The following is a 55,353-nucleotide window of genomic DNA, read 5'->3' as shown; positions in this document are numbered from 1 at the left end:
CGGCGAAGCCGCGCCCGACCTCGCCGGCGCGGGCCGCCTCGATGGAGGCGTTCAGCGCAAGAAGATTGGTGCGCGCGGCGATCTCGCCGACCTCGTCCGCCATGGTCTGAAGCTCGCCGGCTAGGCTGGAAAGCTGGCCGATATCGTCCATCAGGCTTTGCCGTGCCTGCAACGAGGCGCGCAGATCGGTAATCACCGCCTTCAGATCGCCGCGACAGCGCACCAGCACCGCGGATACCGACTCGGCGGCTTCGCCCCCGGAAGCCTGCAACGCCTGGCTCATCTGCGCGGAGAGCGAGGAGAAGGTGGTGGACAGCGCGGTGAGCGCCTCTTCCATCTGCACGCGTCCGGCATCGATGTGCCGCTGCCATAGGGGCAGCAGGCGCCCGCACAGCAGTTCCAGCCCGTCCACCTCCGGCTGCAGGCTAGGCGCCCGCACAGGGGCGTCTTCCAGCGACATGGTCTGGGCGCACCCGCTGCCCGCCGCATGCCACAACCATGCGGCGCAGCAGAGGCCGCTGAGGGCAAGCAGGATGACGGTATAGGGAGAGCTACCACTCAGCTGGAGCGCCGCGGCAGCAAGCAAGCCCAGCAATAAGGGCAGCACAAAACAATACAGGCGAAGTCGAGGCGTCTTCGGTTGGCTCAAATGATTTCTCGTGCTTTAGGGGGACGCCGTGAATCAGAATTTGTGAGAAAACGTAAATCAGGACTTGCCCTGATTATGGGAATTCCCAAGTCATCCGGTATATAGGAGTTCTCTGTTTATGCGCGAAGAATTTTCTTTATTGAGCGTGGGAAATTTCCTAAAGAGAGTAATCTGGATAGGCCAAAGGAGATACATGGCCGCAATAGAGGGCGTATCCTAGATAGCATCTAAAGTGACGCTAGCGAAGCTGCAAGGGGGTGGGTATCAGGCGACGAGCTTATGGCGGAAGGCGTAGCGAACCAGATCCGCAGTGGTGCTAAGGCCGGTCTTCTGCAGGACCCGCGTCTTGTGCGTGCTGACGGTCTTGACGCTGAGGTTCAGAAGGCCTGCAATCCGGGTCGGAGAGTGCCCTTCGGCAAACAGTTTCAGGACTTGGTATTCACGTCGGGAGAGGAGTTGTTCCGGGTCGTGCGCTTCGCCTTTCTCGTCGAAGCGTAGGGTGTCGAGCAGGGCGGGGTCGATATAGCGACGGCCTGTCGCCGCTTTGCGTATCGCGGTGAACAGCACTTGGGGATCGGCCTCCTTGCTCACATAGCCGTAGGCGCCGGCCTTGAGCGCACGCATCACGGTTCCGGGTTCGCAGTTCTGGCAAAGCACCACGCAGGGCAACCCGGGGCAGTGGCGCCCGAGCTGGTGCAGCAGGTCGGCGCTCGGGGTGTCGGGGAGCGAAGTGGCGAGAAGCATCACTTCCGCAGCAGTGGAGCGCGCGTGCTTCAGGGCTTCGCTGCCGTTGCCGGCCTCGCCCACGATCGCCATGTCTGGTGTGGTATCGAACAGCGCGCGCAAGGCAGCGCGAAAGATCGTGTGACTGTCTGCGGTGAGAACGCGGATGAAAGAGGGCGCCGCTTCGATCTGGGTGCCATGCCTCGGCAACCGGGGCGCTTGGGGCGGAGATGCCGGGAGCATGGTGCTGTCGCGCGATGTCTGGTTTTTCATGACCGCTTGGGGAAGACGGCTATAGCACGATCGCTGGGCGCGATCTTGCGGGGGTAGGCCGCCTGTCTGCTCGAGCAGTGGGCGGTCTGCGGGAAAGTGCCGGGCTTCCGCTTAAGGCTGGATGGCCGCTGTTACTTCCAGCAGAGTGCCGATTCAGCCCGCTCGGGGGCCGCAAACGCATTCACATGTTCCGACTGCTCGAAAATGCTCTTCTCTTGTCGAAACAGAATAAAAAAAAGACATCCAGGTATCCCCGGAGATAGCGCTTCATGCGTGGATTTAAGACGAAAGTATAAACCTAAAGAGTGGACTGTCAACTTTTTAGAGAGCGCCTCTGGGATCAGGTGCCCGGATCTCGGTTATGTCCTGTGGTTAATTGATGATAATTGCGAATGACTAGTAAGAAGGCGGGAGAGGTTGTTGCCAAGGCGGAAGGTGCTGAGGACACGATTCGGGCTTTCGGGGAGCGCTTGCTCAAAACCATAGGCGATGAAAGCAAGCGCTCCTTCGCTCGTCGTTGCGGTTTTTCCGATGGTCTTCTCAGTGCGTATCTGAAGGGGGAGAAGGCGCCGGGTATGCGCCATCTGGTCATGATTGCGAAGGCAGCCGGGGTGAGCCTCGACTGGCTGGCGACGGGCTGTGATGGTCGGGCGGCCGAGGTGGAGACAAAGCTGCCGGGGCTGGCGCTGAATGGGATGGGCCTGGAAGCGGTGCTCCTCCCCGCGATAGAGCGTTTTCTGGATTGTCTCGGCAAGGAGCGCGAATTCGTGATCGAACTCGTGGCCGGGGGCTCTTCTCCAGTCTGGATGCTGGCCCGCGAAAGGCGGCCGCTGGACGAGAAGGGGGGGTATTGCTTTGCCGCAAGCGGCTGCAATGAGGTGGAGGCGCTATTGCGCCTCAGACGCAAGATCCAGAAGGGAATTTCACGCCGCTATCTGGCGCTTGCGCCGGACGCCTCCCTGCATATGCTCACCGACACCTTGGTGGGTTACGTCGGCGAAGGGGTGCTGGTGATAGATGGTCGCGCCCTCTCTCCGGAGATACTGGTCGAACTGCTGGAGAGGCGGCGCGGGGAGCACTTCGTGTTCCAGTTCCCTCCCTGGGAGGATTAGCGCAGGGGACTTGTCGCCGCCTCAGACCTGCAGCCGCTCCAGCAGGTCGCGCTCTATGCGTACCACCTGCGCATCCTGGGAAAGGCCGGCGCCGGACATGAGGAAGGTATCCTCCACTCGTTCGCCCAGGGTCGCGATCTTGGCTGTCTGCAGGCTGATGCCGTAGTTGGCTAGCACCTCAGCGACGTCGAACAGCAGACCGGGGCGGTCCGCGGCCATCAGGGACAGGATGTAGTGCTTGCCGGCGTCGTCCGGGCGGATGCTGACCGTGGGTGTAATCGGGAAGTGCTTGACCTGCCGTGACAGCCGGCCGGAGGAAGGGCGCTCCGGTGCGAGCGGCTTGCGCAGACGCTCGGTGAGGTCGTGCTCGATCAGCGACACGATGTCGCGGTAGGGCGCGGCCTGGCCAGGGTCCTGCAGGATGAAGCTATCCAGGGCGTAGCCGTGCCGGGTGGTATGCACCTTGGCGTCCAGGATGGTGAAGCCCATGCGGCCGAAGAAGCCGGTGAGACGGACGAAGAGATCTTTCTGGTCGCGGGTGAACACCATCACCTGCACGCCGTGCTCTTCGTCGGAGACCCTCGCCTTTACCACCGGATCGTCAGCTTCCGGGCGGAAGTAGAGCAGCCGGGTGTGCCAGGCGATTTCCTCGGCCGAGTGACGCATGAAGTACACCGCGTCCAACTGCGCCCACAGCGCTTCCTCCACGCCGGAGCGCAAGCCGTGGTAGCGCAGCAGGCGGCGCGCGTCCTCCTGGCGGTCGTCCAGGCCGAGGGCCTGTTGCGGCGTGGCGCCACGCAGCAGCCGCTGGGTGGAGAAGAACAGATCCTCCAGCAGCTTGCCCTTCCAGCCGTTCCACACTTTGGGGCTGGTGCCGCGGATGTCGGCGTGAGTGAGCAGGTAGAGCGCGGTGAGGCGGCGTTCATTGGCGACGATGTCGGCGAAGCGGCGGATGACTTCCGGGTCGGAAGTGTCTTCCTTTTGCGCATACTGGGACATGGTGAGGTGGTGCTCGACCAGCCACACCACCAGTTCGGTGTCTTCCGTGGACAAGCCATGGTCTTCGCAGAATTCGCGGGCGTCCTCCATGCCGAGCTTGGAGTGATCGCCACCGCGGCCCTTGGCGATGTCGTGGAAGAGGGCGGCGACGTAGAGCAGCCAGTTGCGTTCGAAGCCGAGGATGAGGCGCGTCATCAGCGGGTATTCGTGCGCATGCTCGCTCATGGTGAAGCGGCGCACATTGCGCAGCACCATCAGGATGTGCTGGTCGACGGTGTAGACGTGGAACAGATCGTGCTGCATCTGGCACAGAATCTTGCGCCAGGGTGGCAGGTAGCGCGACAGGATGCCGTATTGATTCATCCGCCGGAATTCATGAACGATGCCGCGCTTCTGTTGAAGTATCTGAAGGAAGAGGGCGCGATTCGCAGGGTCGGCGCGGAAGGCGGCGTTGATGCGGTTACGGTTGAGCCAGACGGCGCGCAGGGTGCGAGCGGTCATGCCCTTCAGTTCGCTATGCCGTTGCAGCAGCAGGAAGCACTCGAGCAGGGCGGAGGGGTGGCGCTCGAAAATCTGTTCGCTGCGGATGTCCAGCAGTTCGCGCACTGCCTGGAAGCGGGCGTTGATGGTGATGGCCGGGCCCCCGCGGTCCGGGAAGATCTCGGTGCCGTAGTTCTGCAGCAGGATGGTGTTGATCTGGGTGACTTTCTTCGCCGTCAGGTAATAGCGCTGCATGAAGACTTCGGACGCGCGCTTGGCGGCGGTGGCCTCTATCCCCATGATGCGGGCGAGCTTTTCCTGGTGGTCGAAAAGCAGGCGGTCTTCGGAGCGGCCGGTGAGGTAATGCAGGCGGATGCGCACGTGCTGGAGGAAGCGCTCCACACTGCGCAGATCCGAGGCTTCCTCGCCAGTGAGGAGGCGGCGGCGGGCGAGCTCCCGCCAGTTGCGCCCCAGGCCGGCGGCACGGGAGATCCAGCCCAGCATCTGCAGGTCGCGCAGGCCGCCCGGGCTTTCCTTGCAGTTGGGCTCCAGCGAGTAGGGCGTGTCGTTGTAGCGGGTGTAGCGTTGCTCTTGCTCCAGTTGCTTGGCCTTGAAAAAGGTGCGCACGTCCAGCATCTCGCGGTAGTGGCGCGCGAAGTCGTCGAACAGTCCGGCATTGCCGGTCAGCAGGCGGGCCTCCAGCAGGTTGGTCTGCACGGTGATGTCGCTGGCGGAGGCGTCCAGGCATTCTTCCACCGTACGCACGCTGTGGCCGATTTCCAGGCCAACGTCCCACAGGGCACCGACCAGGGTGGAGAGTCGGGACTGCAGGCTGCCATCGGGCTGGTCCGCCAGCAGGATGAGGATGTCTACATCGGAGCAGGGGTAGAGCTCGCCCCGGCCATAGCCGCCGACGGCGACGAGTGCCGCCTCCGGCGGCATGCCACAGGCGTTCCACAGGCGCTGAATGACGCCATCCACAAGCCGGGCACGGCCCTTTAGCACGCCGGAAGTCAGCGGGTGCGCCTCATAGGCCTGGCGCAGGGCGAGCGAGCCTTCGTTGAGGCGCTTGCGCTCCTCGCCGATCGCGTCCTGCAGGGCATCGGTGGAAATCGGGGAGGAGGTCATGGTGCGCTCCCTCAGGCGAAGCTTGCGGCGACTAGGGCCGGCGGTGGCGGGCATTTCGCGGAGACGGTCAGAACTTCCGCGCCACTGTCCGTGACGAGCACTGCATGCTCCCACTGGGCCGAGAGGCTGCGGTCTTTGGTCACGATGGTCCAGCCGTCCGGCAGTTCGGAGATGGCGGCCTTGCCGGCGTTGATCATCGGCTCGATGGTGAAGATCATGCCGGGCAGCAGTTCGACACCAGTGCCTGCCTTGCCGCAGTGCAGCACTTGCGGCTCTTCGTGGAACTTGCGGCCGAGGCCGTGGCCGCAGAACTCGCGCACTACCGAGAAGCCATTGCCTTCCGCATGTTTCTGGATGGCAGCGCCGATGTCGCCCAGTCGGCCGCCAGGGCGGACTGCCGCGATTCCCAGCCACATGCATTCATATGTGACCTGGCATAGGCGCTTCGCCAGGATGCTGGCTTCGCCGCCGACGATGAACATGCGGCTGGTGTCGCCGTGGAAGCCGTCCGGCGTGATCACGGTGATGTCCAGATTGACGATGTCGCCCTTCTTAAGCGCCTTGTCCCCCGGAACGCCATGACAGACCTGGTGATTGACCGAGCTGCAGATGGCCTTGGGGTAGGGCGTGTAGCCCGGCGGCGCGTAATTGAGCGGCGCCGGCACGGTACCTTGCACCTGCACCATATATTCATGGCAGAGCCGGTCGAGCTCGCCTGTCGTCACGCCCGGTTTCACGAAGGGCTCGATATAGTCCAGCACCTCGGCGGCGAGGCGGCAGGCCACGCGCATTTTCTCGATTTCTTCCGGGGTCTTGATGACGATGCTCATGGGCGGGATCGGGGTTCGAAAAAGGCATCAAGGCTAGCGCATGCGCCCCGGCCGGGCAAACCTGGTAACGGTTTCGGCCTTGAGAAGCGTCATGTGGCGGTGATATCATCGCGGGCTTGTCTGCATTGGCGGACAAAATCCACACGCCTCCTGGCTGCTGCTTCATCGCAAGCGGCGGGAAGGTCCGGGAAAGAGTCGGGCTCCGGGGTTCCGGTGCCCCTTTCCCGGTGAGTGGTGCCAGTCGGTGGAGAGCTTTCCTCTCAATGGAAGTTCCTTTCGGTGGTGCCCCGGGGGCGGAGGCTCAACCTTCAATTCGGAGTAATACAATGACTGTCACGATGCGTCAGATGCTCGAAGCGGGCGTCCATTTCGGCCACCAGACCCGTTTCTGGAATCCGCGCATGGCCCCGTACATCTTCGGCCAGCGCAACAAGATCCACATCGTCAACCTTGAAAAGACGATGGTGAAGTACAACGAAGCGATGAGCTTCGTGCGCAAGCTCGCTTCCAATCGCGGCACCATCCTGTTTGTTAGCACCAAGCGCCAGGCTCGCGAGATCATCGCCGAAGAAGCCCGCCGCGCCGGCATGCCCTTCGTGGATGAGCGCTGGCTGGGCGGCATGCTGACCAACTTCAAGACGGTCAAGCAGTCCATCAAGCGCCTGAAGGAAATCGAGGCGATGATCGAAGACGGCTCCATCGAGCGCCTGTCCAAGCGCGAAGCGCTGACCGTGACCCGCGAGCTCGAGAAGCTGCAGAAGAGCATCGGCGGCATCAAGGATATGGGCGGCCTGCCGGACGCGCTGTTCATCATCGACGTCGGCTACCACAAGATCGCCGTCACCGAAGCCCAGAAGCTGGGCATCCCGGTCGTGGCCGTGGTGGATACCAACCACTCCCCCGAAGGCATCGATTATGTGATCCCGGGTAACGACGACTCCTCCCGCGCCATCCGCCTGTATGCCCGTGGCGTGGCCGATGCCGTTCTGGAAGGCCGCAGCCAGGTGCTGCAGGAGATCGTGGCCGCCGGCACCGACGAATTCGTCGAAGTCGAAGAAGACGGCACCCAGGAACAGCAAGCCTGATTCCGGAAGGTTTTCCTTCCCGATAGAAAACCGAATACCGGCGGCCAGGAGCCGCCGGATTTGACTGAGATCCCAGGAGTTAGCATGGCGGAAATCACCGCAAGCATGGTCAAGGAACTGCGCGAGAAGACCGACGCGCCGATGATGGAATGCAAGAAGGCCCTTGCCGAAGCTGCCGGCGACATGGCCAAGGCCGAAGAGATCCTGCGCGTCAAGCTGGGCAACAAGGCTTCCAAGGCGGCGGCCCGCGTTGCCGCTGAAGGCATCGTGGCTGTCAGCGTGTCCGCCGATGGCAAGCAAGGCGCCATCATCGAAGTCAACTGCGAAACCGACTTCGTGGCCAAGAACGACGACTTCCTCGCGCTGGTCAAGGGCGCTGCCGACCTGGTCGTCAGCCAGAGCCCGGCCGATGTGGCTGCGCTGTCCGCGCTGCCCTTCGGTGAAGGCACCATCGAATCGACCCGCGCCGCGCTGGTCGGCAAGATCGGCGAGAACATGTCCCTGCGCCGCTTTGCCCGCATCGAGGCCAAGGGTCAGCTGTACAGCTACATCCACGGTGGCGCCAAGGTTGGCGTGCTGCTGGACCTGGTCGGCGGTGACGAGCAACTGGGCAAGGACATCGCGATGCACATCGCCGCGTCCAAGCCGAAGGCGCTGGATGCCTCCGGTGTGTCGCAGGATCTGATCGACACCGAGCGCCGCGTGGCGATCGAGAAGGCTCGCGCCGACAACAAGCCCGAAGCCATGCTGGAGAAGATCGCCGACGGCACCGTGCAGAAGTTCCTGAAGGAAGTCACCCTGCTGGCCCAGGTGTTCGTGAAGGCCGAGGACGGCAAGCAGACCATCGAGCAACTGCTGAAGGCGCGCAACGCTTCGGTCGGTAGCTTCGTGCTTTATCTGGTGGGCGAGGGGATCGAGAAGAAGGTCACCGACTTCGCCGCCGAAGTGGCCGCCCAGGCCGCCGCTGCCCAGAAGTAAGGAGCAGCTACATGTCCGCCGCCGCATACAAGCGCATCCTGCTCAAGCTCTCCGGTGAAGCGCTGATGGGCGACGACGCCTACGGCATCAACGAGGAGGTCGTCAGCCGCATCGTTGCCGAGATCACCGAGGTGAATCGCCTCGGTGTGCAGGTGGGTGTGGTTATCGGCGGCGGCAACATTTTCCGTGGCATGAAGGGTGCAGCCTCCGGTATGGACCGCGCCACGGCCGACTACATGGGTATGTTGGCGACGGTGATGAATGCGATGGCGCTGGCCGATGCGATGCGCCGTAACGATCTGGAAGCCCGCGTGCAGTCGGCGCTGCGTATCGACCAGGTGGTTGAGCCCTACATCCGGGGGCGGGCGATCCGTCACCTCGAAGAAGGCCGGGTGGTGATCTTCGCCGCCGGCACCGGCAACCCGTTCTTCACCACCGATACCGCTGCCGCGCTGCGCGGTTCCGAGATCGGCGCCCAGATCGTGCTGAAGGCGACCAAGGTGGATGGCGTCTATACCGCGGACCCGAAGAAGGATCCGCAGGCCCAGCGCTATCACCGCATCAGCTTCGATGAGGCCATCGGCCGCAATCTCGCGGTGCTGGATGCCACTGCATTCGCCCTCTGCCGCGACCAGAAACTGCCGATCAACGTGTTTTCCATCTTCAAGCCCGGCGCGTTGACACGCGTGGTGATGGGCGAAGACGAAGGCACTTTGGTTCACTCCTGAGGAAGCGAGCATGACTCCCGAGCTGAAGAAGACGACCGAACAGAAGATGCAGAAGTCGGTCGAGGCGCTCAAGACCGACCTCGCCAAGATCCGCACCGGCCGTGCGCACACCGGCCTGCTCGACCACGTCATGGTCGAGTATTACGGAAGCCTGGTTCCGGTGAACCAGGTGGCGAACGTGACCCTGATCGATGCCCGTACCATCGGCGTTCAGCCCTGGGAAAAGAACATGGTGGGCAAGGTCGAGAAGGCGATCCGCGATAGCGATCTTGGCCTTAACCCAGCTACGATGGGCGAGTTGATCCGGGTGCCGATGCCGGCGCTGACCGAGGAGCGTCGCCGTGACCTGACCAAGGTCGTCCGCCAGGAAGGCGAGGGTGCCAAGGTCGCCGTGCGCAATCTGCGTCGCGATGCAAATCAACAGCTGAAGGATGCAGTCAAGGACAAGACCATCTCCGAGGATGACGAGCGTCGTGCCGAGGAAGACATCCAGAAGCTGACTGACCGTTATGTCGCTGAGATCGACAAGCTGCTGGCGCAGAAAGAACAGGAACTGATGCAGATCTGAGCCCTTCGGCCGGTCTTGCAACAACCGGGCGAATCACAGGAGGCGGATCTTGGCCGACGCGCGTTTTAGCAGTTCCACTCGGGACATCCCCGAGGTAACAACGGTGCCGCGTCACATCGCCATCATCATGGATGGCAATGGCCGCTGGGCCCGGAAGCGCTTCATGCCCCGCGTCGCTGGTCACAGCCGGGGCGTGGAGACGGTGCGGACGGTGATCCGCGCCTGCATGGAACGCGGAGTGGAATACCTCACGCTGTTTGCCTTCAGTTCCGAGAACTGGCGTAGGCCGGTGGACGAGGTTTCCTTTTTGATGCAGCTCTTCATGAAGTCGCTGCGCAAGGAAGTGACCCGTTTGCACCAGAACGGCATCCGCTTCCGCGTCGTCGGTGACCTTTCGCGCTTCGATCCCAAACTTGTGGAGATCATTCGTTCTGCCGAGGAGCTCACCGCGGCAAATGAACGCTTCACGCTGACGGTCGCCGCCAATTACGGCGGCCGTTGGGACATCATGCAGGCGGTCAACAAATTGACCGCCCGCGCTCCCGAGCGGGTCGGCGAGTTCACCGAACAGGAGCTGGCTGCGGAACTGTCCATGAGCTACGCCCCCGAGCCGGATCTTTTCATCCGTACCGGCGGCGAGCAGCGCATCAGCAACTTCCTCCTCTGGCAGCTTGCCTATACCGAGCTGTTCTTCACCGATACCCTCTGGCCCGACTTCGACGTCGGTACGCTGGATCAGGCCATCGCGTCCTATGGTGGCCGTGAACGCCGCTTCGGCAGGACCAGCGAACAGTTGCGCGAACCCGTTGCCGCAGTCGAAACAGCGGTACCGGATCCGGGGCATCATGCTTAGAACGCGGGTCATCACCGCGCTGGTTCTCCTGTTCGGCCTGTTGGCCGTCCTCTTCCTGCTTCCTCCCGCTGCGTGGCTGGGTTTTTGTGCGCTAGTGTGTTTTGCTGGCGCATGGGAGTGGGGGGCGCTCGCCGGTTTTCGCACCCCTTTGAGGTTGGCTTTCAGCGTAGGAGCGGCCGTCCTTTGTTTCGTCATTGGGCATTTCGCTGGCCTGACCGGGCAGGGCACTGATCCGGCTCTGCTCCTTCCAGCCTATAGCTTGAGCGTGCTGTTCTGGCTGCTGCTGGTCCCCATCTGGCTTAAGAGCAAGTGGCGCCTTTCCTCCCCGATCCTGGCCATGTTGGTCGGGGTGCTGGTACTGGTCCCCCCGGCCCTGGCATTGGCGCACCTCAGGCAGTTTGGCCCTTGGCTGTTGCTTGCGGCCATGGCGGTCGTGTGGGTTGCAGACATTGCAGCCTATTTTTCTGGCCGCGCCTTCGGCCGGCACAAGCTGGCGCCCGCGATCAGCCCCGGCAAGACCTGGGAGGGGGCGTACGGCGCCGCGGCAGGTGTCCTGCTGTTTGGGTACATCGTGGCGTTCTCCGTCGGAGGCGCAGCACAACCGGCTGGAAATCTGCTTCTGCTGGCGCCTATCCTCGTGCTCGTAACCGCGGTCAGCATCATCGGAGACCTTTTCGAGTCCCTGCTCAAACGTCAAGCAGGCATGAAGGATAGCGGCACCTTGCTCCCCGGCCACGGCGGCGTGCTGGATCGCATCGACAGCCTGACCTCCACCTTGCCGCTGATCGGGCTCGGGACCCTGTTGTTGATTGCCTAACCGGTAACCGTTTCCCATTTCCCGATGTCCTCAACCCGTCCGCAGCAACTCACCGTTCTTGGTGCCACCGGCTCGATTGGTGTCAGCACGCTGGATGTCGTTTCCCGCCATCCGCACCGTTTCACTGCCTTCGCGCTGACCGCCAGCCGGCAATGGGAGAAACTCCATGCCCAGTGCCTGCGTTTTGCGCCGCGCTACGCAGTGATGGGGGACGAAGCCTCCGCCGGTTTGTTGCGGCAGGCCCTGAAGGACGCAGGCAGCAGGACCGAGGTGCTGTGCGGTGAACAGGCGCTGGTGGATGTCGCCAGCCACGCTGACGTCGATGCCGTGATGGCCGCTATCGTCGGTGCAGCCGGGCTTGCGCCAACGCTGGCTGCGGCCCGCACGGGCAAGAAGGTTCTGCTAGCGAACAAGGAGGCTCTGGTCCTGTCGGGTCAGCTGTTCATCGATGCAGTGGAGAAGGCGGGCGCCACGCTTCTGCCCATCGATAGCGAGCACAACGCGGTGTTCCAGTCGCTGCCAGGGGATTTCCGCCGCAACCCGGGTTCCCATGGTGTTCGCCGTGTGCTGCTGACTGCCTCTGGTGGCCCCTTCAGGGAGACGCCGCTGTCACAGTTGGAGCAAGTGACGCCTGAGCAGGCTTGCGCTCATCCCAACTGGGTTATGGGGCGGAAGATCTCGGTGGACTCGGCGACGATGATGAACAAGGGGCTGGAGGTGATCGAAGCCCATTGGCTGTTCGGGGTGCCGGCCGAGCGCATCGAGGTGGTGGTTCACCCGCAGAGCGTCATTCACTCGATGGTGGATTACGAGGATGGCTCGGTGCTGGCGCAGCTGGGCAATCCAGACATGCGCACGCCGATTGCGCATGCGCTGGCCTGGCCTGACCGGATCGACTCTGGCGTCAAAGCGCTGGACCTCTTCGAGGTCGCCAGGATGACTTTCGAGCGTCCCGATTTCTCCCGCTTCCCTTGCCTTGCGCTGGCCTATGAGGCCTTGCGCGCCGGCGGTGCCGCCGCCGCTGTCCTGAATGCCGCCAATGAAGAGGCAGTCGGGGCCTTTCTGGAGCGTCGCATCGGTTTCCTGCGGATTCCGGAAGTGATCGCTGCTTGTATGGAACGTGCCGGAGGGCTTGCGGTCGATTCGCTCGAGTCGGTGCTTGCCGCCGATGCTTGCGCGCGGGAGTACGCGCGCAAGGAAATCCGACTACGCCAGGCTGCTTGATGTCCCTGTTGAACTATCTGATTCCTTTCGCGGTTGCCCTTGGTGTCCTGATTCTGGTTCACGAGTTGGGGCATTACCTCGTTGCCCGTTGGTGCGGTGTGAAGGTGCTGCGCTTCTCCATCGGTTTCGGCCGCCCATTGTTGGTCCGCAAGGCGGGACGGGATGGCACGGAGTGGGCTCTTTCCGCGTTTCCGCTGGGCGGGTACGTGAAGATGCTGGACGAGCGGGAAGGCGAGGTTGCGCCAGCAGAGTTGCACCGTGCGTTCAACCGCAAGAGTGTGTGGCGGCGCTTCGCCATCGTCGCAGCAGGGCCGCTGGCCAACTTCCTGTTGGCGATCGCTGTGTATTGGGGCGTTTTCGTTGCGGGAACCGAGGAGTTGCGCCCACGGCTGGCGATAGCCAGCGAGAACTCCCCTGCGGTTGCCGCCGGCGTTGTCGAAGGCGATCTGGTGGGGGCGGTCGACGGCGAGGAGGTCCGCAGTTGGCAGGAGTTGCGTTGGGCACTGCTGCGCCACGTGCTGGAGAGCCGACAGGTGGAACTCCGAGTGACGACGCTTGATGAGCGTCCCGCGGTGCGGGTGCTTGATCTCGCTGGTTTGCCGATAGACGATGGTGGAGAAGACCTGATCACCCGTATGGGTCTCAAGCCCTGGCGGCCGGCGATTCCGCCAGTCATCGGCAAGCTGGTGGAAGGCGCTGCGGCTGATCGTGCCGGCCTGCGCGTCGGGGATGAGGTGCTGGGGATAGACGGCGCAGCAATCGATTCCTGGACCGAACTGGTCGGCAGGATCCGCGAGGCCGGCGGGAGGAGCGTGAATCTTGAAGTGCTGCGTGGCGGTGCGCGCATACAGCTTTCCGTCGTGCCGGAGGTCAGCAGCGAGAATGGCCAACAGATCGGCCGCATCGGTGTGGCGGTTGCCGAGCCCGTGCATGGCGGCCTGTCGATGTTTACCGTAGTGAGCTATGGGCCGGTGCAGGGCTTGGTCAAGGCGGTATCCCAGACCTGGGAAACCAGTGTCCTCAGCCTGAAGATGATGGGTCGGATGCTGACCGGGGAGGTGTCGTGGAAAAATCTCTCCGGCCCCGTCACCATCGCCGACTACGCAGGCCAGACAGCTCAACTCGGACTCAGCCACTATCTCAAGTTCGTGGCCCTCATCAGCATCAGTTTGGGCGTGCTGAACCTGCTCCCCATCCCGGTGCTGGATGGTGGGCATTTACTGTATTATGTGGTGGAGATCATCAAGGGCGGTCCGATTCCGGAACGCGTCATGGAGATCGGTCAACAAATCGGTCTCGTTCTCCTCGCAATGCTTATGGCATTCGCCTTCTACAACGACATCAATCGTCTTATTTCCGGCTGAACAACTGAAGAATGAACCGTAAGCTTCTGTCCGGGCTGATCACGGCCCTTTTTGCCGCTTCGCCGGCGTTTGCTTTCGAACCGTTCACCGTTAAAGACATCCGTGTCGAAGGAATTCAACGAACCGAGGCGGGTACGGTGTTCAATTACCTGCCGGTCAAGGTTGGCGAGCGTTTTGATGAAGGTCAGGCCGCGGAAGCAATCCGCGGCCTGTTCGCTACCGGTTTCTTCCGTGACGTGCGCATCGAAGTCGAGAACGACGTGCTCGTCGTGCTGGTGGATGAGCGCCCCGCGATCGCGCAGATTGATTTCGTTGGCGTGAAGGAATTCGACAAGGATCAGCTGAAGAAGGGCCTGCGTGAAGTCGGCCTCGCCGAATCCCGTATTTTCGACCGCGCGCTGCTGGACCGAGCAGAGCAGGAATTGAAGCGGCAGTACCTCAGCCGCGGCAAATACGCGGCGACCGTCACCACCACCGTGACCCCGCTAGAGCGCAACCGCGTTTCCATCAACTTCACGGTGGACGAGGGCGAGGTCGCCAAGATCAAGCAGATCAGCATCATCGGTGCCAAGGCGTTCGACGAGGACGATTTGCTCGATCTCTTCCAATTGACCACGCCGGGCTGGCTGACCTGGTATACCAAGAACGACCAGTATTCACGCCAGAAACTGTCTGCTGACCTGGAAAACCTGCGTTCGTATTATCTCAACCGGGGCTACCTGGACTTCAACATCGATTCCACCCAGGTTTCGATTACTCCGGACAAGAAAGACATCTACATCACCCTAAGCATCACCGAGGGCGAGGTCTATACCGTTACCGGCGTCCGCTTCACCGGCGATCTGATCCTCCCCGAATCCGACTATCTGGCGCTCAGTACCATCAAGCCAGGCGAGATCTTCTCGCGTGAAAAGCTTACCGAGACCACTAAGGCAGTTACCGACAAGCTGGGCAACGAAGGTTATGCCTTCGCCAACGTGAATGCGGCACCCGAAGTGGACAAGGAGAAGCGGGAAGTCGCCTTCACCGTGTTCGTGGATCCGGGCCGTCGGGTGTATGTGCGCCGCATCAATGTCGGCGGCAACACCAAGACGCGCGACGAAGTGGTGCGTCGCGAGATGCGGCAGATGGAGGGGGCCTGGTATGACGCCTCGGCGATCAATCGCTCCCGCACCCGGGTGGACCGCCTGGGCTTCTTCGATGAAGTCACCGTCGAGACCCCGGCGGTGCCGGGTACGACCGACCAGGTCGACGCCAACTTCAATGTCAAGGAGCGGGCGACCGGCAACCTGATGCTGGGCGCCGGCTTCTCCAGCTCCGAGAAGGTCGTCCTGTCGGCCTCTATTTCCCAGCAGAACCTTTTCGGTAGCGGCAATGCGCTGACTCTGGGCCTGAACACCAGCGCATCCAACCGGACATATGCCCTGTCCTTCACCAACCCGTATTACACCGTTGACGGTGTCAGCCTGGGCTGGGATGTCTACCACCGTACCTACGATCCGTCCGAGTCCTATTCTGTCGCGCCGTACAAGACGGTTTCCAGCGGTGTCGGCCTACGTCTCGGTTACCCGATTGCCGAGGATGACAGCATCAGCTTTGGTCTGACCCTGGACCGGACCCGGATCACCACCTATTCCGACAGCCCCTCGCAGTACATCAAGTTCTGCGATAGCTACGATTGCGGCGGCTTGATGAGCTTGATCGCGAGCGCTGGCTGGGCCCGCGATAGCCGTGACAGCGTCCTCTACCCGCGCAAGGGTATCTATCAACGCATCTACGGCGAAGTCGCGGTTCCCGGCGGCGACATCCGATACGGCAAGCTGAACTACCAGTACCAGTACTGGCTGCCGATCGGGCGGGACTATGCGCTGATGCTCAATAGCGACTTCGGTTGGGCCAAGGGCTACGGTGGCAAGCCCATGCCTTTCTACAAGAATTTCTACGCAGGCGGTATTGGCTCGGTGCGCGGCTACGAGCAGAGCTCGCTGGGTACCGACCGTAACACCGATGGCGACTCCCTGGGTGGTACCCGCAAGGTCGTTGGCAACGCGGAGTTCTATTTCCCGATGCCGGGCGCCGGCATGGACCGTTCCTTCCGTATTTCCGCCTTCTTCGATGCCGGTCAGGTGTGGGGGGAGGACCAGAAGCTCAAGTTCGGCGACTTGCGCTACAGTAGCGGACTGGCGTTTGCGTGGAGTTCGCCTATCGGTCCGCTGAAGTTCAGCGTTGGTTTCCCGCTGAATGCCAAGTCCGAGGATGAGGTCCAGCGGTTCCAGTTCCAGATGGGCTCGGTGTTCTGATAAACCCGCCGCCCTTATCGTTTTCGTTGGAGGCTTAAGTGAAAGTCAGCACCCTTTCCATTCTCGCAGCAGCAGTGCTCGGAATCGCCGCCCAGAGCGCCGCGGCGGCCGAGACCAAGATTGGGTTCGTCAATTCCGACCGGGTGATGCGTGAGGCGGTGCCCGCCGTGCGCGCCCAGCAGCGCCTGGAGAAGGAGTTCGAGAAGCGCGATCAGGAAATGCAGCGCATGGCCAAGGACCTGCAATCCATGCAGGAAGACCTTGAGCGCAACGGCATGACCATGGCTGAGGCCGATCGCCGTAACAAGGAACGCGCCTTCAACGACCTGAACCGCGATTTCCAGCGCAAGCAGCGCGAATTCCGCGAAGATCTGAACCAGCGCCGCAACGAGGAACTGGCGTCGGTACTGGACAAGGCGAACCGCACGGTGAAGCAGATCGCTGAAGCCGAGAAGTTCGACATCATCTTCCAGGAAGCGGTCTACGCCAGTCCGCGGATCGACATCACGGACAAGGTGATCAAGTCCCTGTCCGAGGGCAAGTAAGATCCCAGCCTACGGCGCATGTACAGTCTTGAAGAGCTGGTCAACCGCCTTGGTGGAGAACTGGTCGGCGATGGCAAGGTCGTCGTCCGGCGGGTAGCCACGCTTGATCAGGCGGGAGAGGGCGATCTCTCCTTCCTCGCCAATCCACGCTACGTTTCCAAGCTGAAGTCCAGCCAGGCGGCGGCAGTCATCGTCGGCCCTGGCGCACGGGACCTCCTGACCGACCGTCCGCGCATTGTGGCGCCGGACCCCTACCTGCATTTCGCGCGCGTCGCCCAGTTTTTCAACCCGCCTGAGCCTGCGGTTCCCGGCATCCATCCGACAGCGGCGGTTTCGGTAGCGATTCCTGCGTCGGTGTCGGTCGCCGCCGGGGTAGTCATAGAAGCCGGTGCGAGGATCGGCGAAGACGTCGTAATCGGCGCCGGCAGCTACATTGGCAGGAATTGTGCGGTAGGGCGGGGCACTCGCATTTCTCCCCGGGTCTCTATCTATGCCGACTGCGTGATAGGGCAGGATTGCCTGATCCATTCCGGCGCCGTCATTGGCTCGGACGGTTTTGGCTTTGCCCGTGAGAAGAGCGGCGCCTGGGTGAAGATTCCCCAGGTTGGCCGGGTCGTCATTGGTGATGAGGTGGAGATCGGCGCAAACACCACGATAGACCGCGGTGCGCTTGACGATACCTGGATCGGCAAGGGTGTGAAGATAGACAACCAGATCCAGATCGGCCACAACGTCCGCATCGGCGATTACACCGCCATTGCTGGCTGCGTGGGGATCGCCGGCAGCACCGTCATCGGTGCGCGCTGCATGGTGGGCGGTCAGGCTGGCATCATCGGGCACCTGCATATCGCCGACGACGTGGTGATTTCCGCCGGCACGCTGGTGACCAAATCGATCAACAAGGCGGGGGTCTATACCGCCAATCTGCCCGTCCAGGGCCACGCGGACTGGGTGAAAAACTTCGCCCATCTTCGCCATCTGGACGCCCTGGTGGATAGAATACGCGCCCTCGAACAACGCCTCGAAGAAAAGAGCTCGAACTGAACGACATGGACATCAACGAAATCCTCAAGTACCTGCCCCATCGTTACCCCTTCCTGCTGGTGGACCGGGTGCTGGAACTGGAGGAGGGCAAGCGCATCCTGGCGCTGAAGAACGTCACCATGAACGAGCCCTTTTTCCCCGGTCATTTTCCCCACCACCCGGTGATGCCGGGCGTGCTGATCATTGAGGCCATGGCCCAGGCGGCGGCCTTGCTGTCGTTCAAGACCATGGGGATGCAGCCCGACGAGAATTCGGTGGTGCTGTTCGCCGGCATCGACGGCGTTCGCTTCAAGCGTCCGGTGGTGCCGGGCGACCAGTTGTTGTTCGACGTCTCCATTACCCAGAACAAGCGCAATATCTACAAGTACAAGGGTGTCGCCCGTGTCGGTGACGAGATCGCCACCGAAGCCGAACTGATGTGTGCGCTCAAGACCCTGTGATGATCCACCCGACCGCGATCGTTCATCCTGGGGCCAAGCTGGGCGCCAACGTGGAGGTCGGCGCCTACTCCATCATCGGCGAGCATGTCGAGATCGGCGACGGCAGCCGCATCGGGCCGCACGTCGTCGTCGAGGGCCATACCCGCATCGGGCGCGACAACGAGATTTTCCAGTTCTGTTCCATCGGCGCGGTGCCGCAGGACAAGAAGTACGACGATGAGCCGACCCGGCTGGAAATCGGCGATCGCAACACCATCCGCGAGTACTGCTCCTTCAATGTCGGTACCAGCCAGGATGCGCACGTCACCCGCATCGGTAGCGACAACTGGATCATGGCCTATGTGCACGTGGCCCATGACTGCCAGGTGGGCGATCACACCATCTTCGCCAACAACGCCACCTTGGCCGGCCATGTCCACGTCGGCGACTGGGCAATCCTTGGCGGGTTCACCGGGGTGCACCAGTTCTGCCGCGTCGGGGCGCACAGCTTCTGCGGCGTCGGCACCGTGTTGCTGCAGGATCTGCCGCCTTTCGTCACTGTGGCCGGTAATCCGGCGGCGCCGCATGGCATCAACAGCGAAGGGCTGAAGCGGCGCGGCTATTCCAGCGAAGGCATCGCCGCCATCAAGCGTGCCTACCGTGTGCTGTATCGCTCCGGCCTCAAGCTGGACGAGGCGCGGGAGCAGGTCGCGGAGATCGCCGCCGAATTCCCTGAAGTGGCCCTGTTCTCCGAATTTATCGCCGCCTCCGGTCGCGGTATCGTTCGGTGAAGCCATGGCCCCGCGTATCGCCATGGTTGCCGGAGAAGCGTCCGGCGACTTGCTCGCCAGCCACCTGATCCGCGCCATCAAGCGCCACTGCCCGGACGCGCAGTTCTATGGCATTGGCGGCCCCAAGATGCAGGCCGAGGGTTTTGATGCGCGCTGGCCTTCGGAACTGCTGGCGGTGCACGGCTATGTGGATGCGCTCAAGCGCTACCGCGAGCTCTCGGGTATCCGCAAGGCGTTGTTGAAGGACATCCTGCGCAACCGCCCGTCGGCGTTCATCGGTGTGGACGCACCCGATTTCAATCTGTGGTTGGAAGGCAAGGTGAAGTCCGCCGGGCTGCCGGCGGTGCACTTCGTCAGCCCCTCGATCTGGGCCTGGCGCGGCGGCAGGATAAAACGCATCGCGCGTTCGGTCACCCGCATGCTGTGCCTTTTCCCTTTCGAGCCCGAGATCTACGATAGAGCCGGTGTGCCGGTGAGCTATGTCGGTCATCCGCTGGCCGACGTCTTTCCGCTGGAGCCCAGCCGGGCCGCCGCGCGGGAACGGCTGGGCCTCTCCGCCAAGCTCAGGGTGGTCGCGATGCTGCCTGGCAGTCGCCAGTCCGAGGTCCGCAACCTCGGTGAGACCTTCATCGCCACCGCCCGCCTGATGGCGGAGCGCAATCCGGACGCTGTCTTCCTGGTACCACTGGCTACGCGGGAGACGCGTGAGCTGTTCCAGGAGGCGATGCACAGGCAGGAGGCCGGCGAGTTGCCCATCCGCCTCCTGTTTGGTCATGCGGTGGATGCGATGACAGCGGCGGACGTGGTGCTGGTCGCCAGTGGCACCGCCACGCTGGAAGCCGCGCTGCTGAAACGTCCCATGGTGATCACTTACCGCATGGGCAAGTGGCAGTATCGCTTGATGAAGCGCATGGCCTACCTGCCCTGGGTGGGCCTGCCGAACGTACTGTGTGGCGAATCGGTGGTGCCCGAACTGCTGCAGGACGAAGCCACGCCGGAGCGCCTCGCCGAGGCGCTGGAAGCCTGGCTGGCAAATGCTTCCGCCTGCGCGGAACTGGAGCAACGTTTCACCGAGCTGCACCTTACGCTGCGGCAGAACACCGCGGAGAAGGCCGCCGCCGCCATCCTGCCGTATCTCGGCGACAACCCTCAGTGGCGCGCAGCGCACAAGCCGGCATGACGACCTTGTTGATCTGCGGGGTGGACGAGGCCGGTCGCGGCCCGCTGTGCGGTGTGGTGGTGGCCGCCGCGGTCATCCTGGACCCGCTGCGGCCGATTGCCGGCCTTGCCGATTCCAAGAAGTTGACCGAGCGGGCACGGGAGCGCCTGGCCTTGCAGATCCGTGAGCAGGCGCTGGCCTGGGCGGTGGCAGAGGCCAGCGTCGAGGAGATAGACCGCCTCAACATCCTGCACGCCAGCATGCTGGCCATGCGCCGGGCGGTGATCGCATTGGGCCAGGCGCCCGGCGAGGTGCTGGTCGATGGCAACCGCTGTCCGGATGTACCTTATCCGGCGCGCGCCATCGTCAAGGGCGACGCCACCGAGCCGGCCATTTCCGCCGCCTCCATCCTGGCCAAAACCGAGCGCGACCGGCAGATGCGAGAGCTGGACATCCTCTATCCCCACTACGGACTCGCCGCCCACAAGGGCTATCCGACGGCCGCACACCTGGATGCCCTGCGCCGCCATGGCGTAGCTGACTTCTACCGCCGCAGCTTCGCTCCAGTGCGCGAGGTCATCGCCAATCCGCCCTTGTGGATCGAGGAGCCGCAGACATGACCTTCCACCACCTGATGCTGTTCCTGCATGTACTGGCGGTGACGGCCTGGGTGGGCGGAATGGCGTTCGCCTGGGGGTGTTTGCGGCCGGCGGTGGGGGTGCTCGCGCCGGCACAGCGCCTCGCCTTATGGGTGGCGGTACTTGGGCGTTTCTTCCTGCTGGTATGGATCGCCATCGCGCTCCTGTTGCTGTCCGGCAGTGCGATGCTGATGGAGGTCGGCTTCGCCCGGGCGCCCGCCGCCTGGCATGCGATGACTTTTACCGGCCTGGTGATGATCGCCGTCTTCCTCTCCATCTGGTTCGGCCCCTGGCGCTCCCTGCGACAGGCGGTGCATGTGGAGGATTGGGCCCGCGGCGCCATCGCGATGAACCGCATCCGCCAGCGCGTCGCCTTCAACCTCGCACTGGGCGTGGTCACCATCGCCGCCGCAACCCTGGGGCTGGCGTTCTGAGGGCCGCGTGAAGACGATCAGTTCGCGCGACAACCCGACGCTGAAGAAACTGCATGGTGTGGCGAGCTCGGCAAGGGAACGGCGCAAGCACGGGCTGACGCTGCTGGATGGGCCACATCTGCTCGCTGCCGCACTGGACGCGGGCTGGCCGTTGCAGGCGGTCTATCTGGCCGAATCCGCCAGGGAAGCGGCGGAAATCGCCGATCTGCTCGCACGCCTGCCAGCGCAGCTGGAGCCGGTTCGGCTACCGGACGCCCTGTTCGCCCACATCAGCCCGGTGGATGCGCCCTCCGGCATCCTCGCCGCGATTGCCCTGCCGGGCGCCGCGGCCCCCTCCCGAAAGCCCGGTTCCCTCCTGGTGCTGGACGGCGTGCAGGACCCCGGCAATCTCGGCACCCTGCTGCGCACCGCCGCGGCTGCGGGGCTGAGTGAGGTGCTGCTCGGGGAAGGCTGCGCCCAGGCCTGGTCGCCGCGGGCGCTGCGCGCCGCCATGGGCGCGCACTTCCTGCTACGCATCTGCGAGCGCTGCGATCTGCTTGCCGCGCTGCAGGATTATCCCGGCAAGGTGCTGGCGACGGCTTTGGTACATGGCTCACGCTCCCTCTACGAAGTGCCGCTGGACGGTCCGGTGGCCTGGCTGTTCGGCGCGGAGGGGCAGGGGCTGTCACCCGAGTTGCTGCGGCGTGCCGATGCCACCGTGCTGATTCCGATGGCGGCGGGCGTCGAGTCCCTCAACGTCGCTGCCGCAGCCGCCATCTGCTTGTTCGAACAGCGCCGACAGACGAACCTAGGCTGATCGACCTAGTCCGGAACGTGACGTTGTCGACTTGACAATGTCGTTTTCCTCCAGCGAAGCTCCTTGCCACAAAAGAAAGAGCGGGCATCAAGCCGCTCAGGGGACAAGGATTCCACCAAAGGAGGAGACGCCGATGCCGGCATACGCCAAGACCCGCAAAGGGCTGGAGGAAATGGAAGTTCGCCGCGGGGCGCTGGGGCCGCGCGCACGCCGCCTGCTGATTCTGGCGGATGGCAAACGGGATAGCGCGGAACTGCAGCGCATGTTGCCCGATCCCGCTTTCGCGGAGACCCTGGCCGAACTGGAGCGCGAGGGCTACATCGAGGCGGTGGCCGGCGCATTGGCGCAGGAAACCGCAGCGCCGGCTGTTCCTGCCCCAAGCGCGTCCGCGCGGCCCGCCGAGGTGCCGCAAGATCCCGTCGTGCGCCATCAGATGGCGCGCAACTTCATGCTCAATACCCTGAAGACCTTCAGTGGCCCCTACGCCAAGCTGAGCTTGATGGAACGCATCGATGCCAGCCGCGACGGCGCCGAGCTGCGCCTGCTGCTGGAGGACTGGATGAAGGCGATGAACGAGAGCAGCGCCGCGCGTCCTCAGGCTGCCGCGCTGCGGGCGAGGCTGGAGGCGGTGATCTGAGCGTGCGATGGGATTCCCCGGTGGATCAGGCCCTTCAGCCGAGCCGGAAATGTCGTTCGCCCTGAGTCCTTGGGCATTGCTCAGCGTCAGTCCATCGAAGGGTTTTGCCACGCAGGGCGCGGGCTGTGGTGAGTAGTCTGCCTCCGAACCCGCCGAAGGACTGCCAGGCCCGACGGGGCCGCTGCGGACTGGCTTGTCTTCTCCCGTCAGGCGGGAAGGCGTAGTCCGCAGCGTGCGGCGGCTTCCGCCGGCGAGTCCAGATGGGGCAGCACGCCCAGCAACGGCGTTTCCAGGCGCTGCCGCAATGCTTCTACGTTCTCCTCGAACCGCAGCATGGCCGGATCCACGGTGTTCGCAACCCAGCCGGCCAGTTCCAGGTCGCGTTGGCGTATGGCTTCGGCGGTGAGCAACGCATGGCTGATGCAGCCTAGCCGCATGCCGACGACCAGGATTACCGGCAGGCCGAAGTCGCGGGCAAGGTCGGCGGTGTCGTAGTCGTGGCGCAGCGGAACCCGGAAACCGCCCACGCCTTCCACCAGCACGATGTCCGCCTGCCGGCGCAACTCGCCGAAGGCCCGCAGCAGGGGAGCGGTTGCGATGGTGCGCCCTTCCTCTTGTGCGGCGATATGCGGGGCGATGGGGCTGCGCAGGCAGTAGGGGTTCAGCAGCGCCAGGCCGGGATCGAAGCTGCTGGCTTCCCGCAGGCAGGCGGCGTCCTCGTTGATCCATTCGCCATTCCGCTGTTCGGCGCCGGCGGCGACCGGCTTCATGCCCAGCGCGCTCAGCCCCTGGGCGCGGGCGGCATGGAGCAGGGCACAGGTGGAGTAGGTCTTGCCGATCTCGGTGTCGGTGCCGGTGATGAACCAGGCGCGGGCCAGCGTCATGCGGGTCTCTCCAGGCAGAGGAGGATGAGGTCGTAGCTTGCCGGCAGGCTGCCGTCGGCCAGGCGGTGGCGTTCGTAGGCGGCCTCCAGACGGTGCCATGCCATGCGGCCCAGCGGCTTGCGGCGACGGCCGGGGCCGATCCGGTGAGCGCCGATCTGCTTGATATCGCGCAGCAGGCGCTTCAAGTCCGCTGCCCGGGCGTAGACCCTGCTGCCATCCCGTGCAGTGCAGTCCAGCCCCGCGCTGGCGGCGCTTTCCAGCCAGTGGGCGAGCGGATGGAAGGAGATGACGTGGCGGTCGTCATCCACCGCGGCGAAGGCTGCGCGCAGCTCCCACAGCGTCTCTGGCCCCAGCGTGGCGATCCAGGCGCGGCCGCCCGGCGTCAGCACGCGGGCGATCTCCCCCAGCGCGGTGGCTGGCTCGCACCACTGCAGGGCCAGGCTGGACCAGACGGCGTCCAGGCTGGCGTCGGCAAGCGGCAAGCTCTCCAGGTCGCCGCACAGGCGCGCGGCGGCCGCGGCCGGCAGTTGGGCCAGCATGGCGGGGGCGAAGTCCAGCGCGATGCGCTCGGCTTGAGGCCACAGGCGCGCCAGCGCTTCCTGGCCGTGGCCGGTGCCGCAGCCGCCGTCCAGGATGCGACGTGGTGTCGGCCCGGCTTGTGCCAGTACGAAATCCGCCAGCCGCGCGCTGATCTCCCGCTGTAGCGCTGCTGCCGCGTCATAGCTCGCGGCCGCCCGGTCGAAGGCCTGGCGGACTGCGCGCTTGTGCGCGCGCCGCTCCTCCGCCTCAGGCTGCACGGAAATCGTCCAGTAGCGCCGCGCAGGCCTCGGCGTGGCTCAGCGGCAGGGCGTGGCCGGCCTGTTCCAGCAGGTGCAGCTCGGCAGCCGGCAGCTCGCTGGCCAGCCAGCGGGATGCGCCGGCTGGCATCAGGGCGTCGGCGGCGCCGTGGAGGAGGCGTACCGGGCAGCGGATGTCGCGGGCGGCCGGCCGCAGATCGCTTTCGGCCAGGAGGCGCAGGCCGTCGGCGAAGCCGTTTCCGCTCCTGCCTGCGCCCGGCGCCGCCGTGGGGTCCCGGGCGTCGGCCAAGGCTTGCTGCAGGCGCTTGCGCGCCGGGTCGCCCAGCAGTTGCAGGGCGAGGAAGCGGCGCAGGGTTGCTTCCGGGGCCTGATCGTAGCCGCCGCGGAAGCCGGCGACGATGTCGGCCGCCAGTCCATGGGGCCAGTCCGCGCCGGCGACGAAACGCGGCGTGGCGCCGATGAGCAGCAGCCCGGCGACCCGCTCCGGATGGCGCGCCGCGATGTCCAGCGCCAGCATGCCGCCCAGCGACCAGCCGCAGTACACCGCCAGGGGTGGCAGCGCCGCCAGCAGTGCATCGCTCCATCCGGCGAGGCTGGCGCCGACGGCCGGGCTGCCATCGTGACCGGGCAAGGCGGGAGCGTATACCGGCGTATCGGCGGACAGCAGGGCGCGCACGCCTGTCCACACCGTGGGGCGCATGGCCCAGCCATGCAGCAGCACGACGGGCGAGCGCTTCAAGATGCCGGCCTCTTGCCGCCCAGGTCGCGCTCCTGGTCGGCCAGCGCGTCCGCCAGGCGATGCACGTCCTCCAGGCTGTGGGCGGCGGATAGCGAGATGCGCAGGCGGGCGCTGCCGGCGGGAACGGTGGGCGGGCGGATGGCGGGCACCCACAGGCCGGCTTCCATCAGCCCCTGCGCCACCGTCACCGCGGCGGCGTTGTCGCCTATCACCAGCGGTTGTATGGGGGTTGAGGAGGGCAGCAGGCGCCAGCGCGAGCCAGCCAAGCGTGCCTGCAGGGTTGCGATCAGGAGGGCGAGGTGGGCGCGGCGCTCGTCGCCATCGCGGATTAGTGCCAGGCTGGCGAGCAGGGCTTGGGCCAGCGCCGGCGGAGCGCCGGTGGTGAAGATGTAGGTGCGCGCCTTCTGCAGCAGCCATTCGACGACGTCGGCCTGGCCGGCGGCAAAGGCGCCGGAGACGCCGGCGGCCTTGCCCAGGGTGCCGACGTAGATCAGACGCCAGGAGGCCAGCCCCAGTGAGACCAGCGCGCCACGGCCTTGCGGGCCGAGCACGCCGAAGCCGTGGGCGTCATCCACCATCAGCCAGGCGTCGTGGCGCTCGGCCAGGGCGAGCAGTTCGGCCAGCGGGGCGATGTCGCCGTCCATGCTGAACACGCTGTCGGTGACGATGAGCTTGCGCTTCGCAGTGCTGGCAACCAGCCGGCTTTCCAGCGCGGCGCAGTCGGCATGCGGGTAGCGGTGCGTCTCGGCGCGGGAGAGCAGCATGCCGTCCACCAGCGAGGCATGGTTCAGGCGGTCGGCGAAGACAGCGTCGCCGCGGCCGACCAGGGCGGGGATGACGCCGCTGTTGGCCATGTAGCCGGTGGAGAAGTAAAGCGCGCGCTCGCAGCCGACGAAGCCGGCGAGTTGCCGCTCCAGTTCGTCATGGCAGTCGTAGTGGCCGCTGACCAGGTGGGAGGCGCCGGAGCCGGTGCCCCAGCGCTGCGCGCCCGCCGCCAATGCGGCAGCCAGTTCCGGCGCACCGGCGAGGCCAAGATAGTCGTTGCTGCAGAAGGACAGCAGCCGGCGGCCGTCCACTTCCGCCCAGGGGCCGCAGGGCAAGGCGTTGCTGCGGCGGCTGCGCAGCAGGGATTGGCGGCGCAGGCCGGCCAGGTCGGCCTGCAGGTCGTCGAGCAGGCGGCTCATCTCAGTTCAGCACCACGTCCAGCGCGGCGGCGGCGGCGCTCACCAGGTGCTCGCATTCGGCTTGGTCGAGGATGTAGGGCGGCATGAAGTAGACGGTATTGCCTATCGGCCGCAGCAGTGCGCCTTGTTCCAGCGCGGCGGTGAAGAAGCGGCGGGCGAAATCCGGCGCGGCGCCGGCCACGTCGAAGGCGAAGATCATGCCGCGGCGGCGCAGATGGCGGATGGCGGCATGCCTGCCTAAGCGTTCGCGCAGCAACTGCTCCAGGCGGTCGCCACGGCTGCGGTTGGTGGCGAGCACCTCGTCCTCGGTGAAGATGTCCAGCGTCGCCAGCGCTGCCCGGCAGGCCAGGGGATTGCCGGTATAGGAGTGGGAGTGCAGGAAGCCGCGGGCGCTCTCGTCGGCGTAGAAGCCGTGGTAGATCTCGTGGCGGCTGAGCACCAGCGACAACGGCAGGTAGCCGCCGGAGATGCCCTTGGACAGGCAGAGGAAATCCGGCCAGCCGGCGTGCGTGCTGTTGTCCACCTGTTCCCAGGCGAAGAAGCTGCCGGTGCGGCCGCAGCCGACGGCGATCTCGTCAGCGATCAGATGTACCTGGTAGCGGTCGCACAGGGCACGGGCGAGGCGCAGGTACTCCTCGTCGTACATCACCATGCCGGCGGCGCCCTGTACCAGCGGCTCTACGATCAGCGCGGCGGTTTCTGCGTGGTGTTCTTCGAGGTGACGTTCCAGCGCACGGGCGGCCTGGCGGGCGATGTCTGCGGCGGAGATCCCTCCGCTGGCGAGGCGGCTGTCCGGCACCGGCACGACTGCGCCAGGGCGCACCAGCGGTGCGTAGGCGTCGCGGAACAGTGGCACGTCGGTCACCGCCAGTGCGCCGGCGGTTTCGCCGTGATAACTGCCGGCGAGGCTGACGAAACGGTTCTTGGCCGGCAGGCCGCGGTTGCGCCAATAGTGCACGCTCATCTTCAACGCGATCTCGGTGGCCGAGGCGCCATCCGAAGCGTAGAAGGCGTGGCCCAGGCGGTGGCCGCTGAGCGCGCTCAGGCGTTCGGACAACTCCACCACTGGCGGATGGGTGAAGCCGGCTAGCATCGCATGTTCCAGCCTGTCCAACTGGTCGTGCAGCGCGGCGCCGATGCGCGGGTTGCAGTGGCCGAAGAGATTCACCCACCAGGAGCTGATGCCGTCCAGCAGGCGGCGGCCGTCCTCGGTGATCAGCCAGGCGCCTTCGCCTTTCACCACCGGCACCAGCGGCATGGACTCGTGGTGCTTCATCTGGGTGCAGGGATGCCAGACGGAAGCCAGGGAACGCTGGAGCAGGTTGGCGGACATGGGGAATGGAGGGCGGGGGCGTAGAACCGGCGAATGGTGCGCAATCGGTCCGGAGGTGTCAAACCGGCGCTGCGGGATGGGGGCTTCCGGGCTAACATCGCGCGTCGCCGGTGAACTTCCGCACCGGGGCCCAAAGCAACAGCATTGCGATCCAGTCATTCCCCCAATCCGTTTTCAGCGATTCGCCCCATGATTCTCGTCATCTCCCCCGCCAAAGCCCTCGACTACGACACGCCCCCCACCACCAGCACGTACACCCAGCCGGATTTCCTCGATCAGGCACAAGGCTTGATCGACATCCTGCGCGAGAAATCCCCGGCGCAGATCGCCGAGCTGATGTCCCTGTCCGACCACCTTTCCACGCTGAATGCGGCGCGCTATTCCGCCTGGTCGCGGCCCTTCGACAGCGGCAACGCCAAGCAGGCGGTGCTGGCCTTCAATGGCGATGTCTATGAAGGCCTGGCCGCGCCCACGCTGGACGAAGCCGGCCTGGCCTGGGCGCAGGACCACCTGCGCATCCTCTCCGGCCTTTACGGTGTGCTGCGGCCGCTGGACCTGATGCAGCCTTATCGCCTGGAAATGGGCACCAAGTTGGCCAACCCCGCCGGCAAGGATCTGTACGCTTATTGGGGAGAACGCATCACCGACGAGTTGAATGCGCTGCTGGCCCGGGAGGAGAAGGCGGGGCGCGAGCCGGTGCTGGTCAATCTGGCGTCCGGCGAGTACTTCAAGTCGGTGAAGCCGCGCAAACTGCGCGGCCGGCTGGTGACACCGGTGTTCGAGGACTGGAAGGCCGGCCAGTACAAGATCATCAGCTTCTACGCCAAGCGCGCTCGCGGTTTGATGAGCCGCTATGCCATCGACCAGCGGGTGGAAGACGTAGATACGCTGAAGGGCTTCAACAGCGAAGGCTATGCCTACGACGAGGCCGCTTCCGACGGCGACACCTGGGTCTTCCGCCGCCGCGTGGCTTGAGCACCGACCCGCATGCCGCGCCGGCAAATTCCGTGCGCGGCCAAGGAGAGCACCATGCGCATCAGCGCCTGCTTCGACTCCGGCGCCATCGAGGTCGTCAGCCTGGCCGACCCGGCCGACATCCGCCTGCGGCTGCGGGCGGACAACGCTGCCGCCTTCCGCCAGTGGTTCCACTTCCGCCTGCACGGCGCCGCCGGCAAGGCGGTGCGCATGGTGTTCGAGAACGCCGCCGACGCCGCCTACCCGGACGGCTGGCCGGACTACCGCTGTGTGGCCTCCTATGACCGCCAGGAATGGTTCCGCGTCGGGACCACCCGCTACGAGAACGGTCAGCTCATCATCGAGCACCAGCCCGAGTTCGACAGCGTCTATTACGCCTACTTCGAGCCCTATTCGCTGGAACGCCACCTGGATCTGCTGGGCCGCGTCCAGCGCTCGCCCCATGCGGTAGTGCGCAACCTGGGCGCTACGGTGGAAGGGCGGGATCTGGACATGGTGGTGGTCGGCCGTGAGTTTCCCGGCCGCAAGCCGGTGTGGATCACCGCGCGCCAGCATCCGGGCGAAAGCATGGCGGAGTGGTTCGTGGAAGGGCTGCTGGAGCGCTTGCTGGACGAGGCCGACCCGGTGGCGCGGCGCTTGCGGGAGCAGGCGCTGCTCTACATCGTGCCCAACATGAACCCGGACGGCGCGGTGCGCGGCAATCTGCGAACCAACGCCGCCGGCCGCAACCTGAACCGCGAGTGGCGCAACCCGGACGTGGCAAGCAGCCCGGAGGTGTTTTACGTTCGCCAGGCGATGGAAGCCAGCGGCTGCGTGCTTTTCCTCGACATCCATGGCGACGAGGCGCTGCCCTACGTATTCTTTTCCACCGCGGAAGAGGTGCCCGGCTTCACCCCGGCGATGGCGCAGCAGCAGGCCCGCTTCGTCGCTGCCTTCTCAGCCGCCAGCCCGGACTTCCAGACCCTGCATGGCTATCTGCCGGGGCGCTTCGGCGAGGAGTTGCTGTCGCTGGCGAGCAAGTGGGTGGCACACCGTTTCGGCTGCGTGTCGCTGACGCTGGAGATGCCGTTCAAGGACAACGCCAATCTGCCGGACGGCGAGCGGGGCTGGAACGGCGAGCGCAGCAAGCGCCTGGGCGCCGCCATGCTGCCGGCCATCCTGGGGCATGTCCAGGGTGGCGGCTGAGGCGCTGCGAGGGGGAGGGCAGGCGCCTGCTGGCGCCCGCAAGGCATGAAGCTGACGGCAGGAGCGCCGCCGCGCTGCTCGGAGGTTCAGCCGGCGAACAGCGCCAGGATGCCGTCCAGGCCGACAAAATCCAGCCGGTAATCCGCCGCTTCCCGCAGCACCGGCTTGGCGTGATAGGCGATGCCGACGCCGGCGGCTTCCAGCATCGGCTTGTCGTTGGCACCGTCGCCGGCGGCGATCACCTGTTGCGGGGGCAGGCCGAGTTCATCGCGGATGCGGCGCAAGTGGGCGGCCTTGGCCTCGCCATCCACCACCGGGCCGGTGACCTTGCCGGTCAGCCGGCCATCCAGCACTTCCAACTGGTTGGCATAGGCGTAGTCGAAGCCCAGGCGCTGTTGCAGCCGCTCGGTGAAATAGGTGAAGCCGCCGGAGACCAATACGGTGCGCACGCCGGCGTCGCGCAGCCCGCGCATGAGTACTTCCGCGCCGGGGTTGAGTTGCAGCCTTTCCTCGTAGACGCGGCCCAGCGCGCTTTCAGGCAGGCCGGCGAGCAGGGCGACGCGGCGGTTCAGGGATTCGCGGAAGTCGATCTCGCCGCGCATCGCCGATTCGGTAATGGCGGCCACCTCCTGCTTCAACCCCTGCATGTCGGCGATCTCGTCGATGCACTCGATGTTGATCAGCGTCGAATCCATGTCGGTGACGAACAGGCCCATGTCCGTCAGCCTGCGGCCGGGCGGCACCCAGGCCCAGTCGATGTCGTGGGCGCGGCAGTGAGGTGCGATGTCGGTCGCCGGGTCTGCGCCCAGCAGGCGAAAGGCACTGGGGGTGATCTGCTCGATGGCGCTGGCGCGCACCAGCTTGGCCAGCGTTTTCAAGGCGAGGTTGTCGATGTCCTCGCCCTGGGCGACGAGGTTCATGCGCGCTCCCGCCGGGCCAGGGCTTCGCGCAGCACGGTGTGGGCGCCACGGATCATGTCCACCGTGGTGTCCCAGCCGACGCAGCCGTCGGTGACGGAACAGCCGTACTTCAGCTGCGACAGGTCGGCGGGAATCGGCTGGTTGCCGGCTTCGATGAAGCTCTCGATCATCAGGCCGACCACCGAGCGGTTGCCCTCGCGGATCTGGTGGATCACGTCCTTCATCACCAGCGGCTGCATCTCCGGCTTCTTCCACGAGTTGGCATGGGAACAGTCGACCACGATGTTTACCGGCAGCTTGGCCTTGCCCAGCGCCTGCTCGGCCAGCGAGATGGAGACGGTGTCGTAGTTCGGCCGACCGCCGCCGCCGCGCAGCACCACATGGCCGTGGCGGTTGCCGCGGGTGCGCAGGATGGCGGACTGGCCGCGGCCGTTCACACCGAGGAAGCTGTGGGGGTTGGAGGCGGAGATGATGGCGTTGATCGCCACCTCCAGGTCGCCGTCGGTGGCGTTCTTGAAGCCCACCGGGGTGGACAGGCCGGAGGCCATCTCGCGGTGGGTCTGGGATTCGGAGGTGCGGGCGCCGATGGCGGTCCAGGAGATCAGGTCGCCGTAGTACTGCGGCGCGATCGGGTCCAGCGCCTCGGTGGCGGTCGGCAGGCCGGTTTCGCTGACGTCCAGCAGGAAGCGGCGGGCCTTGGCCATGCCTTCGTCGATGCGGAAGGAGTCGTCCATGTAGGGATCGTTGATGAATCCCTTCCAGCCGGTGGAGGTGCGCGGCTTCTCGAAGTAGACGCGCATCACCAGCAACATGGTTTCGGACACCTCGTCGGCCAGCGCCTTCAGCCGGCGGGCGTAGTCCAGGCCGGCGGCCGGGTCGTGGATGGAGCAGGGGCCGACGACGACGAAGAGGCGCGGGTCCTTGCGGTCCAGGATGTCGGCAAGGGCCTGGCGGCCGGCGAGCACCGCGGCGGCGGCACGGTCGGTCAGCGGGACGGCGGCCTTGATCTCCTCCGGAGAGGGCATGTGATCGACCGCGGCAATGTTCAGGTTCTCGGTCTGGGCGACAGACATGATGCGCTCCCGCAGCACAGGGAAAAGAGCGGCATTGTAACGCTGCGGCCCAGCTCTGCCGTAGCTTCCTCTGTGGGAAACACCGGTGTGGGCGGGCGGGGGGGCTGGGTGAGCGCATGTTGCTAAGGTAATATCCGCCGATTCCAGTTTCGGCGCTTCGTTCATGGCTCGCGCATGCGCCAGGCCGAGCCTCCGCCCAAGGTGGAAGACCCCCGGTTCCACCCACCCGAGTGTGATGAAGCGCTTATTCGCTGGTCCGTGCCTGTTCCTGTTCGCCGCCTCCGTTTGGAGCGCGGCGGGCTATTCCAGCTACTCCAGCTATTCCCCGGCGCGTCCACAACCCACCAGCCTGGCGCCGCTCAGCGGTGAGCTTCCGGTCATCGCCCTGGGCATACGCGGATCAGCCCGGCAAGTGAACACGGCCGAGCTGGAGCGCGGCATGCTCTACCAGGTTCGCACCCGCAGCTTCTGGCCGGCGGACGACGGCGTCTACCAGGGCCCGCTGTTGGCCGACGTGCTGAGCCGTTACGGCATGGGCAAGGTCAAGGCCATACGGGTGTTCGGCGGCGATGGCTTCTCGCAACTCATTCCCTGCGAGGACTGGGAGCGCTGGCCGCTGGTGCTCGCCACCCGCCGCGAGGGCCATCCCTTGTCCCGGCGGGAGAAGGGGCCGGTACGCATCATCTACCCGCGCGACATGGACAAGACACTGGAGGACACGCTTTACCGCCTCCGCTGGGTCTGGCTCATAGAGCGCATCGAGCCGGTGAACTGAGCATGCCGCGTGTGATCCAGGTCTGGCGTCGTCGTTTCTATGTGCTCGCGCTGCTGGCGCTGTCGCTTTCGGCCGTTGGCATGGTGCAGCTGTGGGTGAATGTCTCGCGCATCGAGGCGGCGCTGCCGCTGACCTCGCTTTACCGCGAGCGCGACTTTTCCGCCTTCTTCCACGACCTCACCCGGCTGGAGGCCGCCTTGCAGCTTGCGGCGGCGGTGCCCACTGAGAAGAACTACGCCGCGCTGGACTTCGCCCTCGACCTCGCCGCTCTGCGCCAGCGCGACAACATCGGCGTGTACGGCGAGTCCGGCGTCGAGGGCCTGGACGCCTTCAACCGCGAGCTGGCGGCGGTGCTGGCGCGCCTGGACACGCTGAGCGCCAGCCAGCCGCCTGACAGCGCCGGATTGAGCGCAGAGCTGGAGAGGATGAGCGCCCTGCGCCGGGAACTGCAGTCGCTCAACGATGCCCTGTTCCAGTCGTCGATGGAGCAGGCCTCCCGCCAGCGCACCTCGCTGGGCGAGTTGCGGCAGAGCATGTCCGCCCTCATCGTGTTGCTGGGGGCTTTCGGCCTGGGGCTGGCCGGGCTGCTGCTGCGCCAGCAGCGCAGCATCCGCGCCCTGGAGCAGCGCGACGGGGAACTGCGCGCCGGCGAGGCGGTGCAACGGGAACTGCGCGAGCGGCTGGAGAAGATCGCCGACAACGTTCCCGGCGTCATCTACCAGTACCGCCAGAGCGTGGACGGCCGTTCCGCCTATCCCTACGCCAGCCAGGGCATACGCGCGCTGTTCGGGGTGTCGCCGGAAGAGGTGCGACGAGATGGCAACAAGGTACTGGCCGCCATCCATCCCGAGGACCGCGAGCGGGTCAAGGAGTCCTTGCTGCTGTCGGCCCAGACGCTGCAGCCGTGGAACTGCGAGTACCGCGTCGCCCGCCAGGAGAGCCCGGTGTGGGTGAGCGCCTACGCCACGCCGCAGCTGGAAGGCGATGGCAGCGTGCTGTGGCACGGCTATGCCCACGACGTCAGCCGCCACAAGGCGGCTGAGGACGAAATCCGCCAGCTCGCCTTCTACGACCCGCTCACCGGCTTGCCCAATCGCCGCCTGCTGATGGACCGCCTGCGCCATGCCCTGGCCGGACATGTCCGCGGCCAGCGTCACGGCGCGCTGCTGTTCATCGATCTGGACAACTTCAAGACGCTGAACGACACGCAGGGCCACGAGTACGGCGATCATCTGCTGTGCCAGGTAGCGGAGCGGCTGGTGGCCTCGGTGCGTGGGGCAGACACCGTGGCCCGACTGGGCGGCGATGAGTTCGTCGTCATGCTTGAGGACCTCAGCGCCGGTGCGCGGGAGGCGGTGGCGGCGGCCGAGGCGGTGGGCGACAAGATACTGCTTGCCCTCAACAGCCCCTACACCATCGCCGGCCGTGAATTCCACAGCACGCCCAGCATAGGCATCACCTTGTTCGATGCTGCCGACCAGCACATCGACGAGCTGTTGAAGCGCGCCGACCTGGCGATGTACCAGGCCAAGGAAGCCGGCCGCAACACCTTGCGCTTCTTCGACCCCGCCATGCAGGCGGAGGTGGCGGCGTATTCCGCGCTGGAGTCCGATCTGCGCCAGGCGCTGAGGGAAGGGCAGTTCCTGCTGCACTACCAGCCGCAGCTGGACCGCGGTGGCAAGGCCACCGGCGCGGAAGCGCTGCTGCGCTGGCACCACCCGGTGCGCGGCAACATCCCGCCGTCCGAGTTCATTGCGCTGGCGGAGCGCAGCGGCCTCATCGTGCCCATAGGCCGCTGGGTGCTGGAAACCGCCTGCCGCCAGCTGGCCGCCTGGGCGCAGTTGCCGGACACGGCCCAGCTGACGCTGGCAGTGAACGTTAGCGTGCGCCAGTTCCGCCACCCGGATTTCGTCGACCTGGTGGTGGGCGCGCTGGACCGCAGCGGCGCCGATCCGCTGCGCCTCAAGCTGGAACTGACCGAGAGCCTGCTGCTGGACGACGTGGAGGAGATCGTCGCCAAGATGACGCGCCTGAAGCAGCTGGGCGTCGGCTTCTCGCTGGACGACTTCGGCACCGGCTATTCCTCGCTGGCCTACCTGAAGCGCCTGCCGATAGAGCAGCTGAAGATAGACCGCTCCTTCGTCCGCGATGTGCTTACCGACCCGAACGACGCGGTGATCGCCCGCACCATCATCGCCCTCGGCCAGAGCCTGGGCCTGAGCGTGATGGCGGAAGGGGTGGAAACGGAAGCGCAGTACGCCTTCCTCTCCCGCCATGGCTGCGAGGCCTTCCAGGGCTTCCTGTTCGGCCAGCCGAAGGCGGAATGGAGCCTGCTGGGGGCGAGCCCGGCGGGCAGCTTCGGCTGATTTCGCCGCTGCCGGCGGCGGCGCTACAGCCAGCGCGCCTTCTTGAAGCGCCAGTACAGCAGGCCGCAGGATGCGGCGATCAGGCCCAGCGCGGTCGGGTAGCCGTACTCCCACTGCAGCTCCGGCATGTGCACGAAGTTCATGCCCCAGACGCCGGCGAAGGCGGTGGCGACGGCGAATATCCCCGCCCAGGCCGCCAGCCGCTTGCTCACCTCGGTCTGGTCGATGGCGACCATGGAGAGGTTCACCTGGATGGCGGTGGCGATGGTTTCACGCGTGCTGTCCAGCGAGGCATTGATGCGGGTGAGGTGGTCGTAGACGTCGCGGAAGTAGTTGCGGCTGCTGCTGCACACCGGCGGCACCCGGCCGCTCTGCAGCTTGCCGGCGGCCTCCATCAGCGGCGTCACCGCATGCTTCAGCACCGTCACCTTGCGTTTCAGGCGGTAGAGGCGGCGGATGCTGCTGGTACGTGCCGCGCCCTTGGTGAAGATGCGCTCCTCCAGCAGCTCCAGTTCGTTCTCCAGCTTCTCGATCAGCGGGAAGTAGCGGTCCACCACCGCGTCCATCAGCGCGTAGAACACGTAGCCGGAACCGCGCGCCAGCATCTTGGGCTCGCGCTCGCAGCGCGCCCGCACGCCGAGGAAATCCTGTTTGCTGCCGCTGCGCACCGAGAGGATGTAGTTGGGGCCGACGAAGACGTCCACCTCGCCGACATGAAGCTGGCCCTCATGCTCCTCGACCAGGTGCATCACCGCGAACACCTCGTCGCCGTACTCCTCGATCTTGGGCCGCTGGTGGCCGTGGGCGGCGTCCTCGATGGCGAGCTCGTGCAGGTTGAACTCCTGCTTCATAGTCGCCAGCTCCTCGGTGGTGGCATCCTTCAGCGCCACCCAGACGAAGCAGTCCGGCTTGGCCAGGTAGTCGCTGATCTGCTCGACTTGGAGGTCGGCCAGCTTGCGGCCGTGCTGGTAGGCAATGCAGTTGATCAGCATGGGGCGTCCTCCGGTCGGCGGCAGGGCCGGCTCAGGCCTTCACCGCGTCCAGCAATTCCCGCACCGCCTGGGCGCGCTGCTTGAGCACCGGCAGGTCGACCTTGCGGATCAGCCTGTCCGGGCCGGCCATGCGGGTGTTCTTGTCTTTCTGGATGAGGAAGATGACCTTGGCCGGGTCGATGGGCGCCGCCGGGCCGAACTGCACGCTGATCTGCGCTTCGGAAGCGTCCAGCTTCTGCACGTGCCACGGCTTGAGCAGCAGGCGCAGGCGGTGTGTCTCGATCAACGCCTGGGTCTGCGGCGGCAGTTCGCCGAAGCGGTCTATGAGCTCCTCCTGCAGGCTGCGCAGTTCGTCCTCCGCGTCGCAGTTGGCCAGGCGCTTGTACAAGGTCAGGCGCTCGCCCACGTCCGGGCAGTAGTCGGTGGGCAGCAGGGCGGGGGCGTGCAGATTGATCTCGGATACCACCTCCAGCGGCTGCGACAGGTCCGGCTCCTTGCCGGCCTGCAGGTCCTTCACCGCGCGCTTGAGCATCTCGGTGTAGAGGCTGAAACCGACCTGCTGGATTTCGCCGGACTGGTTCTCGCCCAACACCTCGCCGGCGCCGCGGATCTCCAGATCGTGCATCGCCAGGTAGAAGCCGGAACCTAGCTCTTCCATCATCGAGATGGCTTCCAGCCGCTTTTGCGCCTGGGCGGAAGGCTTGGCGTTCGCGTCGGTCAGCAGGTAGGCGTAGGCCTGGTGGTGGGAGCGGCCGACGCGGCCGCGCAGCTGGTGCAGCTGGGCGAGGCCGAAGCGGTCGGCACGGTTGATGATGATGGTGTTGGCGGTGGGGATGTTGATGCCGGTTTCGATGATGGTGGTGCACAGCAGCAGGTTGGCGCGCTGCTGGGTGAAGTCGCGCATCACCCGCTCCAGCTCGCGCTCCGGCAGCTGGCCGTGGCCGACGACGATGCGCGCCTCCGGCAGCAGTTCCGCCAGGTCGTTGCGCATGTTCTCTATGGTGTCCACCTCGTTGTGGAGGAAGTACACCTGGCCGCCGCGCTTGAACTCGCGCAGCACCGCCTCGCGCACGATGCCCTTGCTCCAGCGCTGCACGAAGGTCTTGATGGCGAGGCGCTTCTGCGGCGCGGTGGCGATCACCGAGAACTCGCGCAGGCCTTCCATCGCCAGCCCCAGCGTGCGGGGGATGGGCGTGGCGGTGAGGGTGAGGATGTCCACCTCGCTGCGCAGCTGCTTCAGCGTTTCCTTCTGGCGCACGCCGAAGCGGTGTTCCTCGTCGATGATGACCAGGCCCAGGCGCTTGAACACCACATCCTTCTGCAGCAGGCGATGGGTGCCGATGATGATGTCCACCTTGCCCTCGCCGAGTTGTACCAGCGCTTCCGCCTGTTCCTTGGCCGACTTGAAGCGCGACAGCTCGGCAATTTTGATCGGCCAGTCGGCGAAGCGGTCGGCGAAGGTCTGGTAGTGCTGTTCGGCCAGCAGCGTGGTCGGACACAGCACCACCACTTGTTTGCCGTCGGCCACGGCGATGAAGGCGGCCCGCAGCGCCACCTCGGTCTTGCCGAAGCCGACGTCGCCGCACACCAGGCGGTCCATCGGCCGGCCGGACTTCATGTCGGCCACCACCGCGTCGATGGCGGCCTGCTGGTCGGGCGTGGTGTCGAAACCGAAAGCCTCGGCGAAGGCTTCCAGATCGTGCTGCTTGAAGTCGAAGCGGTGGCCGGGGCGCGCGGCGCGCTGGGCATAGAGGGCCAACAATTCGGCGGCAGTGTCGCGCACCTGCATCGCCGCCTTCTTCTTCGCCTTCTCCCACTGGCCGGAGCCCAGGCGGTGGAGATCCACCGCCTCCGGGTCGGCGCCGGCGTAGCGGGTGATCACATGCAACTGCGATACCGGCACATAGAGCTTGTCGCCGGCGTTGTATTCCAGGTGCAGGAACTCGGTGTCGCCTTCGCCGAGGTTCATGTGCACCAGGCCGAGGTAGCGGCCGATGCCATGGGAGACGTGCACCACCGGGTCGCCGATCTTGAGCTCGGAGAGGTCGCGCAGCCAGCCTTCCATCGTCGCCGCCTTCTTCGCCTCGCGGCGGGCGCGGCTGCGGGCGGTGGTGGCATAGAGCTCGGCCTCGGTGACGACGGCGATGCCTGCCTCCGGCAGCAGGAAGCCCGCAGCCAGCGGGCCGACGCCGAGGGCGAAGGCGCTGCCGCTATCGACGAAGGCATGGAAGTCGGCACTGGCGCTGGGCTTGAGGCCATACTCGGCGAGGTATTCGGAGATGGTTTCGCGGCGGCCGGGAGAGTCGGCCAGCAGCAGCACGCGGCCGCCCTGGCTGCACCATTCGCCCTGCAGCAGCGCCTTCAGCTTGTGCAGCGGATCGCTGGCCTTGCGCTCCACCGCCAGTTCCGGCAGGGCCCGCGCGGCCTCGCCCGCGGCGCCGGAGGCCAGCGTGAGCCGGGGCCGGTTCTTCAGCGCAAGGAAAAAGGCTTCTTCCGAAAGGAAGAGCTGCTCCGGCGGCAGTACCGGCTTGCTGCGGTCGCCCTTCAGCAGGTCGTGGCGGGAGCGGGTGTCGCGCCAGAACTCGGCGATGGCGGCGGAAACGTCGCGGTGCAGCAGCACCGGGGTGTCGACCGGCAGGTAATCGAACAGCGTGGCCGTCTCTTCGAAGAACAGCGGCAGGTAGTACTCGATGCCCGCCGGCGCGATGCCGTTGGAGACGTCCTTGTAGATGGAGGCCTTGGACGGGTCGCCCTCGAAGGTTTCGCGGAAGCGGCTGCGGAAACGGGTGCGGCCGCCATCGTCCAGCGGAAACTCGCGCGCCGGCAGCAGGCGGATTTCCTTGGTCGGGTAGACGGTGCGCTGGGTGTCGGGATCGAAGGTCTTGATGCTCTCGATCTCGTCATCGAAGAGGTCGATGCGGTAGGGCAGCGGCGAGCCCATGGGGAAGAGATCCACCAGCCCGCCGCGCACCGAGAACTCGCCCGGGCTCACCACCTGCGTCACATGCGCGTAGCCGGCCAGCGCCATCTGCGCCCGCAGCTGCTCCACGTCCAGCTTCGTACCCTGCTTGAGGAAGAAGGTGTAGGCGGCCAGGTAGGCGGCTGGCGCCATGCGGTAGAGGGCTGTGCTGGCCGGCACCAGTACCACGTCTGCCTCGCCGCGGCTAATGGCGTAGAGGGTGGACAGGCGCTCGGAGATCAGGTCCTGGTGCGGGGAAAAGCTGTCGTAGGGCAGGGTTTCCCAGTCCGGCAGCAGGTGCAGTCGCAGGCCGGGCGCCAGCCAGGCCAGTTCGTCCTGCAGGCGCTGGGCGTCCAGCGGGTTGGCGGTGACCACGGTGAGCATCTGTCCGCGGCTGGCAAGCTGGGCGAGCGCCAGCGCATCGCTGGAGCCGGCCAGGGGGGGGAGATCCAGCCTGCCGCCCGGCTTGGGCAGGGGCAGCGCGGAGAGACCGGGAAGCAGGGCGTCGAAACTGGGCATGAACTCGGGCCGCGGCGGTGGGCACGCGGCGCGGAAACGGGATGGAATGAGGCCGGATTATAGAGGAAGGCCCCGCCGCCAGCGCCGCCGGAAGGCTGGGGGACAAGTCGTAGCGCGAGACGCGGCGCGGCTTTCAGCGTGGCTCGAGCACGAGGCCGGACTCAACCGGCTCAGGCGTAGACGTCTACGCTGCGGCCGGAGGGCGCAGAGTTGCCGTAGGCGCGGGAGAGATCGTGCACCGGCGTGGCGGGGTCTTCCTGCTCGCTGCCACGCTGGGCTTCCTCCGCTCGCAGGGCGACGATCTCGGCCCGGGCTTCGGCTTCCATCGCGCGGGCCTTGGCGGCCACTTGCCGGTCCTGGCTGGAGGGATCGGCTGGCGCCAGCGCGGCGGCGGCGATCTGGCGCGCCTTGTCGGCGGTCTCCTCCGGGGTGCTGCCCTCGGAAGTGTCGATGCGGACTTCGCCGCCCACGGCGTAGCGCTCGCCATCCGGGCCGGTGCGGAAGGAGTAGGTCGCGCCGCTGGTGACGAGGCCGCCGCCGGCGGCTACGTGCGCGGCCTCATGCGCACGGACTTCGCGGTCCCGCGCCTCCAGTTCGGCGACTTCGCGTTGTTCCGCCTCGGTCAGCGCCTCCTCGCGCGCCAAGCCTTGTTCCTTCCCTGCGCTGGAGCGGGAATCGATGGGCGGGTGGACGTGGCCGGAAGAGGAAATGCCGGAGATGCTCATGCACGCAGGGCTGCAACTGGAGGCAACGCTTCGAGCTTAGTCGCCGATGCCGGGCTTCGGTAGCGCGTTCGTCGGGCTGGGCGGCGGGACCCAGCGAAGCTCAATCCGGTTGATGGGGCGGGGCCGAGGGCGAGGCGAGGGGCGCGTCTGCATCAGCCGCGGGCGGTTCGATGATCGCGGGCGGACGTTCCGGCAGGTGGGCGATCAGCCATTCGGCGGCAAGCCGGGCGCCGGCGTGGATGTCAGTGTCGTCCGCATGGCTGAAATCGCCAGTGTTCAGCGTCTTCCAGCTGCGGGTGGCGGTGATCAGGTCGTAGGCCTGGCGCAGCATCTCCAGGCCTTCATCGCGGCTGCCGACGATGAAGCTCACCGGCCTTACCAGGGTGCGCAGCGGCGCGGCGCCGGCGAGGTCGGGCCGGCCGCCCAGGCAGGCGAGGGCACCGAAACACTCGGGCGACTTGGCCGCCGCACGGATGGCGGCGCCGCTGGCGGTGCCGAGGGAAACAAGGCCGATGGGCAGCCCGATCAGCGGTGGCTGATGCAGCACCCAGTCGGCGGTGGCCAGTACCCGGTTGGCCAGCAGGGGGACATTGAAGTGGGCGTCGGGATCGCGGCTCTCCTCGTAGTGGCTCAGGAGATTCATCGTCAGCGTGGCAAAGCCGGCCTCCTGGAGGGTGGCGGCGATCAGCGACTCGCGGGCGCGGGCGGGATGGTGGGCGTTGGGTTGCAGGATGATGGCCAGCGCGCGTACATCCGGGGCATGGGAGAGCAGGCCATCTAGCCAGATGCCTTCGGTTGGCAGACTGATCAGCGTGTGGCGGAGCTTCACGGGCGCTTCTTCTCGGCTGGGGCCGCGGCCGGGGCCGGCCGCAGGCGTTGGGCCAGCATGGCACAGCCGCCCGATGCGGGCAAGCCGGCTCAGGCGGGCCTTGCGGCGTGTATCGCGATGGGAATGCGGCGCGGGCCGAAGGGCTTGCCGTAGGGGCCGAAGCGGCCGGCGAGACGAGTGCCGCAATGGGAGCAGGCGCCCTCGGCAGTCAGGTGGTAGTCGAGGATCCGGTACCAGTCCCGCACGATCAGCACCTCGCCGCACTGGCCGCAGCGGGTGGTGCCGCCGGCGGGGTCATGGACGTTGCCGGTATACACGTGCTTGAGGCCTGCGTCCTGCGCGAGCCGGCGGGCGCGACTCAGCGTCTCCGGCGGCGTCGCCGGCACGTCGCGCATCTTGTGGTCGGGATGGAAGGCGGTGAAGTGCAGCGGCACCTCGTCGCCGAGTTCGCTGCGGACCCAGCGTGACAGCGCCTGTAGTTCCGCCTCGCTGTCGTTGTGCCCGGGGATCAGCAAGGTGGTGATCTCCAGCCAGACGTCGCTGTGGTGGCGCAGCCAGACGAGCGTATCCAGCACAGGCTGCAGATCGGCGCCGCAGAGCTGGCGGTAGAAGGCCGGGCTGAAGGCCTTGAGGTCCACGTTGGCCGCATCCATGCGGGAGAAGAAATCCCCCCGTGCATCTGGCGTGATATAGCCGGCCGTGACCGCTACGGTGGCGATGCCGCGTTCATGGCAGGCGTCGGCGATGTCCATCGCGTACTCGGCAAAGATCACCGGGTCGTTGTAGGTGAAGGCGACGCTGCGGCAACCATTGCGCTGGGCGGCGAGGGCGATGTCGTCCGGCCGTGCCTGGTCCATCAGCCGGTCCATGTCGCGGGATTTGCTGATGTCCCAGTTCTGGCAGAACTTGCAGGCGAGGTTGCAGCCGGCGGTGCCGAAGGAGAGCACGCTGCTGCCAGGGTAGAAGTGGTTGAGCGGCTTCTTTTCGATCGGGTCGATGCAGAAGCCGGAGCTGCGGCCCCAGGTAGTGAGGACCAGACGGCCGCCATCGTTCATGCGCACGAAGCAGGCGCCGCGCTGGCCTTCGTGCAGATGGCAGTAGCGCGGGCACAGATCGCACTGGAGGCGCCCGTCGTCCAGGGCGTGCCAGTAGCGGGCGGGGTGATTGCTGCTGGGTTCCATCGCTGTGCCGGCCTGAACAGTCCTAGCTTTCAGGCTAGCACGGTGCCGGGGATCTGCCGGACGGCGTCCGGAGACGCTGACGGAAAGTCCTCAGCAGCATTCCTCTTCGAGCTTGTCCAGCAGCAGCAGGCCTTCCTCGTCGTCGTAGGTTTCCAGCAGCTCGCGGATCATGTTGATGTAGCTGTGGACCAGGAAGAGTTCGTCGCAGCGCTCGCTGCTGCGGCCTTCCAGCTTGTCGCGGAACTTGTCCCAGAAGGCGTTGCTCTGGCCCGGCGCGTCGATGTGGCGGCGGATGTAGGTCATCAGCAGTTTGGCGTTGCCGTCGCAGTCGATGCCGCAGAAGGAGATGTAGCGGTCCGGCTTGTCCAGGGCCTCGGCGAAGGGGTTGCTCAGCTGCTGGCTCTTGGGGGGAAGCGGTGCGTTCATGGGGCAGTCCTCGGAGTTGGCGATGGACGCGATTCTGGGGGCCACCCCGTACCGCTGTCTGTCAGCCAGACGACAATTCGCTGCCTTTCGCGCGCCGTGCCAGTTCCGCGGGATCCAGCAGCAGCAGGGCGCGGCGGCCCTCGCGGGCGAGCACGCCGTCGCGCACCAGCTGGCTGATCAGCGAGGACACCGTCTGCCGCGAGGTGCCGAGCAGGCGCGCGATGTCCTCGGTACGCAGCTGCAGCGGCACCCGCAGTCCCATCGGCAGATCGGCGTCCGCGGCGCGCGCCAGGCCCAGCACGAAGTTTGCCAGCCGGGCGCTGACGTCGCGGAAGGCGAGGTTTTCGATGATGTTGATCGAATTGCTGAGCAGCCGGGCGAACACCCGGATGATGGCCGGGGTGAGCTTGGGATCGGAGAGCAGCTGGGCCTGGAAGCGCTTGGTGTCGGCGATCAGCAGGCTGCAATCGCTCACCGCCTCCACCCAGGCACGGGTGTGGCTGGAGAAGACTTCGCCCGGTTCGAGGAAGGCCAGGGTCAACTCCTTGTCGTCGCCGGACAGGAAGACCCGCAGGCGGCCGCTCTGCAGCTGGAATACAGCGTCGTCGCCGCTGCCGGGATAGGTGATGTATTCGCCTTTGGCGTAGCGCCGCAGCTTGAGCTCGGGCAGCTGGAACAGGCCGCCGGCGGCGCCGGGATGGCCGCCGTGTCCACCCTGCCCATGCCCCTTTCCATGTTCATGCGCCTGGGGGGCTGCGTGGGGCGGAGGCAGGTCGGTCGGGCCGGTTTTCATACCCCGTCCGCTCCGGTTTCCGCCCACTTGCGCACTGAGTAACGCGCCGCCATCAAGCGCTCGGCCGGATGGTCCGCCGCCAATCCAAGCTTGTGCTTGAGCGCCGCCAGGAAGCGCGCCGGCTCCGGCAGCTGGGACCAGACTTGCGGCAGGAAGGTGGCGCTGCGGCAGCCGGCGAACAGGATCAGGCCGTCTTCATCCGGACGCAGTTGTGACAGCAGGTCCGCCTCGTCGGCGAAGGCCAGGAAGTCGGGCGCCGACAGCAGCGAGACTTCGATCCTGATCGACGGAAACTCGTCGGCCGACAACGGCGGGAAGCGTGGGTCGCGGCAGGCTCCGACCGCGTTGGCCGCGACATCCTCTGCCAGGCTGCGCTGCGGCCGCAGGCTGCCGATGCAGCCGCGCAGTTCGCCGTCCTTGGTCAGGGTGACGAAGGTGGCGCCGCGTTCGGCCAGCGCGGGCTCGGGCGGCGGTGGCTCGCCCAGGCCGAGATGATGGGCGATGGCCTGGCGGGCGCGGGCCAGCAGCAGCCCGCCGAGTTCAGTGTCTGAGGGCGGCATCGGGGAGGGGATCGCAGAAGGCGATGCTGGCGTAGCCGACGACCCGGCTGCGGTCGCCGGCGGTGTCGCCGGAGTTGCGCAGGTCGAGCAGCCGGGGCACCAGCCCGTGGCGGCGGGCAACCGGAATCAGGCCATTGACCGCCGTGGCGCCGCAAGCCTGTTCATGGTCGATGCCGCCATGCATCAGCAGGATCTGCTGCACCGTCGCGCGGTCGCAGGTGGAGGCCTGGTGGTAAGGGTGATAGTGGGAGAGATCGGAGCTGATGACAATCAGCGTCTCCGCGCCGCCCCATAGTGCTTCCAGCAACTCGCCGGTGGCTTCGGGGGTCGCACGCCCGACAAGCAGCGGCACCAGTTCGAAGCTGTCCAGACAAAGCTGTAGGAAAGGCAACTGCACTTCCAGGGAGTGCTCCAGCGCATGCGGGCGGTCGTCGACGACCACGTCTGGCCTCTCCTGCAGCACCAGCCAGTCCTCCCGGGCAATCGGGATCTCGCCCAGCGGTGTGGCAAAGGCCTGCGCCGCCGGTAGCGCGAAGCCGTTCACCGGCATGCGATGCGCCGGGCCGAGCAGCACGACGCGGCGGATCTGCTGCCGCAGCGCCCCCAGGCTGGCGTAGGCCGTGGCGGCCACTGGCCCGGAGTAGATGTAGCCGGCATGGGGCACCACCAATGCCTTGGGCATGGGCGCCTCGTCGAGCGCGACCGCGGACGAGAGCATTTCGCCGATCTGGGCACGCAGCACCCGATCATCGGCGGGGTAGAACTGGCCGGCGACGGCAGCCGGACGGACGGAAGCGATGGCCATGGCGTGAATGGAACTATGGACAGGTGACATGGAGCAAAAACCGCGCCCGCATTGCGGACTTGATCTTCGATTATAGGCGCGGCGCGCGGCAGGCCCACCAGCCGGCGGCTGGATCGAGCGGATGTCGGCAAGGCACGGTGTTGCGCCGACGCATATGGAGAAGGAGATTGCGGCGGGGAAGGGCGCGGTTAGAATCCGCGCCATGCAAAATTTCCATCCCCGCCATTTCGCCCTGGTGCCCGCTGCCGGTAGCGGTTCGCGCATGGGTTCGGCCCTGCCGAAGCAGTATCTGCCGCTGCTCGGGCGGCCGCTCTTGTTTCACACCCTGTCGGTGCTGTGCCAGGCGCCGGACATAGACAAGGTCTTCGTCGTGCTGTCGGTGGGTGACGCTGAGTGGGCCAGGCACGACTGGAGCGAACTCGGCCCCAAGCTGGTGCCCATGTTCTGCGGCGGTCCCAGCCGGGCGGACAGCGTGCTGGCCGGCCTGCGCGCCATCGCCAACGAGGCGGAGCAGTCCGACTGGGTGCTGGTGCACGACGCCGCGCGCCCCTGCCTTGCACCCTGGCACATCGACAAGCTGATACGCGAACTCGCCGGCGAAGAGGTCGGCGGTCTGCTGGCGGTGCCGGTGGCCGACACCTTGAAGCGCGCCGACAGCCAGCGCCACGTTGCCGCCACTGTGCCGCGCGACAGCCTGTGGCAGGCGCAGACGCCGCAGATGTTCCGCTACGTGATGCTGCGCCGGGCGCTGGAGAGCGCACGTGAAGTCACCGACGAGGCCAGCGCGCTGGAAGCCGCCGGCCTGCATCCGCGGCTGGTGGAAAGCGATGCGACCAACCTGAAGGTGACCTGGCCGCTGGACCTGCACCTGGCCGAGTGGATACTGCAGAACCGCGAGGAGAACATGGAATGAGCGTGCCTTTCCGCATCGGCCAGGGTTTCGACGTGCATGCCCTGGTACCCGGCCGGCCGCTGATCATCGGCGGCGTCAGCATTCCCTTCCCCCAGGGATTACTGGGCCATTCCGACGCTGACGTGCTGCTGCACGCGGTGACCGATGCGGTGCTGGGCGCCGCCGGCCTGGGCGACATCGGCCGCCTGTTCCCGGATACCGATCCCGCTCATGCCGGCGCCGACAGCCGCGTACTGCTGCGCGAGGCGTGGTCGCGGGTGCGCGCGGCAGGCTGGCAGGTGGTCAATGTGGACGCGACGGTGATCTGCCGCGCGCCGCGCATCCTGCCCCATGCGCCGGCCATGGTGGCCAACATCGCGGCCGATCTGGAGATGGAAGCGGCAGCAGTCAACATCAAGGGCAAGACCACCGAGAAGCTGGGCTTCACCGGCCGCGGCGAGGGCATTGCAGCGCAGGTCGTCTGCCTGCTCGCCCGCGCTGGGTGAGAGGCGGGCAAGCGGCAGACTGCGATGAGCGAGCCCGCCCGGGTGTTCTTCGCCTGCTGGCCCTCGCCCGTGCTGGCCGCGGCGATCCACCGTCAGGCGCTCCGGCTGCAGCAAAGCTGCAAGGGCAGGGTGATGCGGCCGGACACCCTGCACATGACCTTGGCCTTTCTCGGCGATGTCGAACGCCACCGCCTCCCCGAACTTCAGGCGGTGGCATCCCGGCTGGCCGCCGCGCCTTTCCGTTTCGGCTTGACGCGTCAGGGTAGCTGGCATGGGCATCGCATCGTCTGGCTGGCGCCCGGGGAGGTGCCAGCGCACTTGCATCTGCTGCAGGCGAGTCTGTGTGCCGAACTGCGCAGCGCTGGATTCCAGCTGGAGGAGGGCAGCTACAACCCGCATGTGACGATACTGCGCAATGCCCGGAGCGCGCCGGGGAATGCGTGCTGCGGGGACGGGCTGGAGTGGACGGTGGACGCCTTCCGGCTGGTCGAGTCGCAACGGCTGCCGGAGGGGGCCAGCTACCGTACGCTGGGAGAATGGCCACTGGTAGGTTTGAGGGCGCCGGAATGAATGCGGGGCGCCAAGCGCCCCGCGGTGGTCGGGCCGTCCGGAGCGGCCCTCGCGCCTCCCTGAGGGAGGCAGTCGAAATCAGAGGTAGATCGCGGTGGAAAGGCGCATGGCCAGTTCCGGTTCAGGCGTCTTGGTGTAGTCCTTTTCGAAACGGTCCGAGACGAGCTGGGCCGTGGGCCCGTCCATCACGGTATTGAGCATCCCCATGAACGCCGGCGGGGCGACGATGATGGCGCGGCGGAACGCGTTCTGCGCCCGCCCCAGGTAGAGTGTCTGTGCGATCTCCTGCGCGAATACCTTGGCCTCGTGTTGCTTCGGCAAGGTTTGCGGCTGCTTGGCGCCCCCGGAGACACCACCTGCTGCCATGCTGCCGGGGCGGTCGGTTACGAGGTCGGCGTTTTTCCGGCGGCTCGCCGGATGGATTAGTTCCTTTACCAGCTTCAGGCCCTTGTTCGGGCCGAGGTTCGCATACAGCTTCGCCAGGCTGGCGTTGGCAACCAGAATCCAGGTAATGGCCATGTGACACCCTCCGTTGCAAGAACAAATCACCGCCGCAAAAGCGGTAATTCCAGCTTAGGCAGGCGAATGGGGGAGTGCCAAACGGCTTCGATCCCGCAATGTGAAAAACTATTCCCAGGAATGGATCGGGCCGCCGAAAACCCCGTGAACAGGGGGTTTGCGACAAATGAATTTTTATTACCTTTGCTGCAGTCCGAGCCGTCTGGCCTCACCGGCGGCCGGGTCCAGCCGGTAATACCGGGCCAGTTGCAGGTAAACCTCGGGAAAGGCTTCCCGCAGCAGCGCAGGGGCCTCGAAGAAGGTTTCCGAGGCCACGGCGAAGAACTCGCCGGGATGTTCGGCGCCATAGGGGTCCAGCAGGGTTTCTTCGCCGGCGTCCACCTGGGCGCAGAATTGCTCGTAGGCCGGCTCGAAGGCCTCCGCCCAGGCCTGGGCCGACATGCCGGGCCGCAGCCGCGGCAGACCGTCTACGCCGCCGTTCTCCATGTCCAGCTTGTGGGCGAATTCATGGATGACGACGTTCACGCCTTCCGGCGCGTCGTCCTCGAACCAGGAAAGCAGCACCGGGCCGCCCTCCCAGGCCTCGCCCAGCACCTCGTCGTCGTACTCGTGCACCACGCCGTCTTCGTCCATTTCCTTGCGCGGAATGACGAAATCACCCGGGTAGACGACGATGCCCACCCAGCCGCTGTAGGCCTGCAGGCCGAGATTGAGCACGGGAAGGCAGGCTTGCAGCGCGATCGCCAGCAGCATCCGGTCGGTGAGCTGCAGGCCGTGGGCGCCGTGAAACTGCTTGATCGTTAGGAATTCGGTGGCCATGGCGCGCAGGCGCAACCTGTCCGCCTCCTCAAGAAAGTCGAGGAAGGGGAGGTTGGCTTCCACCTCCCGCCAGGTTTCCTCCTCGATCCGCGGCGGCGCTTCGCGCAGGCCCAGCCACTGTTTCAGACGCTGCAACATCGTCAGCCCGCCGGCTTGCGGGTGGTGAGAATGATGCCGACGAACACCAGCGCGATGCCGGCGAAGTGGTACCAGTAGGGCCGCTCATCCAGGAACAGCGCTGCCAGGATGGTGGCGAACACCGGCATCAGGTGGATGAAGAGCGAACTGCGGTTGGGGCCGACGGCGGCGACGCCGGCGTTGTAGAACACGTAGCCGAGAAAGCCGGGAAAGATGCCGATGTAGAGGATGCCGCCGATGGCCGGCAGACTCGGATTGATGCTGCGGCCGCCGGACAACTCCCAAGCATAGACCGGCGCCAGCACGATCAGGCCGACCACGGTGAAGGCGGCCAGCATCAGCATCGGATCCACGCCCTGCGGTCGCCACTGCAGCCCGACGGTGTACAGCCCCCAGGTGAGCACCGCGGTGAGCATCCACAGGTCGCCGGTATTCAGGCTCAGCCCCAGCAAGGTTTGCAGGCTGCCGTGGCTTACCAGCATGAGTACGCCGAACAGGGAGACCAGCACGCCCCAACCCTCCATGGCCGATAACCGCTTGCCGAGCAGCAGGAAGGCCAGTGCGATGGTGGCGACCGGGATGAAGGAGTTGAGCAGGGTGGCGCTGGTGGCGGTGGTGTATTGCAGGGCGACGTAGGCGAAGGTGTTGTAGCCGCCGATGCCGACCGCGCCGAGGATGAGCACCGGCCGCCAGGCCTTGCGCAGCAGCGGCCACTGGGTACGCAGAGGGGGCAGGGCGAAGGGCAGCACCAGCGTCAGCGCGATGACCCAGCGCCAGAAGGCTAGCGCGATAGGTGGCACGTCCGCGCGAACCGCGCGGCCCATCACCATGTTGCCTGCCCAGAACAGGGCGGTGAGGGTGAGCAGGAGATAGGGATGGCCAAGCGTGGCACCGCTCCGGAAGGGTTTCATTGCGAGCCGTTTTTATTGTCGAGGCCGGATGATGGCACAAGGCCGGCGGTGCCCACAGGTCGCTGCCGCTAGGTCAGGCGTCGCTGGCGATCCGGCAACTGGCCGGCTGGCCCTGCGCATCCTCCGCCATCAGCGGCTCCAGCAGGGGGGCCAGGGAGCGGGCAAGTTGCACCGCGAGCGAGCTGGTGAAGGCGTATTGCTCCGCGTAGGGCTCGCCGACGTAGGCAGTCAGGGTGCCGAAGAAGCGGTCGCCGACGAGGAAGACCAGCGTGGCGGAGCGGGTTACCACCCGGGAGGAAACGAGCTGGCCTCCCTTGCCGTAGACGTCGTAGCGGTGGTCGCCAGTGCCGGTCTTGCCGCCGACCACCAGCGGACTGCCGTCTGCGCGGTGGAAGACGCCCTTGAGCCTGCGGGCGGTGCCGTTTTCGGCGACATCCACCATCGCGCCGCGCACCACCTCGGTCAACGCTTCCGGCAGCACCTGTTCAGGGGCACCGGGACCGCGAACCAGCTCGGTTTCGTAAGGCGTGCCAGCGGCGAAGTGCAGGCTGTCCAGGCGGACCACGGGCAGGCGCTTGCCCTTGTTCACGATGATGCCCACCAGTTCCGCCAGCGCGGCCGGGCGGTCCGCCGAACTGCCGATGGAGGAGGCGTAGGAGGGCGTCAGCGACTCGAAGGGGTAGCCGAGCCGGCGCCAGCTGTGCCCGATCTCGATGAAGGCTTCGACCTCCAGCAGGCTGCGGATGCGCACATCCTGCGCATTCTTGTGACGGGTGCGGAACAGCCAGGTGTAGACCGCCAGGCGCTCGTCGCCGCTGGCCTCCAGCACCTGCGACAGCGTGGCGCCGGGGTGAGTGCGCAGGAAACCGGCAAGCCAGAGCTCAAGCGGATGGATGCCGGCCAGGTAGCCTTGGTCGGGCAGGGAATAGCGGCCCGGGCCGAAGCGGTCGTAGAGGTCGAGGATTTCACCCTCGCTCAGCTTGTCGCTTTCGCGCAGATGCTTGCCGAGGGCGCTCCCGAACTCGGCCAGGCTGGCTTCCGGCCAGGTGGCACGCAGGATCACCGCCAGCCGCCGCGGCGTCGGCTGCAGTCCCTCCACCATCAGGCTCACGCTCTCGTCCGGGCTGTGCCCCTGGTGCTTGCGGTAGAAGGTGGAGAGGAAGACCTTGCCTTCGCGGTCGGCGAAGCGGTTGAGGTAATCCCGGCGACGCGGGTCGTCCGGGTCGGTGAAAATGCCGGAGGCGGCGGGGTTGCGGGCGACGTGGTAGCGAACGATGTCGCGCATCATGCGGATGAAGACGAGGTTTACCGAGTTGCGGAAGGCCTCGCGCACCGTCATGACCTTCTTGTCGTCTTCGCGGTTGAAGTTGCCGAAGGTGTGCAGCCCGCCGCCGGTGAAGAACTGCTCCTGCGGACTGGCTGAGTAGCGGCGGTCCATGGCCGCTTCCAGCATCGGCTTCAGGCTCCGGTCGCCCGCGGTGGCAAGATAGTCCAGCGCCCAATGGGTGAGGAAGTCGGAGCCCTGCCGGGGAAGGCGGCGCAACTCGGCCGCGTCGCGGCCGGCGTACTCGGTGTGCAGCGCCGCCACGAGTTCCAGGTAGCTCACCAGGGTGCGCAGCTTGGCGGTCGAACCCAGGTCCAGCCTGGCGCCTTCGTTGATGTCGAAGGGCTGGTCGTAGTTGTCCGTCTGCAGCCGCAGGCGGTTTGCGCCGCCGGCGCTCTCGTACAAGGTGAAGCTGAACATCACCTTGGAGGGATCCTGCCCCTCGGAGAACATGCGGAAGCCGTACAGGCCGGCCGCGCGGGCACGGTCCGGGTCGCCCAGTTCGCGCAGCACCGCGGTGACGTTGCGCTGGACCTCGCCGTGCAGCGTGCTGGATGCGGAAAGATCCAGGCGGTCCAGGTCATACAACCGCGGCACGCCCAGCAGGCCGGAGAGGTGGGTGCGCAGCGAGGTGACCGCCTTGCGCGTGACGAAGGCGACCGGCGGCGCGGCCACCGGTTCTTCACGCAGTTTCAGTTGCACTGCCAGTGCTGCGTCCCGCAGCGAGGGCTGGATGACGCCTTCGTCGGCGAGCAAGCGCAAGTGAGCGTCGGTCAGTTCATTGAGCCCCTGGGCGCCGCCCGCCAGGTAGTAGGAGGGACGCCGCTGAGCGATGGTCAGCGACAACGCCTGCTTGAAGGCCAGCGCACGCGTCGGCAGGTCCTCCCCGTTCTCCACCCGGCCGGTTTCCGCAGAGGGGCGGCCGAGGATGCGGTTCACCTCGTCGAAATCCCGTCCGTACCAAGCCCACAGGCCGTCTCCCATGCCGTTGACTTCGCCGAAGCCGGCCTTGGCGGACAAGGGAACGGTATTGAGATAGTCGAGCACGATGCGTTGCCGGGTCTTCAGCGTGTCCTCACCGTCCAGGTAGGCGCGTACCGAGGCGCTGCCCATCTGCCGCAGCTTCTCCCGGCGGCTGCCGGTGCGGCCGTCGGGCGAATGGCGATACTTCTCGATCTGGGTGGCGAGCGTGCTGCCGCCCGGCGTGCTGCGGTCCTCCGCGACAACGCTGATCACCTGGTCCGCCGCCGCCTTGGCGAAACGCCCCCATTCGATGGCCGGATTCCGGCGCGGCTGCGTGGGGTCCAGCAACTCCCGGTTCTCGATGAAGAGCAGGGAATTGACCAGCAAGGGCGGGATATCTTCGAAGCGCTCATAGCCCCGTTCCGGGTAAAGCCCGGCCTGCAGCACCTCGCCCTGGCAATCGAGCAGGCGCAGTCCCGCACGGTTCTTTTCGTGGTAGGCGGGGAACAGGCCGAGATCGGCGAGTTCCACCATGCGGGGCGAGGGGCGCGCCTGCCGGGTCACCAAATGACCGCGCTCGACCAGACGGTCGACGAATGCAGGCATCTGGTTGTAGCCGAGGCGGCTGTCATAGGGGCCGTCGGGAGCGGGCAGGAACTCGCTCGCGCCGGACTGCATCGGGAAGCTCAGCTCCCGGCCCAGCGCGGTGAGGTAGCGCGCCTGCAGGCGGGAGGTCATGAGTTCTTCGGAAACGAAGGCCCCGCCGACGCCGCCGGCAATGATGACCAGTACGGCCAAGGCAATCCAGATGCGCCGGCGGCTGCGAGGCCTGGCTGTATTGTTTTCCGTCATTTCTAGCTGGGGGGCGAAGGCCGACAGGCCTTCGGTGGCGCGATCTTAGCACCTCGAAAGACCCGATATGGGATAATCCCGCCCTATGGTTTCCGTTACTCACGCCGTCTCTCCCAACGATGCCGCTCCCCCGGTAGACCTTCTCTCCGCCGGTCTCTGCGCCAACGATCGCGCGCTGATCGAGAAGGCGCTGGATCTGGCCGCCGAAACTTACGAGGGGCATGTGCTGGGTACGGGCGAATCGGTCTGGACCCACGCGCTCGGCATGGCGCTGATTGCTGCTTCGCTGCGGCTGGACGCAGAAACGCGGATCGCTGCCTTGCTGTTCGCGATCGGCGAATACTTGGATGATGACGTCGATTGCAACGGGCTCATCGAGAGCCGCTTCGGCGGACCGGTGGCGCGCCTTGTGCATGGCCTGTTGCGGTTGAACGGCCTGCGTGTCATCACCCGCGCCACCGCACTCGCCACCGCGCCGGAGATCCGCGCCCAGACTGAAGTGTTGCGCAAGATGCTGCTGGCGATGGTGGAGGACATCCGCGTCGTGCTGCTGCGGCTGGCGTCCCGCACGCAGACCTTGCGCTATTTCACCGAGAACCCGAGCGAGGCCCGCTTCGAAGTCGCCCGGGAGAGCCTGGACATCTACGCGCCGCTGGCAAACCGCCTTGGCGTGTGGCAGTTGAAGTGGGAACTGGAGGATCTCTCCTTCCGTTTCCTGGAGCCGGACACCTACAAGCGCATCGCCAAGATGCTGGACGAGCGGCGGGTGGAGCGCGAGGAGTTCATCCGTAACGCGATCACCCGACTGGGCGAGGAACTGGAAGGAGTCGGCATCAAGGCCGAGATCCACGGCCGTCCCAAGCATATCTACAGCATCTACAACAAGATGCGGGCAAAGCGGCTGGACTTCTCCCAGGTCTATGACATCCGTGCCCTGCGGGTGCTGGTGGCGGAAGTGAAGGACTGCTACACGGTGCTGGGCATCGTGCATCAGCTGTGGCAGCCGATCAGCCAGGAATTCGACGACTACATCACCAAGCCCAAGGGCAACAATTATCAGTCGTTGCATACCGCGGTGCTGGCCGGTGACGGCCGCGCGCTGGAGGTGCAGATCCGCACCTACGACATGCACCGCCATGCCGAACTCGGCGTTGCCGCGCACTGGCGCTACAAGGAAGGCAGCAGCCACGGCGGCGATTACGACGACAAGATCGCGCTGCTGCGCAATCTTCTTTCCTGGCGGGATGAAGTCACCGACTCGGCGAAATGGGTGGAGCAGTTCAAGCGCGCCTCGCTGGACGACACCCTTTATGTGCTGACGCCGCAGGGCAGGGTAGTGGACCTGCCGACGGGCGCGACGCCGGTGGACTTCGCCTACCGGCTGCATACCGATCTGGGCCATCGCTGCCGGGGCGCCAAGGTGGATGGCCATCTGGTGCCGCTGAATACCCATCTGCAGAGCGGCCAGACGGTGGAGATCACTACTGCCAAGGAGGGCGGCCCGTCCCGTGACTGGCTGGACCCGCGCCAGGGCTATGTCGCCACCAGCCGGGCGCGGACCAAGATCAAGCAGTACTTCAGCCAGCAGGAGGAAGAGGAACTGCTGAGCCGCGGCCGCAGCTTTGTTAACCGCGAGATGCAGCGCGACGGCCACGGGCAGGCCAACATCGACGGCCTGGCCGAACGGCTGGGCTTCAAGAACGCGGATGCGCTGTACGTGGCCGCCGGGCGGGGCGAGATCGGGCCGCGAGCGGTGCAGATGGCCCTGCGCGAGGCGGATGCCTCCGCTGAGGCCCCCGCGGAGCCGGAGATCGTCGTAGGCCGCAGCCGTTCTGGCGACAACAGCGACAAGATCCTCATCGTCGGCGTCGGCAAGCTGATGACCTCGCTGTCGCGCTGCTGCAAGCCGGCGCCCCCGGATGCCATCGAGGGTTTCGTTACCCGTGGTCGCGGTGTCTCCATCCACCGAGTGGATTGCCATGATTTCCAACTGCTGGCCCGCCGTCATCCGGAGCGGGTGATAGAGGCAGAGTGGGGCGACCAGGCCTACAACAACAAGCAGGCCGTTTTCCCGGTGGATATCGCGGTCCAGGCGACGGATCGCCAAGGATTGCTGCGGGATATATCGGAAGTGTTGTCCAGGGAAAAGCTCAACGTCATCGCGGTGAATACGCTTACGAAGAAGGGCACTGCCTTCATGCGCTTCACCATGGAGGTAGGCAGTGGCACTCAGATCCAGAAGGTAATCTCGTTAATTCGCGAGGTTTCAGGGGTGATTGACGCACAGAGGAAATAGATTGGGCACCTATTTCTTTTGATTGGCATAAGGCTGTCGGCATTTTTTACATGTTGGTGTTTTTCCATCTGGCGGTTTTTATAAAAGGTCATACATAACACCAAGTTGGGCAATCTGGTCCGCACCTTGCTTTATGCCAGCTGCTTTTTTGACCATCCTGGACCCGCTAACAATGAAGACCGCCATCCTGGCCGCCGCCCTTCTGACGGTGGCCGCGCCTAGCCAAGCCGCCCTGTTCAACTTCACCGGGAATATCACCAATCACAATGATGTGATCCAGGTGTCGTTCACGCTGAACAATGACGCCACCAACGTGCGGGTATGGACCGACTCCTTCCTGGACGGTGTGAACTTCGACCCGATCACCGCATTGTGGAAGGCCGACGGCACCCGGGTAGCCGAGAACGATGATGCTGCTGGCATCGCTCCTGGCCAGACCCGGTTCGACTCTGGTTTTGCTCTCCCCTTCCTGGAAGCGGGCAGCTACATCTTTACCATCGCAACCTACAACAACTGGGCGCTGGGCTATTCCCTGAGCGACGGTTTCACCTTCGACTCCCAAACGCCGGTCGCCATCGGTGACTGGGATCAGCCTGCCAACGGCACCGGCAAGGGCACCTTCTGGAGCGTCTGGCTGGACGGTGTGGATGAGGCTTCCGCACCGGGTAATCCCACCCATGTGCCCGAACCTTCTCTGCTGGCGCTGCTGGCCGCTGCCGGCCTCTCCGGCGTGGCCTTCCGCCGCAAGGCCAAGTGATACGGGCTGGCAGTCATTAAAAAGGGCGCACTTCGGTGCGCCCTTTTTTGGTTCTTCGCGCAATCTGGGGGAAGTAGTGGTTGACGGTTCGGAGGTTGGTAGATTGGCAGTCGCCAAACAAACCGATCCCCTTCCTCTTCCCCGTCATGCGCGATGCTATGTTGGGCGTGGTCTTCTGGGAAGGCCACGTCGTCGATTCATCTCAGGAGCAA

General features: G+C 65.8%; 52 protein-coding genes. 28 read left to right on the top strand and 24 right to left on the bottom strand.

Annotated elements, in window-relative coordinates; translation table 11 throughout:
• Both C7389_RS25765 and C7389_RS22515 read right to left on the bottom strand, forming a co-directional pair.
• A partial coding sequence (locus C7389_RS25765) for a methyl-accepting chemotaxis protein (RefSeq protein ID WP_281275408.1) occupies positions 1 to 412 on the bottom strand: 412 nt, incomplete at its 3' end.
• Positions 413 to 913: 501 nt separating this feature from the next.
• A complete protein-coding gene (locus C7389_RS22515) occupies positions 914 to 1,645 on the bottom strand; it encodes a response regulator (RefSeq protein ID WP_133594915.1) in 732 nt (243 codons plus the stop codon).
• A gap of 392 nt (positions 1,646 to 2,037) precedes the next feature.
• Between C7389_RS22515 and C7389_RS22510 the strand changes: the two genes are divergently transcribed.
• Complete coding sequence (locus C7389_RS22510) at positions 2,038 to 2,757, top strand: helix-turn-helix domain-containing protein (protein ID WP_133594914.1); 720 nt, start codon at positions 2,038 to 2,040, stop codon at positions 2,755 to 2,757.
• 21 nt (positions 2,758 to 2,778) lie between these two features.
• Here the strand turns inward: C7389_RS22510 and C7389_RS22505 are convergent, their stop codons facing one another.
• Together C7389_RS22505 and map are read right to left on the bottom strand one after the other, a co-directional pair.
• The gene (locus tag C7389_RS22505; RefSeq protein WP_133594913.1) at positions 2,779 to 5,364 is read right to left on the bottom strand and encodes a [protein-PII] uridylyltransferase; all 2,586 of its coding nucleotides are present in this window, start codon (positions 5,362 to 5,364) and stop codon (positions 2,779 to 2,781) included.
• Positions 5,365 to 5,375: 11 nt separating this feature from the next.
• Positions 5,376 to 6,194: a type I methionyl aminopeptidase gene (gene map, locus C7389_RS22500; protein WP_133594912.1), complete on the bottom strand. Its 819-nt coding sequence runs from the start codon at positions 6,192 to 6,194 to the stop codon at positions 5,376 to 5,378.
• Between the two features lie 326 nt (positions 6,195 to 6,520).
• Here map and rpsB point away from each other — a divergent pair, with 326 nt between their 5' ends.
• The 18 genes from rpsB (at position 6,521) to C7389_RS22410 (ending at position 22,574) form a co-directional block, all read left to right on the top strand.
• On the top strand, positions 6,521 to 7,279 hold the full coding sequence (gene rpsB, locus C7389_RS22495; protein ID WP_133594911.1) for a 30S ribosomal protein S2: 759 nt from the start codon (positions 6,521 to 6,523) through the stop codon (positions 7,277 to 7,279).
• Between the two features lie 84 nt (positions 7,280 to 7,363).
• Complete coding sequence (gene tsf, locus C7389_RS22490) at positions 7,364 to 8,257, top strand: translation elongation factor Ts (protein ID WP_133594910.1); 894 nt, start codon at positions 7,364 to 7,366, stop codon at positions 8,255 to 8,257.
• Between the two features lie 11 nt (positions 8,258 to 8,268).
• The gene (gene pyrH, locus C7389_RS22485; RefSeq protein ID WP_133594909.1) at positions 8,269 to 8,985 is read left to right on the top strand and encodes a UMP kinase; all 717 of its coding nucleotides are present in this window, start codon (positions 8,269 to 8,271) and stop codon (positions 8,983 to 8,985) included.
• A 10-nt stretch (positions 8,986 to 8,995) separates the two neighbouring features.
• Positions 8,996 to 9,553, top strand: a complete 558-nt coding sequence (frr, locus tag C7389_RS22480) for a ribosome recycling factor (RefSeq protein ID WP_133594908.1) — start codon at positions 8,996 to 8,998, stop codon at positions 9,551 to 9,553.
• Between the two features lie 49 nt (positions 9,554 to 9,602).
• Entirely contained in the window at positions 9,603 to 10,406 is an 804-nt protein-coding gene (gene uppS / locus C7389_RS22475; RefSeq protein ID WP_211168538.1) for a polyprenyl diphosphate synthase, read from the top strand.
• Entirely contained in the window at positions 10,399 to 11,223 is an 825-nt protein-coding gene (locus tag C7389_RS22470; protein ID WP_133594907.1) for a phosphatidate cytidylyltransferase, read from the top strand. Before uppS ends, C7389_RS22470 begins: the two co-directional genes overlap by 8 nt.
• Positions 11,224 to 11,247: 24 nt before the next feature.
• Positions 11,248 to 12,447, top strand: a complete 1,200-nt coding sequence (gene ispC, locus C7389_RS22465; protein WP_133594906.1) for a 1-deoxy-D-xylulose-5-phosphate reductoisomerase — start codon at positions 11,248 to 11,250, stop codon at positions 12,445 to 12,447.
• Positions 12,447 to 13,811 carry an RIP metalloprotease RseP gene (gene rseP, locus C7389_RS22460; protein WP_133594905.1) on the top strand — a complete coding sequence of 455 codons (1,365 nt, stop codon included), beginning with the start codon at positions 12,447 to 12,449 and terminating at the stop codon, positions 13,809 to 13,811. The genes ispC and rseP overlap by 1 nt, the downstream gene beginning before the upstream one ends.
• An 11-nt stretch (positions 13,812 to 13,822) precedes the next feature.
• Positions 13,823 to 16,111: an outer membrane protein assembly factor BamA gene (gene bamA, locus C7389_RS22455; RefSeq protein WP_133594904.1), complete on the top strand. Its 2,289-nt coding sequence runs from the start codon at positions 13,823 to 13,825 to the stop codon at positions 16,109 to 16,111.
• A 38-nt stretch (positions 16,112 to 16,149) separates the two neighbouring features.
• On the top strand, positions 16,150 to 16,656 hold the full coding sequence (locus C7389_RS22450) for an OmpH/Skp family outer membrane protein (RefSeq protein ID WP_133594903.1): 507 nt from the start codon (positions 16,150 to 16,152) through the stop codon (positions 16,654 to 16,656).
• An 18-nt stretch (positions 16,657 to 16,674) separates the two neighbouring features.
• Positions 16,675 to 17,700, top strand: a complete 1,026-nt coding sequence (gene lpxD / locus C7389_RS22445) for a UDP-3-O-(3-hydroxymyristoyl)glucosamine N-acyltransferase (RefSeq protein ID WP_133594902.1) — start codon at positions 16,675 to 16,677, stop codon at positions 17,698 to 17,700.
• Positions 17,701 to 17,705: 5 nt separating this feature from the next.
• Entirely contained in the window at positions 17,706 to 18,140 is a 435-nt protein-coding gene (gene fabZ / locus C7389_RS22440) for a 3-hydroxyacyl-ACP dehydratase FabZ (protein ID WP_133594901.1), read from the top strand.
• Positions 18,140 to 18,910: an acyl-ACP--UDP-N-acetylglucosamine O-acyltransferase gene (lpxA, locus tag C7389_RS22435; RefSeq protein ID WP_133594900.1), complete on the top strand. Its 771-nt coding sequence runs from the start codon at positions 18,140 to 18,142 to the stop codon at positions 18,908 to 18,910. The genes fabZ and lpxA overlap by 1 nt, the downstream gene beginning before the upstream one ends.
• Before the next feature lie 4 nt (positions 18,911 to 18,914).
• Entirely contained in the window at positions 18,915 to 20,090 is a 1,176-nt protein-coding gene (gene lpxB / locus C7389_RS22430; RefSeq protein WP_133594899.1) for a lipid-A-disaccharide synthase, read from the top strand.
• Positions 20,087 to 20,689, top strand: a complete 603-nt coding sequence (gene rnhB, locus C7389_RS22425; RefSeq protein ID WP_133594898.1) for a ribonuclease HII — start codon at positions 20,087 to 20,089, stop codon at positions 20,687 to 20,689. The genes lpxB and rnhB overlap by 4 nt, the downstream gene beginning before the upstream one ends.
• On the top strand, positions 20,686 to 21,141 hold the full coding sequence (locus tag C7389_RS22420) for a CopD family protein (protein ID WP_133594897.1): 456 nt from the start codon (positions 20,686 to 20,688) through the stop codon (positions 21,139 to 21,141). Before rnhB ends, C7389_RS22420 begins: the two co-directional genes overlap by 4 nt.
• Positions 21,142 to 21,148: 7 nt before the next feature.
• Positions 21,149 to 21,937: a TrmH family RNA methyltransferase gene (locus tag C7389_RS22415; RefSeq protein ID WP_133594896.1), complete on the top strand. Its 789-nt coding sequence runs from the start codon at positions 21,149 to 21,151 to the stop codon at positions 21,935 to 21,937.
• Positions 21,938 to 21,974: 37 nt separating this feature from the next.
• A complete protein-coding gene (locus C7389_RS22410; protein WP_246034934.1) occupies positions 21,975 to 22,574 on the top strand; it encodes a hypothetical protein in 600 nt (199 codons plus the stop codon).
• A gap of 206 nt (positions 22,575 to 22,780) precedes the next feature.
• Here C7389_RS22410 and bioD read toward each other — a convergent pair whose 3' ends face one another.
• From bioD to bioA, 5 genes are read right to left on the bottom strand one after another with little or no spacing between them, the layout of a single operon-like run.
• A complete protein-coding gene (bioD, locus tag C7389_RS22405) occupies positions 22,781 to 23,458 on the bottom strand; it encodes a dethiobiotin synthase (RefSeq protein ID WP_133594894.1) in 678 nt (225 codons plus the stop codon).
• Positions 23,455 to 24,255 carry a methyltransferase domain-containing protein gene (locus C7389_RS22400; RefSeq protein WP_133594893.1) on the bottom strand — a complete coding sequence of 267 codons (801 nt, stop codon included), beginning with the start codon at positions 24,253 to 24,255 and terminating at the stop codon, positions 23,455 to 23,457. The genes bioD and C7389_RS22400 overlap by 4 nt, the downstream gene beginning before the upstream one ends.
• Positions 24,245 to 24,994, bottom strand: coding sequence for an alpha/beta fold hydrolase (locus C7389_RS22395; RefSeq protein WP_133594892.1), 750 nt, complete (start codon positions 24,992 to 24,994; stop codon positions 24,245 to 24,247). Before C7389_RS22395 ends, C7389_RS22400 begins: the two co-directional genes overlap by 11 nt.
• Positions 24,991 to 26,178, bottom strand: a complete 1,188-nt coding sequence (gene bioF, locus C7389_RS22390) for an 8-amino-7-oxononanoate synthase (protein WP_133594891.1) — start codon at positions 26,176 to 26,178, stop codon at positions 24,991 to 24,993. Before bioF ends, C7389_RS22395 begins: the two co-directional genes overlap by 4 nt.
• A 1-nt stretch (position 26,179) precedes the next feature.
• Entirely contained in the window at positions 26,180 to 27,511 is a 1,332-nt protein-coding gene (bioA, locus tag C7389_RS22385) for an adenosylmethionine--8-amino-7-oxononanoate transaminase (protein WP_133594890.1), read from the bottom strand.
• Positions 27,512 to 27,700: 189 nt separating this feature from the next.
• On the opposite strand from bioA, the gene yaaA reads away from it, so the two are divergent.
• Positions 27,701 to 28,486, top strand: a complete 786-nt coding sequence (gene yaaA / locus C7389_RS22380) for a peroxide stress protein YaaA (protein WP_133594889.1) — start codon at positions 27,701 to 27,703, stop codon at positions 28,484 to 28,486.
• 54 nt (positions 28,487 to 28,540) lie between these two features.
• Positions 28,541 to 29,671, top strand: coding sequence for a M14 family metallopeptidase (locus C7389_RS22375; protein WP_133594888.1), 1,131 nt, complete (start codon positions 28,541 to 28,543; stop codon positions 29,669 to 29,671).
• A gap of 86 nt (positions 29,672 to 29,757) precedes the next feature.
• Here C7389_RS22375 and serB read toward each other — a convergent pair whose 3' ends face one another.
• Both serB and C7389_RS22365 read right to left on the bottom strand, forming a co-directional pair.
• Positions 29,758 to 30,591, bottom strand: a complete 834-nt coding sequence (gene serB, locus C7389_RS22370; RefSeq protein WP_133594887.1) for a phosphoserine phosphatase SerB — start codon at positions 30,589 to 30,591, stop codon at positions 29,758 to 29,760.
• Positions 30,588 to 31,664 carry a 3-deoxy-7-phosphoheptulonate synthase gene (locus C7389_RS22365; RefSeq protein WP_133594886.1) on the bottom strand — a complete coding sequence of 359 codons (1,077 nt, stop codon included), beginning with the start codon at positions 31,662 to 31,664 and terminating at the stop codon, positions 30,588 to 30,590. The genes serB and C7389_RS22365 overlap by 4 nt, the downstream gene beginning before the upstream one ends.
• A gap of 235 nt (positions 31,665 to 31,899) precedes the next feature.
• On the opposite strand from C7389_RS22365, the gene C7389_RS22360 reads away from it, so the two are divergent.
• Together C7389_RS22360 and C7389_RS22355 are read left to right on the top strand one after the other, a co-directional pair.
• On the top strand, positions 31,900 to 32,439 hold the full coding sequence (locus C7389_RS22360) for a molybdopterin-dependent oxidoreductase (protein ID WP_133594885.1): 540 nt from the start codon (positions 31,900 to 31,902) through the stop codon (positions 32,437 to 32,439).
• A gap of 2 nt (positions 32,440 to 32,441) precedes the next feature.
• Entirely contained in the window at positions 32,442 to 34,805 is a 2,364-nt protein-coding gene (locus C7389_RS22355) for a putative bifunctional diguanylate cyclase/phosphodiesterase (protein WP_133594884.1), read from the top strand.
• 23 nt (positions 34,806 to 34,828) lie between these two features.
• On the opposite strand, the gene corA is transcribed toward C7389_RS22355, so the two are convergent.
• From corA to amrB, 9 genes are all read right to left on the bottom strand, one after another.
• The gene (gene corA, locus C7389_RS22350; protein ID WP_133594883.1) at positions 34,829 to 35,797 is read right to left on the bottom strand and encodes a magnesium/cobalt transporter CorA; all 969 of its coding nucleotides are present in this window, start codon (positions 35,795 to 35,797) and stop codon (positions 34,829 to 34,831) included.
• A 31-nt stretch (positions 35,798 to 35,828) separates the two neighbouring features.
• Positions 35,829 to 39,275, bottom strand: a complete 3,447-nt coding sequence (mfd, locus tag C7389_RS22345; protein ID WP_133594882.1) for a transcription-repair coupling factor — start codon at positions 39,273 to 39,275, stop codon at positions 35,829 to 35,831.
• Between the two features lie 170 nt (positions 39,276 to 39,445).
• Positions 39,446 to 40,000, bottom strand: a complete 555-nt coding sequence (locus C7389_RS22340) for a putative metalloprotease CJM1_0395 family protein (RefSeq protein ID WP_133594881.1) — start codon at positions 39,998 to 40,000, stop codon at positions 39,446 to 39,448.
• 100 nt (positions 40,001 to 40,100) lie between these two features.
• Positions 40,101 to 40,829 (bottom strand): dienelactone hydrolase family protein, encoded by a 729-nt coding sequence (locus C7389_RS22335; RefSeq protein WP_133594880.1) that lies wholly within the window; start codon positions 40,827 to 40,829, stop codon positions 40,101 to 40,103.
• A gap of 89 nt (positions 40,830 to 40,918) precedes the next feature.
• Positions 40,919 to 42,010, bottom strand: coding sequence for an AmmeMemoRadiSam system radical SAM enzyme (gene amrS, locus C7389_RS22330; protein ID WP_133594879.1), 1,092 nt, complete (start codon positions 42,008 to 42,010; stop codon positions 40,919 to 40,921).
• Positions 42,011 to 42,100: 90 nt separating this feature from the next.
• A complete protein-coding gene (cowN, locus tag C7389_RS22325) occupies positions 42,101 to 42,436 on the bottom strand; it encodes a N(2)-fixation sustaining protein CowN (RefSeq protein WP_133594878.1) in 336 nt (111 codons plus the stop codon).
• A gap of 61 nt (positions 42,437 to 42,497) precedes the next feature.
• The gene (locus tag C7389_RS22320; RefSeq protein ID WP_133594877.1) at positions 42,498 to 43,229 is read right to left on the bottom strand and encodes a Crp/Fnr family transcriptional regulator; all 732 of its coding nucleotides are present in this window, start codon (positions 43,227 to 43,229) and stop codon (positions 42,498 to 42,500) included.
• Positions 43,226 to 43,789 (bottom strand): AmmeMemoRadiSam system protein A, encoded by a 564-nt coding sequence (gene amrA / locus C7389_RS22315; protein WP_133594876.1) that lies wholly within the window; start codon positions 43,787 to 43,789, stop codon positions 43,226 to 43,228. Before amrA ends, C7389_RS22320 begins: the two co-directional genes overlap by 4 nt.
• Positions 43,770 to 44,594 carry an AmmeMemoRadiSam system protein B gene (amrB, locus tag C7389_RS22310; protein WP_133594875.1) on the bottom strand — a complete coding sequence of 275 codons (825 nt, stop codon included), beginning with the start codon at positions 44,592 to 44,594 and terminating at the stop codon, positions 43,770 to 43,772. The genes amrA and amrB overlap by 20 nt, the downstream gene beginning before the upstream one ends.
• A gap of 202 nt (positions 44,595 to 44,796) precedes the next feature.
• Between amrB and ispD the strand changes: the two genes are divergently transcribed.
• The 3 genes from ispD to thpR are packed head-to-tail and all read left to right on the top strand — an operon-like array spanning position 44,797 to position 46,562.
• A complete protein-coding gene (ispD, locus tag C7389_RS22305) occupies positions 44,797 to 45,507 on the top strand; it encodes a 2-C-methyl-D-erythritol 4-phosphate cytidylyltransferase (protein WP_211168563.1) in 711 nt (236 codons plus the stop codon).
• Positions 45,504 to 45,992: a 2-C-methyl-D-erythritol 2,4-cyclodiphosphate synthase gene (gene ispF, locus C7389_RS22300; RefSeq protein WP_133594874.1), complete on the top strand. Its 489-nt coding sequence runs from the start codon at positions 45,504 to 45,506 to the stop codon at positions 45,990 to 45,992. Before ispD ends, ispF begins: the two co-directional genes overlap by 4 nt.
• A 24-nt stretch (positions 45,993 to 46,016) precedes the next feature.
• Positions 46,017 to 46,562 carry an RNA 2',3'-cyclic phosphodiesterase gene (gene thpR, locus C7389_RS22295; protein WP_133594873.1) on the top strand — a complete coding sequence of 182 codons (546 nt, stop codon included), beginning with the start codon at positions 46,017 to 46,019 and terminating at the stop codon, positions 46,560 to 46,562.
• Between the two features lie 78 nt (positions 46,563 to 46,640).
• Here thpR and C7389_RS22290 read toward each other — a convergent pair whose 3' ends face one another.
• The 4 genes from C7389_RS22290 to C7389_RS22275 all read right to left on the bottom strand — a co-directional run bounded on the left by C7389_RS22290 (position 46,641) and on the right by C7389_RS22275 (position 52,034).
• Complete coding sequence (locus C7389_RS22290; protein ID WP_133594872.1) at positions 46,641 to 47,081, bottom strand: host attachment protein; 441 nt, start codon at positions 47,079 to 47,081, stop codon at positions 46,641 to 46,643.
• Positions 47,082 to 47,258: 177 nt separating this feature from the next.
• The gene (locus tag C7389_RS22285; protein ID WP_133594871.1) at positions 47,259 to 48,038 is read right to left on the bottom strand and encodes a M90 family metallopeptidase; all 780 of its coding nucleotides are present in this window, start codon (positions 48,036 to 48,038) and stop codon (positions 47,259 to 47,261) included.
• Positions 48,039 to 48,040: 2 nt separating this feature from the next.
• Positions 48,041 to 48,949 carry a DMT family transporter gene (locus C7389_RS22280; RefSeq protein WP_133594870.1) on the bottom strand — a complete coding sequence of 303 codons (909 nt, stop codon included), beginning with the start codon at positions 48,947 to 48,949 and terminating at the stop codon, positions 48,041 to 48,043.
• 73 nt (positions 48,950 to 49,022) lie between these two features.
• On the bottom strand, positions 49,023 to 52,034 hold the full coding sequence (locus tag C7389_RS22275) for a transglycosylase domain-containing protein (RefSeq protein WP_246034933.1): 3,012 nt from the start codon (positions 52,032 to 52,034) through the stop codon (positions 49,023 to 49,025).
• Positions 52,035 to 52,173: 139 nt separating this feature from the next.
• On the opposite strand from C7389_RS22275, the gene C7389_RS22270 reads away from it, so the two are divergent.
• Positions 52,174 to 54,384 (top strand): RelA/SpoT family protein, encoded by a 2,211-nt coding sequence (locus C7389_RS22270; RefSeq protein WP_133594868.1) that lies wholly within the window; start codon positions 52,174 to 52,176, stop codon positions 54,382 to 54,384.
• Between the two features lie 172 nt (positions 54,385 to 54,556).
• Complete coding sequence (locus C7389_RS22265) at positions 54,557 to 55,141, top strand: DVUA0089 family protein (protein ID WP_133594867.1); 585 nt, start codon at positions 54,557 to 54,559, stop codon at positions 55,139 to 55,141.
• The last annotated feature ends 212 nt before the right edge of the window (positions 55,142 to 55,353 follow it).

Origin of the sequence: Azoarcus indigens (assembly GCF_004361735.1) — a bacterium.
GTDB classification, from domain to species: Bacteria; Pseudomonadota; Gammaproteobacteria; order Burkholderiales; family Rhodocyclaceae; genus Azoarcus; species Azoarcus indigens.
The sequence above is the reverse complement of the archived record's forward strand: the minus strand, read 5'-3'. Positions and strand labels throughout refer to the sequence as shown.

What these genes read in the sequence shown, in the direction of transcription:
- ispC (WP_133594906.1), top strand. Translation starts at nt 11,248, where the DNA reads ATGTCCTCAACCCGTCCGCAGCAACTCACCGTTCTTGGTGCCACCGGC.
- frr (WP_133594908.1), top strand. Translation starts at nt 8,996, where the DNA reads ATGACTCCCGAGCTGAAGAAGACGACCGAACAGAAGATGCAGAAGTCG.
- cowN (WP_133594878.1), bottom strand. Translation starts at nt 42,436, where the DNA reads ATGAACGCACCGCTTCCCCCCAAGAGCCAGCAGCTGAGCAACCCCTTC.
- C7389_RS22290 (WP_133594872.1), bottom strand. Translation starts at nt 47,081, where the DNA reads ATGGCCATTACCTGGATTCTGGTTGCCAACGCCAGCCTGGCGAAGCTG.
- C7389_RS22365 (WP_133594886.1), bottom strand. Translation starts at nt 31,664, where the DNA reads ATGTCTGTCGCCCAGACCGAGAACCTGAACATTGCCGCGGTCGATCAC.
- rnhB (WP_133594898.1), top strand. Translation starts at nt 20,087, where the DNA reads ATGACGACCTTGTTGATCTGCGGGGTGGACGAGGCCGGTCGCGGCCCG.
- C7389_RS22265 (WP_133594867.1), top strand. Translation starts at nt 54,557, where the DNA reads ATGAAGACCGCCATCCTGGCCGCCGCCCTTCTGACGGTGGCCGCGCCT.
- C7389_RS22340 (WP_133594881.1), bottom strand. Translation starts at nt 40,000, where the DNA reads ATGAGCATCTCCGGCATTTCCTCTTCCGGCCACGTCCACCCGCCCATC.
- amrS (WP_133594879.1), bottom strand. Translation starts at nt 42,010, where the DNA reads ATGGAACCCAGCAGCAATCACCCCGCCCGCTACTGGCACGCCCTGGAC.
- pyrH (WP_133594909.1), top strand. Translation starts at nt 8,269, where the DNA reads ATGTCCGCCGCCGCATACAAGCGCATCCTGCTCAAGCTCTCCGGTGAA.
- C7389_RS22320 (WP_133594877.1), bottom strand. Translation starts at nt 43,229, where the DNA reads ATGAAAACCGGCCCGACCGACCTGCCTCCGCCCCACGCAGCCCCCCAG.
- C7389_RS22280 (WP_133594870.1), bottom strand. Translation starts at nt 48,949, where the DNA reads ATGAAACCCTTCCGGAGCGGTGCCACGCTTGGCCATCCCTATCTCCTG.
- ispF (WP_133594874.1), top strand. Translation starts at nt 45,504, where the DNA reads ATGAGCGTGCCTTTCCGCATCGGCCAGGGTTTCGACGTGCATGCCCTG.
- C7389_RS22270 (WP_133594868.1), top strand. Translation starts at nt 52,174, where the DNA reads ATGGTTTCCGTTACTCACGCCGTCTCTCCCAACGATGCCGCTCCCCCG.
- ispD (WP_211168563.1), top strand. Translation starts at nt 44,797, where the DNA reads ATGCAAAATTTCCATCCCCGCCATTTCGCCCTGGTGCCCGCTGCCGGT.
- yaaA (WP_133594889.1), top strand. Translation starts at nt 27,701, where the DNA reads ATGATTCTCGTCATCTCCCCCGCCAAAGCCCTCGACTACGACACGCCC.
- bioF (WP_133594891.1), bottom strand. Translation starts at nt 26,178, where the DNA reads ATGAGCCGCCTGCTCGACGACCTGCAGGCCGACCTGGCCGGCCTGCGC.
- tsf (WP_133594910.1), top strand. Translation starts at nt 7,364, where the DNA reads ATGGCGGAAATCACCGCAAGCATGGTCAAGGAACTGCGCGAGAAGACC.
- rseP (WP_133594905.1), top strand. Translation starts at nt 12,447, where the DNA reads ATGTCCCTGTTGAACTATCTGATTCCTTTCGCGGTTGCCCTTGGTGTC.
- mfd (WP_133594882.1), bottom strand. Translation starts at nt 39,275, where the DNA reads ATGCCCAGTTTCGACGCCCTGCTTCCCGGTCTCTCCGCGCTGCCCCTG.
- rpsB (WP_133594911.1), top strand. Translation starts at nt 6,521, where the DNA reads ATGACTGTCACGATGCGTCAGATGCTCGAAGCGGGCGTCCATTTCGGC.
- lpxB (WP_133594899.1), top strand. Translation starts at nt 18,915, where the DNA reads ATGGCCCCGCGTATCGCCATGGTTGCCGGAGAAGCGTCCGGCGACTTG.
- amrB (WP_133594875.1), bottom strand. Translation starts at nt 44,594, where the DNA reads ATGGCCATCGCTTCCGTCCGTCCGGCTGCCGTCGCCGGCCAGTTCTAC.
- C7389_RS22375 (WP_133594888.1), top strand. Translation starts at nt 28,541, where the DNA reads ATGCGCATCAGCGCCTGCTTCGACTCCGGCGCCATCGAGGTCGTCAGC.
- C7389_RS22505 (WP_133594913.1), bottom strand. Translation starts at nt 5,364, where the DNA reads ATGACCTCCTCCCCGATTTCCACCGATGCCCTGCAGGACGCGATCGGC.
- lpxA (WP_133594900.1), top strand. Translation starts at nt 18,140, where the DNA reads ATGATCCACCCGACCGCGATCGTTCATCCTGGGGCCAAGCTGGGCGCC.
- fabZ (WP_133594901.1), top strand. Translation starts at nt 17,706, where the DNA reads ATGGACATCAACGAAATCCTCAAGTACCTGCCCCATCGTTACCCCTTC.
- corA (WP_133594883.1), bottom strand. Translation starts at nt 35,797, where the DNA reads ATGCTGATCAACTGCATTGCCTACCAGCACGGCCGCAAGCTGGCCGAC.
- thpR (WP_133594873.1), top strand. Translation starts at nt 46,017, where the DNA reads ATGAGCGAGCCCGCCCGGGTGTTCTTCGCCTGCTGGCCCTCGCCCGTG.
- serB (WP_133594887.1), bottom strand. Translation starts at nt 30,591, where the DNA reads ATGAACCTCGTCGCCCAGGGCGAGGACATCGACAACCTCGCCTTGAAA.
- lpxD (WP_133594902.1), top strand. Translation starts at nt 16,675, where the DNA reads ATGTACAGTCTTGAAGAGCTGGTCAACCGCCTTGGTGGAGAACTGGTC.
- C7389_RS22410 (WP_246034934.1), top strand. Translation starts at nt 21,975, where the DNA reads ATGTCGTTTTCCTCCAGCGAAGCTCCTTGCCACAAAAGAAAGAGCGGG.
- C7389_RS22510 (WP_133594914.1), top strand. Translation starts at nt 2,038, where the DNA reads ATGACTAGTAAGAAGGCGGGAGAGGTTGTTGCCAAGGCGGAAGGTGCT.
- amrA (WP_133594876.1), bottom strand. Translation starts at nt 43,789, where the DNA reads ATGCCGCCCTCAGACACTGAACTCGGCGGGCTGCTGCTGGCCCGCGCC.
- map (WP_133594912.1), bottom strand. Translation starts at nt 6,194, where the DNA reads ATGAGCATCGTCATCAAGACCCCGGAAGAAATCGAGAAAATGCGCGTG.
- C7389_RS22515 (WP_133594915.1), bottom strand. Translation starts at nt 1,645, where the DNA reads ATGAAAAACCAGACATCGCGCGACAGCACCATGCTCCCGGCATCTCCG.
- bamA (WP_133594904.1), top strand. Translation starts at nt 13,823, where the DNA reads ATGAACCGTAAGCTTCTGTCCGGGCTGATCACGGCCCTTTTTGCCGCT.
- C7389_RS22355 (WP_133594884.1), top strand. Translation starts at nt 32,442, where the DNA reads ATGCCGCGTGTGATCCAGGTCTGGCGTCGTCGTTTCTATGTGCTCGCG.
- C7389_RS22360 (WP_133594885.1), top strand. Translation starts at nt 31,900, where the DNA reads ATGAAGCGCTTATTCGCTGGTCCGTGCCTGTTCCTGTTCGCCGCCTCC.
- C7389_RS22285 (WP_133594871.1), bottom strand. Translation starts at nt 48,038, where the DNA reads ATGTTGCAGCGTCTGAAACAGTGGCTGGGCCTGCGCGAAGCGCCGCCG.
- bioA (WP_133594890.1), bottom strand. Translation starts at nt 27,511, where the DNA reads ATGTCCGCCAACCTGCTCCAGCGTTCCCTGGCTTCCGTCTGGCATCCC.
- C7389_RS22470 (WP_133594907.1), top strand. Translation starts at nt 10,399, where the DNA reads ATGCTTAGAACGCGGGTCATCACCGCGCTGGTTCTCCTGTTCGGCCTG.
- C7389_RS22420 (WP_133594897.1), top strand. Translation starts at nt 20,686, where the DNA reads ATGACCTTCCACCACCTGATGCTGTTCCTGCATGTACTGGCGGTGACG.
- bioD (WP_133594894.1), bottom strand. Translation starts at nt 23,458, where the DNA reads ATGACGCTGGCCCGCGCCTGGTTCATCACCGGCACCGACACCGAGATC.